Source organism: Breznakia pachnodae (assembly GCF_030814225.1).
Lineage (GTDB): Bacteria > Bacillota_I > Bacilli_A > Erysipelotrichales > Erysipelotrichaceae > Breznakia > Breznakia pachnodae.
Genome location: NZ_JAUSUR010000009.1, coordinates 1 through 57,671, shown reverse-complemented (window position 1 = coordinate 57,671; position 57,671 = coordinate 1). Strand labels below are relative to the sequence as shown.

The 57,671-nt window shown below is 31.0% G+C and carries 57 protein-coding genes (1 of these 57 running past the window's edge); 51 read left to right on the top strand and 6 right to left on the bottom strand.

The window, feature by feature from the left end; translation table 11 throughout:
* A protein-coding gene (locus tag J2S15_RS18890) for an MATE family efflux transporter (protein ID WP_307411561.1) crosses the window boundary here: on the top strand, positions 1-966 show its 3' portion. Its footprint begins 390 nt before the window's first position; only the last 966 of its 1,356 coding nucleotides appear in the window; its start codon lies beyond the left edge, outside the window; its stop codon occupies positions 964-966.
* Positions 967-1,053: 87 nt separating this feature from the next.
* On the opposite strand, the gene J2S15_RS18885 is transcribed toward J2S15_RS18890, so the two are convergent.
* From J2S15_RS18885 to J2S15_RS18875, 3 genes are all read right to left on the bottom strand, one after another.
* Positions 1,054-1,827 carry a MurR/RpiR family transcriptional regulator gene (locus J2S15_RS18885; RefSeq protein WP_307411551.1) on the bottom strand — a complete coding sequence of 258 codons (774 nt, stop codon included), beginning with the start codon at positions 1,825-1,827 and terminating at the stop codon, positions 1,054-1,056.
* A gap of 123 nt (positions 1,828-1,950) precedes the next feature.
* The gene (locus J2S15_RS18880; protein ID WP_307411548.1) at positions 1,951-2,961 is read right to left on the bottom strand and encodes a Gfo/Idh/MocA family protein; all 1,011 of its coding nucleotides are present in this window, start codon (positions 2,959-2,961) and stop codon (positions 1,951-1,953) included.
* A gap of 2 nt (positions 2,962-2,963) precedes the next feature.
* Positions 2,964-3,989, bottom strand: coding sequence for a Gfo/Idh/MocA family oxidoreductase (locus J2S15_RS18875; protein WP_307411546.1), 1,026 nt, complete (start codon positions 3,987-3,989; stop codon positions 2,964-2,966).
* A 203-nt stretch (positions 3,990-4,192) separates the two neighbouring features.
* Here J2S15_RS18875 and J2S15_RS18870 point away from each other — a divergent pair, with 203 nt between their 5' ends.
* The 19 genes from J2S15_RS18870 to J2S15_RS18780 all read left to right on the top strand — a co-directional run bounded on the left by J2S15_RS18870 (position 4,193) and on the right by J2S15_RS18780 (position 23,629).
* Positions 4,193-5,020, top strand: a complete 828-nt coding sequence (locus J2S15_RS18870) for an AEC family transporter (protein ID WP_307411543.1) — start codon at positions 4,193-4,195, stop codon at positions 5,018-5,020.
* 308 nt (positions 5,021-5,328) lie between these two features.
* On the top strand, positions 5,329-6,687 hold the full coding sequence (locus J2S15_RS18865; protein WP_307411540.1) for an RNA polymerase sigma factor: 1,359 nt from the start codon (positions 5,329-5,331) through the stop codon (positions 6,685-6,687).
* Between the two features lie 28 nt (positions 6,688-6,715).
* Entirely contained in the window at positions 6,716-8,422 is a 1,707-nt protein-coding gene (locus tag J2S15_RS18860) for a toxin Cry1Ac domain D-VI-related protein (RefSeq protein WP_307411538.1), read from the top strand.
* A gap of 117 nt (positions 8,423-8,539) precedes the next feature.
* Positions 8,540-9,313: a DeoR/GlpR family DNA-binding transcription regulator gene (locus J2S15_RS18855; protein ID WP_307411536.1), complete on the top strand. Its 774-nt coding sequence runs from the start codon at positions 8,540-8,542 to the stop codon at positions 9,311-9,313.
* Between the two features lie 132 nt (positions 9,314-9,445).
* Positions 9,446-11,797: a glycyl radical protein gene (locus tag J2S15_RS18850; protein WP_307411533.1), complete on the top strand. Its 2,352-nt coding sequence runs from the start codon at positions 9,446-9,448 to the stop codon at positions 11,795-11,797.
* Positions 11,760-12,707, top strand: a complete 948-nt coding sequence (locus J2S15_RS18845) for a glycyl-radical enzyme activating protein (protein ID WP_307411531.1) — start codon at positions 11,760-11,762, stop codon at positions 12,705-12,707. The genes J2S15_RS18850 and J2S15_RS18845 overlap by 38 nt, the downstream gene beginning before the upstream one ends.
* 13 nt (positions 12,708-12,720) lie before the next feature.
* Positions 12,721-13,407, top strand: coding sequence for a fructose-6-phosphate aldolase (locus tag J2S15_RS18840; RefSeq protein WP_307411527.1), 687 nt, complete (start codon positions 12,721-12,723; stop codon positions 13,405-13,407).
* Between the two features lie 291 nt (positions 13,408-13,698).
* Positions 13,699-14,034: a hypothetical protein gene (locus tag J2S15_RS18835; protein ID WP_307411525.1), complete on the top strand. Its 336-nt coding sequence runs from the start codon at positions 13,699-13,701 to the stop codon at positions 14,032-14,034.
* Positions 14,034-14,372: a hypothetical protein gene (locus J2S15_RS18830; RefSeq protein ID WP_307411522.1), complete on the top strand. Its 339-nt coding sequence runs from the start codon at positions 14,034-14,036 to the stop codon at positions 14,370-14,372. The genes J2S15_RS18835 and J2S15_RS18830 overlap by 1 nt, the downstream gene beginning before the upstream one ends.
* 28 nt (positions 14,373-14,400) lie before the next feature.
* The gene (locus tag J2S15_RS18825) at positions 14,401-14,790 is read left to right on the top strand and encodes a hypothetical protein (protein ID WP_307411519.1); all 390 of its coding nucleotides are present in this window, start codon (positions 14,401-14,403) and stop codon (positions 14,788-14,790) included.
* Positions 14,791-15,056: 266 nt separating this feature from the next.
* The gene (locus tag J2S15_RS18820) at positions 15,057-15,866 is read left to right on the top strand and encodes a Fic family protein (RefSeq protein ID WP_307411516.1); all 810 of its coding nucleotides are present in this window, start codon (positions 15,057-15,059) and stop codon (positions 15,864-15,866) included.
* 145 nt (positions 15,867-16,011) lie between these two features.
* Positions 16,012-16,650, top strand: coding sequence for a TetR/AcrR family transcriptional regulator (locus J2S15_RS18815; protein ID WP_307411514.1), 639 nt, complete (start codon positions 16,012-16,014; stop codon positions 16,648-16,650).
* 25 nt (positions 16,651-16,675) lie between these two features.
* On the top strand, positions 16,676-17,944 hold the full coding sequence (locus J2S15_RS18810; RefSeq protein WP_307411511.1) for an MFS transporter: 1,269 nt from the start codon (positions 16,676-16,678) through the stop codon (positions 17,942-17,944).
* Positions 17,945-18,070: 126 nt separating this feature from the next.
* Positions 18,071-19,360, top strand: a complete 1,290-nt coding sequence (locus tag J2S15_RS18805) for a glycoside hydrolase family 1 protein (protein ID WP_307411508.1) — start codon at positions 18,071-18,073, stop codon at positions 19,358-19,360.
* Between the two features lie 69 nt (positions 19,361-19,429).
* Positions 19,430-20,233, top strand: a complete 804-nt coding sequence (locus tag J2S15_RS18800) for a MurR/RpiR family transcriptional regulator (protein WP_307411505.1) — start codon at positions 19,430-19,432, stop codon at positions 20,231-20,233.
* 110 nt (positions 20,234-20,343) lie between these two features.
* A complete protein-coding gene (locus J2S15_RS18795) occupies positions 20,344-21,720 on the top strand; it encodes a glycoside hydrolase family 1 protein (protein ID WP_307411502.1) in 1,377 nt (458 codons plus the stop codon).
* Between the two features lies 1 nt (position 21,721).
* On the top strand, positions 21,722-23,008 hold the full coding sequence (locus tag J2S15_RS18790) for a PTS sugar transporter subunit IIC (RefSeq protein WP_307411500.1): 1,287 nt from the start codon (positions 21,722-21,724) through the stop codon (positions 23,006-23,008).
* A 1-nt stretch (position 23,009) separates the two neighbouring features.
* Positions 23,010-23,306 carry a PTS sugar transporter subunit IIB gene (locus J2S15_RS18785; protein WP_307411498.1) on the top strand — a complete coding sequence of 99 codons (297 nt, stop codon included), beginning with the start codon at positions 23,010-23,012 and terminating at the stop codon, positions 23,304-23,306.
* A 2-nt stretch (positions 23,307-23,308) separates the two neighbouring features.
* Positions 23,309-23,629 carry a PTS sugar transporter subunit IIA gene (locus J2S15_RS18780; RefSeq protein WP_307411495.1) on the top strand — a complete coding sequence of 107 codons (321 nt, stop codon included), beginning with the start codon at positions 23,309-23,311 and terminating at the stop codon, positions 23,627-23,629.
* An 87-nt stretch (positions 23,630-23,716) separates the two neighbouring features.
* On the opposite strand, the gene J2S15_RS18775 is transcribed toward J2S15_RS18780, so the two are convergent.
* Positions 23,717-24,622 carry an ROK family protein gene (locus tag J2S15_RS18775; protein WP_307411493.1) on the bottom strand — a complete coding sequence of 302 codons (906 nt, stop codon included), beginning with the start codon at positions 24,620-24,622 and terminating at the stop codon, positions 23,717-23,719.
* 325 nt (positions 24,623-24,947) lie between these two features.
* On the opposite strand from J2S15_RS18775, the gene J2S15_RS18770 reads away from it, so the two are divergent.
* The 14 genes from J2S15_RS18770 to J2S15_RS18705 all read left to right on the top strand — a co-directional run bounded on the left by J2S15_RS18770 (position 24,948) and on the right by J2S15_RS18705 (position 38,563).
* Positions 24,948-25,607, top strand: coding sequence for a TetR/AcrR family transcriptional regulator (locus tag J2S15_RS18770; RefSeq protein ID WP_307411490.1), 660 nt, complete (start codon positions 24,948-24,950; stop codon positions 25,605-25,607).
* 31 nt (positions 25,608-25,638) lie between these two features.
* On the top strand, positions 25,639-26,715 hold the full coding sequence (locus tag J2S15_RS18765; RefSeq protein ID WP_307411487.1) for an alpha/beta hydrolase: 1,077 nt from the start codon (positions 25,639-25,641) through the stop codon (positions 26,713-26,715).
* Between the two features lie 169 nt (positions 26,716-26,884).
* Positions 26,885-27,214 carry a hypothetical protein gene (locus J2S15_RS18760; protein ID WP_307411485.1) on the top strand — a complete coding sequence of 110 codons (330 nt, stop codon included), beginning with the start codon at positions 26,885-26,887 and terminating at the stop codon, positions 27,212-27,214.
* 14 nt (positions 27,215-27,228) lie between these two features.
* The gene (locus J2S15_RS18755) at positions 27,229-27,402 is read left to right on the top strand and encodes a hypothetical protein (RefSeq protein ID WP_307411482.1); all 174 of its coding nucleotides are present in this window, start codon (positions 27,229-27,231) and stop codon (positions 27,400-27,402) included.
* Positions 27,403-27,920: 518 nt separating this feature from the next.
* Positions 27,921-28,436 carry a hypothetical protein gene (locus tag J2S15_RS18750; protein ID WP_307411479.1) on the top strand — a complete coding sequence of 172 codons (516 nt, stop codon included), beginning with the start codon at positions 27,921-27,923 and terminating at the stop codon, positions 28,434-28,436.
* Between the two features lie 264 nt (positions 28,437-28,700).
* Entirely contained in the window at positions 28,701-28,853 is a 153-nt protein-coding gene (locus J2S15_RS18745; protein WP_307411474.1) for a hypothetical protein, read from the top strand.
* The gene (locus J2S15_RS18740) at positions 28,810-29,343 is read left to right on the top strand and encodes a hypothetical protein (RefSeq protein ID WP_307411471.1); all 534 of its coding nucleotides are present in this window, start codon (positions 28,810-28,812) and stop codon (positions 29,341-29,343) included. The genes J2S15_RS18745 and J2S15_RS18740 overlap by 44 nt, the downstream gene beginning before the upstream one ends.
* 223 nt (positions 29,344-29,566) lie before the next feature.
* Positions 29,567-30,937, top strand: coding sequence for a PTS transporter subunit EIIC (locus J2S15_RS18735; RefSeq protein ID WP_307411468.1), 1,371 nt, complete (start codon positions 29,567-29,569; stop codon positions 30,935-30,937).
* 20 nt (positions 30,938-30,957) lie between these two features.
* On the top strand, positions 30,958-31,794 hold the full coding sequence (locus tag J2S15_RS18730; RefSeq protein ID WP_307411466.1) for a PRD domain-containing protein: 837 nt from the start codon (positions 30,958-30,960) through the stop codon (positions 31,792-31,794).
* Between the two features lie 22 nt (positions 31,795-31,816).
* A complete protein-coding gene (locus tag J2S15_RS18725; protein ID WP_307411463.1) occupies positions 31,817-33,754 on the top strand; it encodes an oxidoreductase in 1,938 nt (645 codons plus the stop codon).
* Positions 33,741-34,250 (top strand): PTS sugar transporter subunit IIA, encoded by a 510-nt coding sequence (locus J2S15_RS18720; RefSeq protein WP_307411461.1) that lies wholly within the window; start codon positions 33,741-33,743, stop codon positions 34,248-34,250. The genes J2S15_RS18725 and J2S15_RS18720 overlap by 14 nt, the downstream gene beginning before the upstream one ends.
* A gap of 207 nt (positions 34,251-34,457) precedes the next feature.
* Complete coding sequence (locus J2S15_RS18715) at positions 34,458-35,318, top strand: PRD domain-containing protein (RefSeq protein WP_307411457.1); 861 nt, start codon at positions 34,458-34,460, stop codon at positions 35,316-35,318.
* Positions 35,308-37,143: a glucose PTS transporter subunit IIA gene (locus J2S15_RS18710; RefSeq protein WP_307411454.1), complete on the top strand. Its 1,836-nt coding sequence runs from the start codon at positions 35,308-35,310 to the stop codon at positions 37,141-37,143. Before J2S15_RS18715 ends, J2S15_RS18710 begins: the two co-directional genes overlap by 11 nt.
* On the top strand, positions 37,136-38,563 hold the full coding sequence (locus J2S15_RS18705) for a glycoside hydrolase family 1 protein (protein WP_307411452.1): 1,428 nt from the start codon (positions 37,136-37,138) through the stop codon (positions 38,561-38,563). Before J2S15_RS18710 ends, J2S15_RS18705 begins: the two co-directional genes overlap by 8 nt.
* Positions 38,564-38,722: 159 nt before the next feature.
* Here the strand turns inward: J2S15_RS18705 and J2S15_RS18700 are convergent, their stop codons facing one another.
* Positions 38,723-40,633: a BglG family transcription antiterminator gene (locus J2S15_RS18700; RefSeq protein WP_307411450.1), complete on the bottom strand. Its 1,911-nt coding sequence runs from the start codon at positions 40,631-40,633 to the stop codon at positions 38,723-38,725.
* Between the two features lie 230 nt (positions 40,634-40,863).
* Between J2S15_RS18700 and J2S15_RS18695 the strand changes: the two genes are divergently transcribed.
* The 4 genes from J2S15_RS18695 to J2S15_RS18680 are packed head-to-tail and all read left to right on the top strand — an operon-like array spanning position 40,864 to position 44,238.
* A complete protein-coding gene (locus tag J2S15_RS18695) occupies positions 40,864-41,190 on the top strand; it encodes a PTS sugar transporter subunit IIB (RefSeq protein WP_307411448.1) in 327 nt (108 codons plus the stop codon).
* Positions 41,183-42,424 carry a PTS sugar transporter subunit IIC gene (locus J2S15_RS18690; RefSeq protein ID WP_307411446.1) on the top strand — a complete coding sequence of 414 codons (1,242 nt, stop codon included), beginning with the start codon at positions 41,183-41,185 and terminating at the stop codon, positions 42,422-42,424. Before J2S15_RS18695 ends, J2S15_RS18690 begins: the two co-directional genes overlap by 8 nt.
* Positions 42,425-42,443: 19 nt before the next feature.
* A complete protein-coding gene (locus tag J2S15_RS18685) occupies positions 42,444-42,758 on the top strand; it encodes a PTS sugar transporter subunit IIA (protein WP_307411444.1) in 315 nt (104 codons plus the stop codon).
* A gap of 10 nt (positions 42,759-42,768) precedes the next feature.
* Positions 42,769-44,238, top strand: coding sequence for a glycoside hydrolase family 1 protein (locus tag J2S15_RS18680; protein WP_307411441.1), 1,470 nt, complete (start codon positions 42,769-42,771; stop codon positions 44,236-44,238).
* A 264-nt stretch (positions 44,239-44,502) separates the two neighbouring features.
* Here the strand turns inward: J2S15_RS18680 and J2S15_RS18675 are convergent, their stop codons facing one another.
* The gene (locus tag J2S15_RS18675) at positions 44,503-44,727 is read right to left on the bottom strand and encodes a type II toxin-antitoxin system Phd/YefM family antitoxin (RefSeq protein WP_307411439.1); all 225 of its coding nucleotides are present in this window, start codon (positions 44,725-44,727) and stop codon (positions 44,503-44,505) included.
* A gap of 218 nt (positions 44,728-44,945) precedes the next feature.
* Here J2S15_RS18675 and J2S15_RS18670 point away from each other — a divergent pair, with 218 nt between their 5' ends.
* The 13 genes from J2S15_RS18670 to J2S15_RS18610 all read left to right on the top strand — a co-directional run.
* Positions 44,946-45,962 (top strand): oxidoreductase, encoded by a 1,017-nt coding sequence (locus J2S15_RS18670; RefSeq protein WP_307411437.1) that lies wholly within the window; start codon positions 44,946-44,948, stop codon positions 45,960-45,962.
* Positions 45,962-46,954 carry a Gfo/Idh/MocA family protein gene (locus J2S15_RS18665; RefSeq protein WP_307411435.1) on the top strand — a complete coding sequence of 331 codons (993 nt, stop codon included), beginning with the start codon at positions 45,962-45,964 and terminating at the stop codon, positions 46,952-46,954. Before J2S15_RS18670 ends, J2S15_RS18665 begins: the two co-directional genes overlap by 1 nt.
* Before the next feature lie 87 nt (positions 46,955-47,041).
* Entirely contained in the window at positions 47,042-47,353 is a 312-nt protein-coding gene (locus J2S15_RS18660) for a PTS sugar transporter subunit IIB (protein WP_307411432.1), read from the top strand.
* Positions 47,354-47,356: 3 nt separating this feature from the next.
* Positions 47,357-49,258 (top strand): BglG family transcription antiterminator, encoded by a 1,902-nt coding sequence (locus tag J2S15_RS18655; protein ID WP_307411429.1) that lies wholly within the window; start codon positions 47,357-47,359, stop codon positions 49,256-49,258.
* Positions 49,259-49,347: 89 nt separating this feature from the next.
* Entirely contained in the window at positions 49,348-49,668 is a 321-nt protein-coding gene (locus J2S15_RS18650; protein ID WP_307411427.1) for a PTS lactose/cellobiose transporter subunit IIA, read from the top strand.
* A gap of 32 nt (positions 49,669-49,700) precedes the next feature.
* The gene (locus J2S15_RS18645) at positions 49,701-49,994 is read left to right on the top strand and encodes a PTS sugar transporter subunit IIB (RefSeq protein ID WP_307411424.1); all 294 of its coding nucleotides are present in this window, start codon (positions 49,701-49,703) and stop codon (positions 49,992-49,994) included.
* Between the two features lie 17 nt (positions 49,995-50,011).
* Complete coding sequence (locus J2S15_RS18640) at positions 50,012-51,316, top strand: PTS sugar transporter subunit IIC (protein WP_307411421.1); 1,305 nt, start codon at positions 50,012-50,014, stop codon at positions 51,314-51,316.
* A gap of 189 nt (positions 51,317-51,505) precedes the next feature.
* The gene (locus tag J2S15_RS18635; protein WP_307411418.1) at positions 51,506-52,285 is read left to right on the top strand and encodes a hypothetical protein; all 780 of its coding nucleotides are present in this window, start codon (positions 51,506-51,508) and stop codon (positions 52,283-52,285) included.
* A 283-nt stretch (positions 52,286-52,568) separates the two neighbouring features.
* A complete protein-coding gene (locus J2S15_RS18630) occupies positions 52,569-53,414 on the top strand; it encodes a PRD domain-containing protein (protein ID WP_307411415.1) in 846 nt (281 codons plus the stop codon).
* A 103-nt stretch (positions 53,415-53,517) separates the two neighbouring features.
* The gene (locus tag J2S15_RS18625; RefSeq protein WP_307411412.1) at positions 53,518-54,951 is read left to right on the top strand and encodes a PTS transporter subunit EIIB; all 1,434 of its coding nucleotides are present in this window, start codon (positions 53,518-53,520) and stop codon (positions 54,949-54,951) included.
* Between the two features lie 2 nt (positions 54,952-54,953).
* A complete protein-coding gene (locus J2S15_RS18620; RefSeq protein ID WP_307411409.1) occupies positions 54,954-56,012 on the top strand; it encodes a hypothetical protein in 1,059 nt (352 codons plus the stop codon).
* Positions 56,013-56,085: 73 nt separating this feature from the next.
* Positions 56,086-56,532 (top strand): PTS sugar transporter subunit IIA, encoded by a 447-nt coding sequence (locus J2S15_RS18615; RefSeq protein WP_307411406.1) that lies wholly within the window; start codon positions 56,086-56,088, stop codon positions 56,530-56,532.
* 318 nt (positions 56,533-56,850) lie between these two features.
* Positions 56,851-57,671 (top strand): hypothetical protein (locus J2S15_RS18610; RefSeq protein ID WP_307411403.1); only part of this gene is annotated, 821 nt, incomplete at its 3' end.

Below are 57,671 nucleotides of genomic sequence, written 5' to 3'. Positions count from 1 at the left end.
ATTGATGAAGCATATAGTTATATCTTTGTGATTACTATTGCAATTGGTGTTACCTTTCTTTATAACTTATGTGCTGGATTATTAAGAGCAATCGGAAATAGTGTGATGCCTTTAGTATTCTTAATACTATCTGCATTATTAAATGTAGTATTGGATTTATTATTAATTACACAGTTTGATATGGGAATTCAAGGTGCAGCAGTTGCGACAGTAATTGCGCAGGGAGTATCTGGAGTCTTATGTATTTTCTATATTTTAAGAAAAGCAAAAATTTTAGTTCCACATAGAGTACATTTTAATGTAGGAAGTGAAATGTATAAAGATCTTTGGTCACAAGGATTATCGATGGGATTTATGATGGCAATTGTATCAAGTGGAACATTGATTCTTCAATACGCAATTAATGAACTGGGATATTTGACGATTGCAGCACATACAGGAGCACGCAAATTGACGATGTTTTTTATGATTCCAGTATCTAGTCTTGCAATGTCTATCTCGACATTTGTATCGCAAAACAAAGGTGCAAATCAGATGGATCGAGTTCGTAAATCAGTATTCTATGCAAACATGTTATCAATAGGGTGGGGTATTATTATTTCAGTATTGATGTTGATTTTAGCTAGACCATTAATTCAGATTCTATCTGGTTCCAGTGAGGCAATAGTAATTGATAATGGAGCAAAATATCTGATGATCAATGCACCATTCTTTGGGGTATTGGGAATAGTGTTGAATGTAAGAAATGCATTACAGGGATTAGGAAGTAAGACATTACCACTTGTTTCTAGTATTATTGAGTTTATTGGAAAAATCATTTTTGTGGTTATTCTAATACCAGAAATGGGTTATATGGGTGTTATTCTTTGTGAACCACTAATCTGGTGTGCAATGGGTATTCAGTTAATGTATTCCTTCTATAAGAGCCCTAATATACAGGAGATGTTTGTGTTAGCAGAAGCATAAATACAATAAAGTAATAGAAAAAACCATGAAATTTTCAAAAGATATGAAGATTTCATGGTTTCATTTTCTTTATTAATCCAGTAATTTTTATAACTTATGTTTCTTTTCAAAAATACAGGCATACAAAATATCTAATAGGTAACCAAGAGACAATCCATATTGAAGTGATAAGAATTTATCACCTGTATAGAATAAATATAAGCTTTCATTACATACCAATTCTAATGCTCTTTCACTGCTGCTAGTGATAGCGATTGTAGTTACACTATGCTTACGAAGAGCATATGCAGTTTTAATCATAGTTGGATTATTACCACTATGACTTACAACCACACTGACACAATCTTTTGGATCCATTCGACTTAAATAATATTGGTTTAATGTATTGAATGCCTGTGCCTGAATATCAAGTGTATTTAGATTTAGACACATCTGTTGAATCTTTGGATAATTGATATCACTTGCATAAAAATCAATTCTCTTTGCTTTAACCATAGAAGTAACAATTCTTGAAAATGATTGTTGATTAATTAGTTGTTTGGTTTCCTTTACAACATATTGGTACAATTCTTCCATTATTTCAGGTGCATTACTAGCATCAACTTCTTTGTTTTCTGCATTCTCTTCATAGTGCTTTCTAGCTACATTTTCCTTAATAAAACTTAGTTGGAAATCAGGATATCCTTTAAATCCAATCTTCTTACAAAAACGAATAATTGTAGGAGAACTTACATATAATGCTTCTGCCAATTGTTTTGCATTCATTTCAAAAACACTTTCAGGATGTGCAACTATATAACTAACAATTTCACGTTCCTGAGTTGTTAGATTCTTTTGATTTTTAATTTTTTCTAGAATCATAAAAGTACCTCTACTATTAATCTAATAATACCATAATTAAAGAGTAAAGTATTTGCATGTGTTATCTTATAATGTATGCAAATACTTTATGTTTTATATTGTTTTAGTATATAGATTTCCTAGTTATTTATCAGCTGCAAATACAACACCAGCGCTTTTTCTAGCTTCTGTTTGTATTTGCATTGTGATTAAACTTATCTCTAACATTTCATGCATTTTTTTGATATCATTTTCTTTGATCATTCTTACAAACTCAACAAACTCAGGATACATTCTGTGTTTTCCTTCATTGTAGTCAACCTCTTCTCCACCATCTGCACTCATTTGTTTTGCATCAGTTTTATTCATCAATACTTTATAGTTTGAGATTACATTAAGACTAGAAGGAATAACAATGCATCCTTCATCACCTTGGATTGATGTAGATATTGGTGCTTTACAATCTTTAGCAGCAACACTGACACATTTGAAAGAACCATAATCAAGAGTAAGAACACCTGATGTATCAATTCCTCGTTCAATGTTTGCTTCGTAATTAATATGTTTAGGAGCACCGAATAAAGTAACTGCAAAGTTAATGTTGTAGATATTTAAATCCATCAATGCACCACCTGACATATCGGGGTTAAATGCTGGTAATACTTCACCTGCTTTGAATGCATCATATCTTGATGAGTATTGAGAATAACTCATTGATAATATTTTAATGTTTCCTAATTGAGGAAGCATTTCTTTAATTTTAAGTGCATTAGGAATATATCTAGTTGATACTGCTTCAAACAAAAATAGATTTTTAGCTTTTGTTAGTTCTACTAGTTCTAACGCTTCTTTATAATTAGAAGTAAATGGTTTCTCACAGATAACATGTTTACCTGACTCTAATGCTTTCTTACAAAATAAATAGTGTAAGTGATTTGGCACTGCTACATATACAGTATCAATTGTCTCGTCTTTCAACATAACATCTACATCAGTATAAGCAGATGGGATATTATTTTCTTTACACATTTCTAGTATCTTTGCTTCTTCTGTTGGTGTGGCACAAATTGCCTTTAATGACATTCCTTTAACTTCTGATGCAAATTGAAAGAAGTTGCTAATAATTGCACCTGCTCCAATAATTCCTACATTCATAACTATTTTGCCTCCTTCGCTAGTTGTGTACCTTTTTCAATGATTTCTAATACTGCAATTACTTCTTCGTCTTTTACTAGTTTCTCTGCATTATTCTCTAACATATCGTTAATGTTGTCATAAATGATTCCATAATCAGTAGCTTCTGTCGGTACTTTCATAGTGACATCTTTTCCATTTTCATCAATATAAGACAATGTACCCCAAGTTTCTTCTGGAAGTAAATCAAACGATACTTCAATCGGTCCTGGTTTTTGTTTTGCATTTGAATTGTGACCTAATGTGGGCATAATAAAGCTTCCTTTTTTTCCATGCACTGTAAATCTAGGATAATCGATTTTTACATAATAACTAGTCTTTACAATCGCCTTAAATGGATTGTCATAGAATAAATCAAAGTCATAATAATCATCTGCTTCACCTAAGTTAGAAACACTGCGACAATCATATACAACTTTATTTGGTTTTCCAAACTCACCAATGATTTGATCTAATGGGTGAACTGCAAGTCCATAAAGATAAGCCATGCGAGGACTATCCGCAATTTGTGGACGGTAGTAATCATAGTGTGATTCTAATTCCACTAATCCTCCAAGCACTCCTGATTCAATGACTTTACGCACTGTACGCATGTCTGAATCATAACGACGGTTCTGATTTGCCATTGCGATTAATCCTTTTTCTTTTGCATAATCGAAGACTTTTCTTGCTTCATCTGCAGTCATTGCAAATGGTTTTTCACATAGAACATTCTTACCATGTTCAAGTGCCATCATGGAATAATCTACATGGAATTCATTTGGTGTATTCACTACAACCAAATTTACCTCAGGATCTTTCATAACAACATCAATATCTGATGTGAAGATAATTTCTGGATACCAAGTTTCTCTTTCTGTATCACCAACACGATCTTCTTCTCTTCGATATACATACTTTACATTTATAAACTCTTCTCTCTTTTTCACATATGGTAAATGATAACGACATACACTATTACCAAAACCGATATAAGCAACAGTTAACATAGTAGTTCCTCCTCTTGTCAGTTTCATCATAGCAATAGCGAAAAATGAATTCTATGGGTGAGGGTTACTTCGTTATTCGATTACATGGATATCATCAAATCGTGAAATTCGATTACATAAAGATGGGGATTTTACTAAAAAGATTGTGATAAAAGACAGAAGTGATAAAATGAAACTATTAGTTTCTATATAAGGGGAAAACAATGGCAATAGATACAATATACTCACAAATGTTAATAATGGTAATCTTAATAATTATTGGTTATATTTTGGCGAAGAAAGAAATCATAACGGATAGTGGTGCAAATCAGATGACATCAATTATTTTATTTGTCTTTACTCCAGCAATTATTATAAAAGCATTTCTGATTCCATTTTCGCAAACACGATTAATGGAAATAGCATTGTGTTTTATTTTGAGTGCTGTTGCGATTGGTGTATCCATCGTAATAGCAACACTAGCTTTTCGTAAAGAAAAAAACCTAGAAAGATTTGGTATTGTGTTTAGTAATGCTGGTTTTATGGGCATTCCTTTAGTACAAGGTATTCTAGGTAGTTATCAGGTATTTTACTTATCAATTTACATGGTAGTTCAAAACTTATATGCTTGGACATATGGAATAAAACTTATTGATTCCAGTAATCGTAATTTCTCGCCATTAAAGCAATTAGCCAATCCAGCAGTTATAAGTTTCTTGGTTGGTATGTTTCTGTTCATAATTCAGTTACCAATTCCTGAGCCAATTTACAAAACTTTAGACTTATTAAGTAATGCAAATACACCAATGGCGATGATTTTAATTGGAACTTTCTTAGCGAAAGTAGACTTAGTTTCACTATTAAAAGGAAAGATTAATTATATGGTAAGTGTATTTCGACTTTTGGTTGTGCCAGCAGTTATTATGCTTCTTTTATCATTCTTGCCACAATCCTACACTGATATAAAGTATGTAATATTGATTGCATCCTCTACACCAGTAGGTGCTTTATTGGCTATGTTCTCGCAACTATATTCTAAAGATGTTGCATAAGGTACAAGAATAGTAAGTTTATCAAATATTCTATGCTTACTGACAATGCCAATGATGTTAATGATTGCATCGGCTTTGTGGTAAGTAAACTTTTATAGGCAAAGATATTATTGAATTTAATGACCTCTATGGAGGTTTTTTCTTTTGTCTGATATTTTCATAATAATAATGAACGATATTGCCAGTTTTCACGACAAATTAGTGGACCATAGAAAAAAATAAAAATTAAAAGCGAACCATAAATTTTTTCTACTCGTATAAGTAGTAGGGTAAGCATAATTTTGTTGATAAAGGAGGGCGAGAATATTATGGATGAAAAGGAAAAACTTACCCAGATAGTAAAAGCAGTACAAGAGGATATTGGTAAGTTTGATTTGTTATATTCACAAATCATTAATAAAGTATATTTCTGGTGCTATACAGTTGTTGGAAATGAGGCAGATGCAAAAGATGCCACACAGGAAGCAATGATTCGTATACATAAGAAAATGCACACATTAAGAAATGCAGAAACGTTTAATTCATGGATGTATCGATTAGTGAGAAACTCTTGTATTACTTACCTAAGGGCGCACAAAAAAGGTGAGTTTGAATTTCTGCATAATGATAATTATGACGAAAGTATAGAAGTCTATATTCATGATGAAAGAACTGAGAATATACCTAATAAAGCATATGACATGCAAGAAACAAAAGAGTTGATAACTAAATTAGTGGATGCTCTTCCTAGAAAACAAAAAGAAGTAATTACCCTATATTATTTAGAAGAATACAAAGTTGAAGAAATAGCAAAAATTTTAGATTACAATGTTGGATCGGTAAAATCGAGACTTCATGCTGGAAGAAAGAATTTGGGAGTACAGATTGAGAAATACCAGGAACAAAACAATGTAAAACTATATACAACAGCGATCTTGCCAATACTTGGATTAATTCTAAGTGAGTATCGAAAAGAGCTTTGTGATAAGCAAAACTTGCATTTTGATAACAGTATCTATACAAATCCTAATCCAACAATGCTGGGAAACCTTGCAAGTATAGTATCTGCTAAGGTGTTAATTGCTGCTATTACAGTTGCTATTGTAGTTGCTGGTGTAATCGGATTAAATCAATTCAATCAAGAAGACGTCATTTCATTACCTGCAAAAGGATTAAACAACTTATTTATAGATGATGTAGAGATGTTTAATAAGGCAAATAGTAATCCCTATATTGATAGTATTAGTTATCTTACATTTCCTACAAGAGACTCAATAGATATCGTAATTGGACTAAAAAATAATGTAGAAAATGATGACATTCAGATTCTATACAATCAAGAAGAAATATCTTTTGAAAAAGTAGAGAATGAATTATATTTGCAAGTTAATAAAAATGGGGAATATACAATCCAAATTAATAAGAAACAGGTTTCTTTTGAAATAACGAATATTGATGAATATGCACCAGTATTAATTAATGCTACGAATTATGGAAATTACTTGAAGTTAGATTTTGATGATGAGTATAAGAAAATAGATTATGAAAAATCATATATTGAATATCATAATGAGCAATATAAGATAGATAATAATTCCAAAGTTATAGGTGATTTTAAAGGGAATATAAAAATTATTGTATTCCACGAAAATGGATCACATGTTGGATACGTATTATATATAGAATAGAGTTGAGGATAAAATAAAGGAGAAACAAATGAAATTAAATAAAAAAATATTAATGAGTTTATTAACAGTTGGGATGTTATGTAGCTTAGTATTTTCAAATGCTGTTAAGGCAAACGAAACAGAAGTATCAGTATTAACTATTCCAACGGATTGGGCATTTACAGATGATTCAAAGCCTTTGAATGATGCTCTAATCACAAGGTATGGAACTGCAATTGATACAAATAATGACAAATATATTACTAAAAGTGAAGCAGCAGCTTATGTGGGTACAATTATGCTAAGTAATATGTCAATTGCAGGAACAATTGATGGAATTCAGTATTTTACACAAGTCACAGATATTCGATTAAATGGCAATCAACTTACTGGAGGGATACCAACTGATATAAAAAATCTAACTACTCTGAATACACTATATTTGAGCGTTAATCAATTTAACGGAACAATACCTTCTGAATTAGGAGAATTGAATATAACTAAATTATATATACAAGACAATGGGTTTACTGGAACTATCCCTGCTGCATTAGCAGATAATACAAATTTAACTCATTTAAATTTAGCGAGAAATAACTTAGAGGGGCCAATTCCAGAGGAATTTGGAAACCTTCTTAGTTTAAGTGAATTTTCAGTTGCTGAGAATAATTTATCAGGTGATATTCCTGAATCATTATATAATCTGCCTTCAATTACATATGTAAATGTTTCTGATAACTCAGGATTGAGTGGGAATGCAGCAGAAGGATTTAAAAATCATCCGACATTGGAAACATTGAGAGTGCAAGGTACTGATATGGTTCAAGCAAAACCAGAGGCGCCATTACTGAGTGATGATAAATTTATATATGATGATCTTGCAAGTGGACTTTTGAATGTTGATGGTACGCTTTCTGATGGTATAACGCAAGAAGATATCAATAAAGCACAGGATAGTGCAAATTGGTGGCAAGAACCAACAAAGAACGATTGGCAAACAAAAATTGACCAAGCTCAAGAGCTATTGAATCAAAGAGATGCAGAAAACGCAGTCAATGATTTATTTAATCCTGATGTCATAATCAAAGATACAGTAACGCAAGAAGATATCGAAAATGCTCAAGACTTAGTTGATAAAGTTAAAGATGTAGATAAGAAACAAGAACTGCAAGACAAACTAGATGATGCTCAAAAGCAACTTGATCAAAGAGATTTTGTAGTACTAGAAGGGTTTAAAACATTTACTGGTACAGGAACAGTAAATACAACAATTGATGCACCAGTAGAGAAATTCTTTAAGGTATATGTAGATGGTAAATTATTACCTTCAAGTAACTATGTAGTAACTAGTGGAAGCACAGTTATCACATTAAATGAAAACTATTTAAAAACATTAGCAAATGGAACATATAATGTAGATGTGGAGTTTGTAAGTGGCGCAAAAGTAAGTGTGCCATTAACAATAGATGTGAAAACAATAACAGATCCAATTGATCCTGTTAATCCAGTAGACCCTACTGATCCAACAAAACCAGTAGAACCAACAGATCCTACAACGCCTACGAAACCAACGAATCCTTCAGTAGATGTACCAACAGTATCAAAACCTAGTGTAGATCCAAGTATTTCTTCTTCAACAAATGGAAGTAATGTAAATACAGGGGATACTACAGATATGATGATGCTATATGGAATGTTGGCAGTATCAATCTTAGGAATTGTAGTTATTAGTAAAAGAAGAAAAGCAGTAAAATAGTAAACTAATTATTAAGGATTATTGAAGTAAATCAATAATCCTTTTTCCTACAGGAAATAATGATAGATTATCATTTAGTAGTTTTATGATATAATACTAATTAGTTGAGGTAATGCTATGTTTGTTGAAGAAAGACAGGAAATCATTCTTGAATTATTACGTGAAAATGGAAGAGTTCGAGTAAAAGATCTAAGTGAGAAGTTTGGGGTGACTCCAGATTTGATTCGTAAGGATCTTACTACAATGGAAGAAAAAGGACTGCTAAAAAAAGCCTATGGTGGTGCTGTTTTAGAACGTGTAAATATACATCGTAAAATAGCTTCACAAAGAAAAGAATTAAATACAAAGGAAAAAGCAAAGATTGCTCGTTTAGCATTATCGTTAATTAATGATGGTGATGTTGTATTCCTTGATATATCTACCAACAGTATTGAAGTAGCAAGATTACTTCAACAGTCTTCAAAACAAATTACAGTAGTTACAAACATGATTGATGTAATGTTAACTCTAACGAAATCGCAGACAATAAAGGTAATCTTTATTGGGGGTGAGTTAGACTTTGGTAGAGACGGTTTTGTGGGAAGTGTAGCCATTGAATCGATTCAAAAGTATCGCTTTGATATCGCCTTTATAGGGGTTGTAGGAGTGGATGTGTTTGAGGATAATGTATTCACTTATATGGATAATGATGGTATTACTAAGAAAACAATTCTTGCTGGTGCGAAAGCAACCTATATGTTATGTGAGAGTGATAAATTTATTCAAGGTGGTAATTATAGGTATGCTGCATTATCAGATTTTACTGGTGTGATTACGGATAAGAAACCATCAAAGGAAATAGTAAAAAGTATTAATAACTATAAATTAAAATTAATATATCCTGAAGCATAAGATGAAAATCTTATGTTTTCTTTTAATTTAAAGTAATAAAAATAAATAACAAATACGTTGACAATAATAAAAATAAATATATAATGAAAGTGTAAGAGATTGTCAATTTATTTATAAAACAGGAGAAATATCATGGAACTATTTCAAAGTGAAAGAATCAAAATATTAAAAGAAAAAATGCTTAATGAAAAACGATATGTTAGTATCGAACAGGCAAACATCATTACTGATATTTATAAACAGAATGAAGAAACTCCTGTCATTTTAAAACGTGCTTTATCATTACAAGCTGCATTAGAAAAAATTGAAATCGGAATTGAGCCTGAAGAATTAATTGTTGGTAATCGTACTAAAGGAGTAAGGGCAGGAGTTGTGTTTCCAGAAGGTGGCTGCTCTTGGGTAGATGAAGAGTTAGAAACACTACCAACAAGACCGCAAGATAAATTCAATGTTAGAGCAGAAGATATACAGACATTTCGTGAAGTAATTCTTCCTTATTGGAAAGGTAAAACATTAGAAGATGTAATTGCTAGACGTGGTGGAGAAAAGATAAAAGAAATCTCGAAGGTAGCTAAAATAAACCAAACGGATCATGCACAAGGACATATCTGTCCAAACTGCGATGAGTGGTTAAAAAAAGGACCATCTGTTATTAAACTGGAAGCAGAAGAAAAATTGAAAACAGCTGCTGCTAATCAACAAGATTTTTATAAAAGTGCAATTATTACAATGGATGGAGCTATTTCATTCATTAAACGATATCGTGATTTAGCATTACAGGAAGCAGGGAAAGAAGAAAACAAAGCTTATAGAGGAAGTTTAGAGAAGGTTGCTGAAGTTTGTGATAATTTAAGTAAACGACCTGCTGAATCCTTTCATGAAGCAGTACAGGCAACTTGGTTTTTATTTGTAATATTGCAGATGGAATCCAATGCATCTTCCTTCTCACCAGGGAGAATGGATAAATTTTTATATCCATATTATCAAAATGATATAGATAAAGGAATTATCACAAAGCAAGATGCATTAGAGGTTATAGAGTCTATCTGGTTAAAGTTTAACCAAATAGTATATCTTAGAAATAAGAACGGAGCAAAATACTTCGCTGGATTTCCTATTGGGTTTAATATCGCAATTGGGGGATTAGATGAACATGGAGAGGCTTATGAAAATGAGTTATCTTATTTATTTTTAGAAGCACAATCGCATCTAGGATTACCACAACCAAATTTATCAGTTAGACTAAATAAAAAGACAAGTGATCAATTGTTGAAGCAATCCATTCGTGTAGTCGCAAAAGGAAGTGGGATGCCTCAGTTCTTTAATGATGAATGTATTGTTCCTGGAATGATTGATTTAGGAATTGAGAAAAGAGATGCTTTAGACTATGCCATTGTTGGATGTGTTGAACTTACAACACAAGGGAATAATCTAGGGTGGAGTGATTCTGCAATGTTTAATTTAAATAAGGCGCTGGAGTTAACTCTTAATCATGGAATTTGTTTAATAAGTGGAAAGCAAATGAGTCCTGATTTTGGTGGCTTAGAGGATTATGCTACATTTGAAGAATTAGAAACGTCATTTGAAAAGATGATTGATTATTATATTACGAAAATGATTGAATGTTGTGAGTTAGTAGAAAAAGCTCATATTGATATTTTACCTTCACCTTTCTTATCATCAGTAATTGATAACTGTATGGAAAAAGGAATGGATGTTACAAGAGGAGGAGCAAAATATAATCTAAATGGTATCCAAATGATTCAGGTCGCCAATCTTGCAGATTCTTTTGCTACAATAAAAAAATTAGTTTTTGAAGAACATCGAGTTACAAAAGATGAAATGATGAGAGCTTTAAGAAGTAACTTTGAAAACGAAGTAATATTAAGACAAGTATTACTAAATAAAGTAGAAAAATATGGAAATGATGTTAAGTGGGTAGATGAACTTGGAGTGAAATGGGCTAGGAAGTTTAGACATAAACTAAGATCATATACGAATTATCGCGGAGGACCATATCACACAGGAATGTATACTGTATCTGCACATGTACCAATGGGAGAAAATGTTGGTGCTGGACCGGATGGAAGAATGTCACAAACACCGCTTGCAGATGGAGGAATGTCTGCAGTTTATGGAAGAGATATTAAAGGTCCTACAGCAGTGTTAAAATCAGTGTCAAGGTTAGATAATGATTTGACTACTAATGGTGGACTACTTAACTTGAAGTTCTTACCTGAATTTTTTCAAAATGAAACTGGTATCAACAAATTTGCTACATTTATGCGTTCCTTCGTTGATTTAGAAATACCACATGTACAGTTTAATGTTATTCGAAAAGAAGATTTGTTGGCAGCACAGAAAACTCCTGAGTTATATAGTTCATTAACCGTACGAGTCGCAGGATATACAGCATATTTCACTGAATTAGCTGGAGAACTGCAAAATGAAATTATTGCAAGGACAAGTTATGAAGACATCTAATATATCAGGAAATATTTTTGATATTAAAAGGTTTGCAACACACGATGGACATGGAATAAGAACAACCGTTTTCTTAAAGGGATGTCCACTGAAATGTGTATGGTGCCAGAATCCTGAAGGAATAAAACTAGAGCAACAAGTTTTATACTTTCGTAATAAATGTATCAAGTGTGGAACGTGTGTAAAGAATGCAAAACATAGTGGTGTCGAGATGAATGATAATGAAATTATTCTTCATCGTGATGCTAATGAAAATTGGGAAGAGCTACTATATCTTTGTCCAACTAATGCATTACAGTTTGACAGCAAAGAATATACACTTGATGAAGTAATGAATGAAATCAAAAAAGACCAAGTCTTTTATCGAGATACTGGCGGAGTTACTTTATCAGGAGGAGAACCATTTTATCAGTATGAGTTTCTTTATGAAATACTGAAACGATGCAAAGAAGGTAACATTCATACTGCGATTGAAACAACACTTGCAACATCTACAAAACAGTTAGAATCAGTATTACCTTATTTGGATCAGATTTATGTAGATATTAAAATTATGGATGATGAACAACACAAAAAATATGTAGGTGCTACAAATAAACGAATATTAGATAATATTAAATTCTTACTATCATCTGAGCATAGAGATAAGGTTATTATACGAACACCACTAATTCCTAACATTACTACAAGTCATAAAAATATAGAGAGAATTGTAGAGTTTCTTGTTAGTATTTATCCAGATGTAAAATATGAGCTATTAAACTATAATCCACTTGCACAAGCAAAATACAATTATATAGATGAGGAATATTGTTACAAGGATAATCCTAAACAGTACTCACAAGAGAAGATGAATGAATTTTATGATTTAGTTAGAGAATATGGAATACATAATTTAGTTATTGACTAAGAGGAGAGAAAAGATGAAATTACTAATTGATAATGCAAACATAGAAGATATAAAGAGAGTGTATGAGTTCTATCCAATTGATGGAGTTACCTGTAATCCAACAATCCTTTTAAAAGAAGGAAAGAATCCTTATGAGTTATTAAAAGAAATAAGAGAATTTATTGGTGAAGAATCACAACTACATGTTCAGGTAATCTCTTCTAAAGCAGAAGACATGATTGAAGAAGGACATAAGATTCAAGAAATACTAGGAAAGAATACATATATTAAAATACCAGTAATTCCAGAAGGATTAAAAGCGATTAAATACTTAGCAAGTGAAGGTGCAAATGTTACAGGAACTGCAATCTATAATCAGATTCAAGGATATCTAGCAGGAAAAGCAGGAGCAAAGTATGTAGCACCTTATGTGAATCGAATTGATAACCTGGGTTATAATGGGATTGCAGTAGCGAAACAGATTCATGATATGTTGAAGAGAGCCAGCTTAGAGACTGAAGTAATTGCAGCAAGTTTTAAAAACTCGCATCAGGTCTTAGAGTTATGTGAGTATGGAATAGGAGCATCAACAATAGCACCTGATGTAATTGAAGGACTGATTAAGAGTGATACAATTACTACAGCAGTAGATGCTTTTGTGAATGATTTTGAAAAACTTTGTGGCGAGAATGCTACAATGCTTACTTGTGTAGATAAATAAATATATATTATTAAAACGATATCTATGGCAATCATTAGATATCGTTTTTTGAATTAACAATTATATGGTTTCACTGTTTTTGTGAAACTGCAATATCAGTAAAACTTGTAGAAAGTAGAAAATGATTATGTATAAAAAATTAAGGATTTCCTGAAATAAATGTTAATAATGTAGTAAGGGAAGTAAATGAAGATAGAGAGCAAAATAATCATTTGAAATATTGCGATACGTTTATCCCCAGTTTATAATATTAATATAAATTTTCTTAATTATTAGAGGGGGGTGAAGAATATGTTAAAATTAGAAATAAAATTAGATGAGAAAAAAATAATTACAGATGCTAAGTATAGCTGTGAAAAAGTTTATGGTGCTATTGATAAAGCTTTTTCAACATATCAATTTCGTAAAGAAATATATGAAGATGGCACAATTTGCTATTATGGAAATGGTAAACCAAGAGATTTTGGTGGATTTGGGAGATTAATAACTTCTTTAAAGGACAGAGAATGGTTTATGGAGTATCTTGTAAAGTGGATTTGGTATAACAGTGATAGTGGTAGAAATGAAGAGGATTTTGCTGTTAATGATGTTTTATATCACTATACGAAAAAGGAAAGTGTTAGTTAGTGAATAGTGGTGAATCAAAAGACTATAAAGCTTTATATTTTGATATACGAACAAAAGATTTAAAAATACATTATTCCAAAACAAATCCTAATGGAGCATATAAAAAAATTAAATCCTTCTTTATTGAAAATGATTTTTCACATGAGCAATATTCAGGGTATCACTCTAAATTCAAAACAACTGATCTAATTATTTTTGACTTGATTCTAGAAATAAGTAGAAAACTACCTTGGTTAAGACATTGCATTAATCATTTTGAAGTTACGGATATTGGGCCAAATCATAATCTAATGGATTTGATTTTAAAAAGTGACAATATTTTAGAGGTGTTAGAGTAAGACTATTAGTAAAATTAGGGGGTAAATTTTGGAGAAAGAAGTAAGTGAATTGTTTTCAAAATTAAAAAAACTCAATGTAAAAGGACGTATTGATTATGATGATTCAAACGTTCTTTGGTATTTATCGGATTTAGTTTTAGTACGAATTTATCCACAAAGTGCACCTGATGAAGGTTATATTGGTGTTTCATATGTACATAATGGTAAGGAGTTGAGTGGGACTGGAACCCATTGGCATCCTTTAAAAGAAGAAATATGGAGCGATATTTTGAGTTTACATAATGGTGACTATGTTTTTGTGGCTAAAACTTCTTTACTAAGTAAAAATGTAATTATGATGACAACAAAAGAGTTTGAAGCAAAGAAGCATAAATTTAAGAATAGAAAATATTGCACATATAGTATCATAAGGTTATGATCGAAAACTTATAAGGGCTTAAGAATTAAGAAGTTATATTATTAGTAATAAACTGAAATTTTAATTTGTGACACCACTGGTGACACAAATTAAAAGGTGGTTATTATTGAAATATATAGACTGCGACAAGAGAAGCATAATTGGTATTTAGTTAAAGATTTTAATAATAGCAGCTATTATAGAAAAAACTTATATAAGTAATCATAAAGTTGAATTCATATACTAATTAATAAATGTTGTGATGTTTGTATACAAAGGAGAACCATATGCAATATGAAATAGATTTTACTCAACTTTTAACTAAGCAATTCAAAGTTGAGTATCAAAAGAGAGATAAAAGCGGAATTTATGGTTTTACACAGCAATATTTAACATATAACTCGAATAAGATTGAAGGGAGTGGCTTAGGTGAAAGCCAGATTGCCTCATTGTTCAATACAGGCAGTATTATGTCAGATGGTGAAATAATTGTAGCGAAGGATATCGAAGAAGCAACTGGTCATTTTGCAATGTTCAATCATATGTTAGAAACATTAGATGAAGAATTATCACAAAAATTAATTAAGGAATTTCACTATAAATTGAAAAGTGGAGTATTTGAGGATATGTCGAATGGATATCCTATAGGAGAATATAAAAATAGAAAAAATATTGTAGGTATTATTGAAACAACATTACCAGAAGAAGTAGATGGTAGAATGACAGAATTGCTAGAAGTCTATCGTAAGTTGGATAAACCTTCGTTATCAGATATTGCGGTATTTCATTCGAACTATGAACAAATTCATCCATTTCAAGACGGAAATGGACGTACAGGTAGAATGATTTTATTTAGAGAATGTTTAAAAAATAGATATGTTCCTATTATTATTACTGAAGATCAAAAACAAGAATATTATTATGCACTTCAGGAAATGCAAACCAACTGCAATTCAGAACCACTGCTTCAACTATTTAAGGCAGAACAACAAGATTACTTTGATTTAGCAAAAGATTTTGTTATTCCGACATCGAATAAGAGCATTGAAATGCGGATTAAAGAAGCTAAAGCGGTTTATGATAGAAAAAGAAAATAAATAAAGAGAATTAAACATATAAATATTTAGAAAATACAAATTAAAAGAGAGGAATAATAAATTTTTCTCTTTTTTTGTTGACAATTTTTTATATTTATCATATATTATATATATCGACTGACGGTTGGTCAGTAAGAGGTGTAATATGGCAAGAGTTGTAAAAGAATATGATGAAAGAAGAGAAGAGTTCCTTGATATATCAGAAAAATTGTTTTCTGTTAAGGGATATAATAAGACTTCAGTACAAGATATTATAAAAGAAATTGGCGTAGCAAAAGGTACATTCTATTATTATTTCAAATCAAAAGAAGAGATAATGGATGCAATCATAATGAGATATGTGGATATCCAATTAGCAATTGCAAATAAAATCTTAAACGAAGATTTACCTGCTAATGAAAAGATGAAAAAGTTATTTCTTACGTTAGGTGGTTCAACAGAGCGTAAAGATAATTTGACAGAAAACTTGCATGAGGTAAATAATAAAGAAATGCATGTGAAAAGTATTGTTGAAGCAGTAAAGGGATTAACACCAATTCTAACTCAAATTGTTGAACAGGGAATTGCTGAAAATGTATATGATGTTGAGAATCCTAGAGAAACAATTGAGTTTATGTTTACAGGGTCACAGTTTCTATTAGATGATGGGATATTTGACTGGTCAGTAGAAGAGATATTACAGAAAGCATTAGTATTTACAAAAACAATGGATAAAGTATTTAGTGCTAAATCAGGAAGCTTTTATTTCATATATGAGCTTTATGACTCAGTATTTAATAGATAATTAAAAACAAGGAAAGAGGACTAACATGAAAAACTATAATCGTAATTTTAACTTAATGATAATTGGACAAATCATATCAATTTTTGGATCAGCAATTCTTAGATTTGCACTGTCTACATATATTTTAGATACAACAGGACGTGCAGACTTATTTGCAGCATTATTAGCAGTATCAACAATACCTGGAATTATTCTTACACCAATTGGAGGAGTTATTGCAGATCGATTTAATCGTAGAAATTTAATGGTTATTTTTGATTTTATAAATAGTGGAATTGTATTTGCATTTTTACTTACACTATTATTTACAGATGCTACAATCGTTACAATTGGATTTCTAATGGTTGTACTATTTATTATTAGTGCAATGTATCAACCGTCAGTACAAGCTAGTATTCCTTCATTAGTAAAAGAGGATCAACTGGCTCAGGCAAATGGATTAGTAAATGGAATTAATGCATTATCGAATTTTATGGCACCAGCACTTGGTGGTGTATTATATGGAATAATCGGATTACAATCAATTGTTGTAATTAGTGCAGTTGCATTCTTATTCTCGGCTATTATGGAAATATTTATTCATATTCCATTTGTAAAACCAGAACAATCAGGTAGTTTCTTAAGTGTAGCAAAAGATGATATGAAAAAAGGGTTCCAATATGCAATCAAAGAAAATAAATATATTCTAAAAGCTGTTGGTTTAGCAGCAGGATTAAATTTATTCTTATCACCATTCTTTATTGTAGGAGCTCCTTATATCTTACGTATTACTATGGAAAGTACAGATATGATGTATGGAATAGGATTAGCAGCAATACAATTAAGTTCAATTATTGGTGCTATCATGATTGGTGTTGTAGCTAAAAAACTAAAAATAAGTAATTTATATATATTACTTATTATTGCAGCAATTCTATTTGTTCCGATTGTAGTGGCGGTTATGCCAAATGTCTTGGTAACAGGTTACTGGCCTTCATTTACATTGTTTATGCTTGGATCAGTTCCAATTCTAATGCTTATGACAATTGTTTCGATTTATGTAATAACAGTTGTTCAACAAGAAACACCAAATCATTTATTAGGAAAAGTAATGGCAATCATTCTTACAATTTCACAATGTGCAGCACCAATTGGACAATTGGTTTATGGTTCATTGTTTGAAACATTCAGCATGGAAGTTTATATTCCAGCAATAGGGGCAGCAGTATTTACCTTCATATTAGGTGTTATTGCAAAAGTAATTCTTGCAAATAAGAATGAAGTAGAAGTAGTAGTTGCTCCTGAAGCAGCATAGAAAAAAACAAAGAGCAATTTAATTCTAAGGAGTAAATTGCTCTTTGTAATTATGTACGTGTTTTTGAAACTTATTAATGATTTTTAATTGCTATACTTTAAGAGTATTATACGAGGAGGTAATTATATGATTGATATTTTTCAATATAAAGCAATACAATTTCCAGATGATTTTATTTGGGGAAGTGCTACAGCAGCAATGCAAGTAGAAGGAGGAAATTCATCAAACAAGGATGATCCACGATTCGCACCAACACATGCACTTGGAGGTATCCCTTATATTATGGCAAACAAAGCGAGTAATAGTTATGAACTATATGAGGAAGATATTCACTTATTAAAAGAGTTAAATCAAAAGATGTATCGGATGTCTATTGAGTGGTCAAGAATTATTCCAGAAGAAGGAGTAGTGAACAAAAAGGAAGTTGAACATTATATTAAAGTTCTAACTCGACTTCAAGAAGAAGGTATCCAAGTATGTCTAACATTGCATCATTTTTCACATCCTGTTTGGTTTGAAGAAAAAGGAGCGTTTAAGGATATCTCAAATATGAAATCATGGGAATATTTCTTACATACGATTGTACCAGTAGTGGAGCCATATGTTGATTTCTGGATTGTAATTAATGAACCAAATATGCCATTTGAATACGAAATAGAAGAAAGAATTAATCTAATGCAATATCATGCAAGAGGTTATCATATTATTAAGGAGTATTGTGATAAACCTGTGTCTTCAGCATTATCTTATTCTATCAAGCAACCAATGAGAGGACAATTTGATTATCCTGATAAAATCATGGCAGATTATATTGATTATATAGAAAACGAATTTTTTGCTCATGCAATTCGTACTGGAGAAATTGTAGTTCCATTTCATGATGCTGTAATAATTCCTGAACTTAAGGGAACGTGTGATTTTTGGGCATTAAATACATACATAAGGCAGCTTATCAATTCACGTAAAAAAATCTTTAGATTCGATAATTATAATGCAACACATTTCAAAGCATTAGATAAACCCTTTTTCACAGAAGAGATTACACCAGAAATTATGTTTCAAATGTTGATGCGATTCAATGATAAACCAATTATGATTACAGAAAATGGAACAGCAGTAACGGATGATGATATTCGTATTGTATATATTGCATCAATGTTAACTGCAATGCATCAGGCAATGGAAATGGGAGTAAATTTGATTGGATACTTATATTTCAGTTTGCTAGATAACTGGGAGTGGGGAACATTTCATCCAACATTCGGAATTGTGGAGGTTGATTTTGAAACATATGAACGAAAGATTCGTAATAGTGGATACTTTTATCGTGATATTATTAGTAATAATGGAATAAATCAAACTATTATTCGTAAGTATATTAATCAAATGCCAGTGAATAAAGACCTAATAAAGTAGAAAGACGAAAATATTGTTATGTAGTTATCTCCATGATAAAATGAACATAGATTGATTGGAGGTAATTTCATGGCAATGCATTCATCCGTTTTATCTTCTTTGCTAAGATATATAAATAATACTAAGAAAAGAGATACGAACTATTCAATAGCAAAGGAAATGCTTATGCATTTTGATGATATTCCAAATGTGACAATTCATGAAATGGCAGATTTTTGTTATGTGTCTTCTGCTTCGATATCAAGGTTTGTTAAGATGTTAGGTTATGAAAATTATGTAGACTTTAAAAAGCAGTGTAAAGATTCTATCGCTATAAATGTTGATTACTCAAAAGAAGTAGCCTTCGCAGGAAAAAAAGAAATGAAACCTATTTTTGAGTCATATACAAATAATATTATTGGTAATTTAGATTTTACTTTAGAAAATTTAGATTACCAACAATTAGAGCGTATCTGTGAATTAATATATCAGAGTCAGGATGTTTGTTTTTTAGGTCTGGAATATGCTTCACTTATTGGACAACACTTCCAGATAAAAATGGCAGAATTAAATAAGCTTATTAAAATAGGAAATACTTACAATGATCATTTAGAAATTGTAAATTCTCTAAACAATAATAGTGTTGTATTTATTGCATCACTAGAAGGAGGATATTTCTATCGTAATGATGATATTATTCAAATAATTAAGCAAAAGAAATGTAAGGTTATTACACTTACTATGAACCATGAACTTAAACCAATGAAAGAAGTAGATGAAGTATTGTTGTGTAGCAAGAATAATTCAAATACGGAGGGAAGAATAGCCTTACTATATATTATAGAGTTAATTATTATGTACTATTATGTAAACTACAAGGCAGCGATTAGCTAATGTAGTTTCAGAATCTGAAACTAACTGAAGTAAATTGAAACTACTTCAGTTTTTTTGTCGACAAAAATCTTCAATAACAATGTTAGGGTAAAGATGAAAGGAGACAATGTATGACAAAAGAATTTTTATGGGGAGGTTCTACCAGTGCTTTTCAGTTTGAAGGAGGATATAATGAGGGTGGTAAAAGTACTTCAACGACCGATGTGAGAAATACTCCAGAAGGAATTGCAGATTCTAAAGTTGCATCTGACCATTATCATCATGTAAAAGAAGATATTGAGCTAATGGCGAATTTAGGGATTAAGATTTATCGCTTTTCATTTAACTGGGCTAGAGTTATAAAAGACGATGGTAGTGTTAATGAAAAAGGAATTGAATTTTATAATACAATTATTGATAGTTGTATAGAATTGGGAATTGAACCGTTTCCAACACTTTATCATTTTGAAATGCCACAAAATTTAGTTGATAGATTTGGTGGGTGGAAATCAAGAAAATGTATAGATGCCTTTACGGATTATGCAAAAGCATGTTTTTTAAATTTTGGTGATCGAGTGAAACGTTGGGGAACAATTAATGAACAATTAATTGTTAGTGCAGCATCTGACTTAAATGGGAATAAAGAAAATAACTCACAACAAAAAATTATCGATATGTATACAATGAGTTATCATATGTCAGTTGCTGAGAAGAAAGTTATTAAGTTATTTAGAGAACTTATACCACAAGGGAGAATTGGACCAGTCTGTACAATGCAGATAGCCTATCCACAAACTTCAAAGCCTGAAGATATGATTGCTGCGGCAAATGCAGAAGACTTCTTAATGTATATGTTTTTGGATATGAGTGTCTATGGTACTTATCCAAAAAGTGTACAAAATTATTTGAAAGATTTAGGATTGTTTTATCCCTTAGAAAAGGATAAAGAATTACTTGAATCTAATACATCAGATTTTATAGGACTTAATTATTACACTAGTACGTGTATTAAGGCTAAGCCAGATGAATTTGATGATAGTAAATTGCCACCATTTTATCGAAACTCATTTTTTACTTTAGGTGAAAATAAAGAACTTAAGAAAACAAAATGGATGGAATATGGAATTGATCCAATGGGACTGTATCTAGGAGTACGTAAACTATATGAGAAATATAGATTACCAATGATTATAACTGAAAATGGATATGCCATGAGTGAGAAGTTGGATAATGGAAAAATTCATGATATACAAAGAATTTCATATCTAGATGAACACATTCGAATCTGCGAAAAACTTGTAGAAGAAGGATATCCACTTGAAGGATACTGTCCATGGTCATTATTTGATCTTGTAAGTTCACATCAGGGATTTTCTAAGCGATATGGTTTAATTTATATAGACCGAACAGATCAGGATGTGAAAGAGTGTAAAAGAATACCAAAAGATAGTTATTACTGGTATCAAAAAATAATAAAAAATAATGGGATAATAGAGGAGAACATATAATATGAATACATTTATAAATTTCATGGAACAAAAAGTTGTTCCTGTATCAAATAAAATATCATCAAATCGCTATTTAAAAAGTGTAAGTAATGGATCAATGATGTTATTAAGTGTCATTATGATAGGATCTATTTTTACGGTTATTAGCGGAATCAGTTGGGAACCATATCAAAGTTTTTTGACATCAACAGGGATTGGAACATTTCTAGGGTTTGTGCCTGCTGTAACAATTGATTTATTAGCACTTTATATGGCATTTTCAATTGCTTATTGTGCAGCAAATCAATTTGATATAAGCGATAGTGCTACAAGTTGTGGAATTGTATCACTCGTTTGTTATGTATTATTAACACAAATAAATACAGTAGCTGTTGAAGGTTCTTCGTTTTTAGATTTTGATTATTTAGGAGCAAAAGGAGTAATTGTTGCTATTTTTGTTAGTTTAATTACAACTCAAATCATTCGTTTTTTTGTAAAAAGAAATATTACGATTCGAATGCCAAAAGGTGTACCACCAATGGTAATAAATTCATTTATTGCATTAATTCCAGCGATTGTTGCAGTTACTTTCTTTGGCTTAATAAAGATGGGGATGCTTCAAACAAGTTATGGAACATTACAAGGTTTTATTTATGCAACCCTTCAAATACCGTTACAAACATTGACTGGAAGTTTACCAGCATTCTTAGTATTAATCTTTGTAGCAAACCTACTTTGGTTCTTTGGGGTTCATGGATCATTTACTGTATTACCAATTCTGTTCCCAATATTCTTAGGATATTTACAAGAAAATACAGCAGCTGTAGCAGCAGGTACAGCTATTCCAAATGCAATAAACTTTGGATTATATGACCTTGCTTGTTTAGGGGGAGCAGGTGCAACAATAGGGTTGGTGCTAATTATGTTTTTCTTTTCGAAAAGCAAGCGATATAAAGTATTCTCAAAGGTAGTTTTACCTTGTGGATTATTTGGGGTAAATGAACCATTAATTTTTGGGATGCCAATTATGTTAAATGTAATGTTATTGATTCCATTTCTATTAACGCCAATTGTGATTGTATCACTTGGATATGGTTTAATAAGTTTAGGTATTATTACACCAACTATTGGTGTGTTAGGTGCAGGTTCATTACCTCCATTTATTCATGGATTGGCGCAGGGAAGTTTATCGTTTGGTATTTATGAATTATTTGCTACTTTACTATCTGCACTTATTTATTTCCCATTCTTTAAAATGCTAGATAAACAAGCATGTGAAGAAGAATTAGCTGAACAATTGGAGGACTAAGATGAAAAAAGTAATCTTACTTTGCTCAGCAGGTATGTCGACAAGTATGCTTGTTGAAAATATGAAAGAAGCAGCGCTTAATAAAAATTATGATTATCAGATTGAAGCACATTCACTAACAGAACTTAATAATGTAAAAGATAGTGCTGACATTATTTTATTAGGACCACAAGTTCGCTTTCAATTAGACAGTGTAAAGAAACAAGTGGAATGTCAGGTTGAGGTGATACCAATGACTGATTATGGACAAATGAATGGTTCCAAAGTTGTCGAACTTGTTCATTCACTGGTAGGCTAGAGATGAATGGAATTGAACAAATCAGTTTTGAAATTATTGCAAGTGTAGGAACAGCACGTAGTTGTTTCATTGAGGCAATTCAATGTGCAAAGAATAACAATTTCGAACAAGCTTCTCAAAGAATGGAAGAAGGCGAAGAAAACTTTATTCATGGACATCATGCTCATGCACGATTAATTCAACAAGAAGCGAATCAAGAACTCAATAATATTACACTTTTACTTGTTCATGCGGAAGACCAATTAATGAGTGCTGAAGGATTTAAAATCATTGCTCAAGAGTTTATTGATTTATATCAAAAACTTTCAATAAATTTACAATAGTTTTAACAATTTATAATATAAGTAAAAAAGTCATTAATTACATGGAAATAAGATGCATGCGATTAATGACTTTTCTTGTAAAAGTACTTATTTATTTTTTATATAAGCAAGAGGTAACATTGCTGCACCTACGATACCTGGTTCATCAAGCTGCGCATACGCGAATTCAATATCACGCATACCTGGGAAAACTAGTTCCTTAAAGTAGTTGTGGAATCGGTTGAAGAATATTTCTTTTGATTTCATTACACCTCCACCAAGAACAAAAATATCAGGATCAATAACAAGTGCAGTAGCTGCAAATCCTTGTGCTAAATCATAAGCAACACTATCAACTAGTTCTAATGCTTGCTCATTACCATCTGCTGCAAGTTGAAAAACATCACCAGCATGTTCGATAGAATCACCAAACAACTCTTTTCCTTTTCTAGTAATTGCTGTACCGCTTGCTTCATTCTCAAGCGCACCAGCTGCTAAACCATTACGTGCTTCACGATTACGATCAACTACGATATTACATAACTCTCCAGCATGTCCATGCTTACCAGCAATTACTTTTCCATCAATCATTAAAGCTCCACCAATTCCAGTTGAAACTGTAATATAGTAAACAATTGATTTACCTTTTCCAGCACCTAACGTAGCTTCTCCAAGACCAGCAACATTTACATCATTATCCATGAATGTTGGTTTCTTAAAATGATCTTGAATCATCTGTGCTAAAGGTTCACCAGCAAATCCTGGTAAGTTATTTGTCACAACAATTTTACCAGCTACTGTATCCACTGGACCAGGAACACCCATTCCAATACCTTCAGCATTTTCATAATTATCCAAACTTTCAATTAAACGAATGATCTTTTGAATAACATAAGGTACTCCTTTATCTACTTCGCTTGCTTCTTTCTTATCTTGCAGAACAGTTCCATGCTCATCAACCAATGCAACACGAACATTTGTTCCACCTAAGTCAACTCCAATATATGTTTTCATACTACAAACTCCTTTTCATTATCATATCATTTCAGTCGATTGAAGTTCAATAGAGTTAGATAAATAATCATTAAGCAATATATATGAGTCACAAATCCATAACATGATTCAAAAATGATGAAATTGAGTCATGTATTGGCAACGTGATTCAAAAACACAAAAAATGAATCACGTTCTAATAATAAAAAATAAGAAAACTTAGATATTAATAAGAAGTAAACTTCGATTAAAATGACAATATGTCATTTTAATGTTGACAACACATAAAACTTGTATTAAGATATAAATGACAACCAGTCATTTTAAAAAGGAATGGAGAAATAATATGCCAAAAGTTACAGAAGAATATTTAAATGAAAAGAAAAATTTTATAGTTGAATGTACAAATGAAATCTTAAAAGAGAAACCATTATATCAAATCACTATGAGAGATATTATAAAAAAAGCAGGATTCAGTCAGGGAGCTATCTATCGTTATTATGCAAGTATTGATGAAATCTACATTGATTTAATTAATCTAAATACAAATGATAATTCGCTGGATGAGAAGGTTGATGAATTGATTAGTTCAAAGAAAACTGAAAAAGAAATCCTTTTTGAATCAATCATTGCGATTGGTGAGTATATTGATGGATTACTTGATTCTGTTGGTGGTAAAACATTTTACGAACTTATTGTTCATTATGGATATGATTATGAAAAAAGAAGCACTGTATTTCCTAAGTTAAAACTTAAACAGAGTTTAGAGTATGCACAAACAAAACTTGTTGAGTATTTTATGAATAGCATAAGTGCAGGAAACTTACAATCATCAATTCCAGTTGAAAGGCTCATTAAATATATTTGTACATCAGTTGATGGAATCTCACAAGTTGGAGCTATGAGCAAAGTTGGAACTAATAATCAAGATAAAGCTTTGGATATTAATATATCTGAGATGTTTGAGACATTAGCAGAAGCTACAATCAATTTCTTAGTTGAATAAAAACGAAATTCTATAAAAGGAGGAGGAATATATGTTAGTTATAATTTTAGGAGTTATTTTAGTTAGTATTATTTTATTTATAGTAGTGGTTTTCATAAACAGCACAGGTAAATTACCACAACTGAAAGATACACAAGGAAAAGTTATTAAAGATTCTATTTCAGAAAAAGTATGGATTGAAGTAAATGGAATTAAACAAGGAATGTTTATACGTGGGGAAAATAAAGATAACCCTATAGTTCTTTATCTACATGGTGGTCCAGGTACTCCAATGTTACAATTTGTTACTTATTTAGAAAATGATGAACGTCTGGAAAAAGACTTTACGGTATGCTACTGGGACCAACGAGGCTCAGGAATGACATATTCGAAAACAACTGATCCATCAACAATGACAGTAGATCAGATGGTGGAAGATACAAAGGTAGTTACAGAATATCTTAAAGAGCGATTTGGACAAGAAAAAATATATCTTATTGGACATTCTTGGGGATCTTATCTAGGAGTTAAAGTAGCAGAACGATATCCTGAAGATTATTTCGCATATGTTGGAATTGGACAAGTTACAGATCAAACAAAGTCAGAACGATTAGCATATGATTATATGTTGAATCATGCGAAGGATATAAATGATAAAGAGATAATTAATAAGTTAGAACCAATTGATATAAATGAAGAATCATTTCCAAATTTAAATTATCTTGTGAAAGTTAGAACAGGAATCCTAAACAGATATAAGATTGGACATTTACATCAAGGACTTAAGACTACAGATATGCTTAAAGCATTGTTTGTATTTAAGGGATATACGATAAGCGAAAAAATCAAATGGTTTCGTGGTGCTGATTTCTCAATGGTTCATCTCTTCCCAGTTGTATTAAGTAATAATCTTTTTGAATCATCAATGAAGTTTGAAATACCGTTTTATATTGTTCAAGGTGATTATGATTACCAAGTATCTCAAGTGCTTGCTGAACAATATTTGAATACAATTACTGCACCTAAGAAAGAATATTTCTCATTTAACAATTCTGCACATTCTCCAAATATGGAAGAGATGGGGAAATTTGTAAAAGTATTCCAAATAATAGGAATGGAAAATTCATAACCTATATAAAATAAATTAAATAATATAATGATAAGACACTATTGAAAGGTGTCTTTTTCAATTTAATATTTTTTTTAACATCTTTTTGACAACTTTTAAATATCTAAGGAGCATACTATGTTTGTAAATAAAGACAAGATAAAGTCATTAGAAAGAAAAGAGGTATAAAATGATGTTATTAAAAACAATTGATGGTTTATTCGTAGGTACAAGATATGGAGCATGGGGATTAGGAGTGTTAGGAATTGTAGGATCAATTATATTGGTGCTAGCCAATTTCACAAATGGATTAGCATCAATGATGTTATTTGTTGCAGCACTTAGCTTATCACTGGGAGTTACATTAGTATTAATGCCAAAGTGGTTTATCAAAGGAGACTTGCTACAAAATAAACGATTTATTTTTGGAGGAGTAGCAATCACAATTGCAGCAGTGGTTGCAGGAGTTATTTATTTCATAAATGGTGGTTTTCCACCAATCAACTTATTGTTTGTTTAGAAAGGAGAATTAATATGAACTATAAATTAAAGACACCAAAAGGTGTAGAAGAAACAGTGGTAAAAGGGTATACAAAAATTGAAGAGGGTGTAGTAGGAACTTATAAGAAGATTGAGAAAGGCGCAGTTGATGGTTACAAGAAAATAGAAAAGAAATTTATAGATACTTTCCTAGAAAAAGATGAATAGTAGTAAATAGCACATAGTTAAGTCTATGTGTTTTTATTACTCAATAACATATCAGTTTAATTTAATATTTTTTTAACATCTTTTTGACAACTTATTAATAACTTAGTTGGATAATAACCATGTCAAAAGAAGTTGAGTAAATTATTACTTCTTTAGAGGAAGAGGAGGAAGTGTTATGTCATTAAACCCTGTGGTAATTGCAGTAGTAGTGGTAGTGGTTGTAGTAGCAATTGGAATCTTTGCATTTATGAAAAGAAAATAAGTAGTCATGTTATATAACGAGAAAATTAAAGGAGGTGTTGAAATGAACCCAGTAGTAGTGGTAGCAGCAATTGCAGTAGTAGGAGCAGTTGGAACAATCATTTATAAGAAAAGAAAATAGTTAATAAAATAAAAGAAAGGAGGTAACATATGAATCCAATCGTTATCGGAGTTGCAGTTGTAGTAGTAGTAATCGTAGCATTTATTTTCTTTAAAAATAAGAAATAAATTGTATATAGAATTATAAGGAGGACAAGATGGAACAAAAGAAGAATTATGTAGGATATGAGTATTTATCAATATCTGTGGGTAATGATATGAAATCAGTATATGCAGATTGTTATCAGAATTTTGGATGGGTAATTGATGGTTTCGGATCCTCTGATATATTAGGTAGCGAAATAACATTGAAGTTAAAACGTGACCGTAGAATAAACAATCGAATACAGTTGAATGAGATTCAACGAAAGTGTGAAACAGCACTTGAAACCATTCATCATTTAGAAACTTCTAAGAATACAAAAGCCATTATGTATGCTTTAGGCTTGGGTATTCTTGGAACCGTTTTTATGGCAGGAGCAATCTTTACCTTTATTGATGGTTACATCATTGCCTGTATTGGACTAGCGATACCTGCGTTTCTTGGATGGGGATTACCATATTTTCTTTTTAAGAAAATCAGAAGAGATGAAATTAATAAAATCAATCCAAAAATTGATGAACAATATGAGTGCATTTATGACCTGTGTGATCAGGCAAATGCACTGCTGTAGTTAGTGAGGAATACAATAAAAATACAAAGTAATTAAGACTATTTATAGAAGAAACATGCTATTAAGTTATAAGATGAATAAAAATTAAAGATAACTTTATAAATTCTTAAGTATTTTATAGACAATTACTTAATAACTAAATTGCATAATTGAGGTATAAATAAATGGAGGGATATATATGGAGATAGTATTAGCGATTGTTTTATCAATCATGACAATTTCCGGGATTTGGGCTCAATCAGGAAAATATAAATAGGAGAAATTATGGAAAAGGAAAATAAACAAACTACAGATATTACATTATATTCATATATGGCATTGATGATTAAGATTGAAGAGATAATGAGAAGACCAAAGAATGAGGAACAGAAGAATGGAAAACAAGAGAAAGATATTGGTATTATTAACCCAGCATAATGATAATTTTGCAAAGTTTCTACGCTTTATAACTGGTGCAGAATATACACATGCATCGATTGCGACAGAAGTAGATTTAGAGAGATTCTTTACCTTTAACCAGGAAGATGGATTCTATGTGGAGCGACCAACAAAAATATATACAGAGCACAAACGTTTAAGAAAATGTCGCTTATATAGTGTAGAAGTAGATGAATCTATTCACGACAATATTTGTAACATCATACATGATTTTGAAGTGAACTCTACAGCTTATAAATACAATCTTCTTGGATTAATTCTCAGTTTCTTTAAGATGCCTTGGAATCGTAATAATAGTTATTTCTGCTCACAGTTTGTAGCTGAATTACTTAAGAAATCTGGCGCAATTATAGTAGAAAAAGACCCATCGCTTTATCTGCCAAATGACTTCATGGATATCTCTGAACTTGAACTTTGTTATAATGGGACATTGGGTAATCTTGGTGATTCAATGAGTATGATTATTTAAGTTGCAAAAGAACCAATATGAAATAGATTATTTAAAGCTAAGATTGACATTCCATTTTTGTGATGATATATTATGTATGTAAAGAGTTGTATGAGGATTGTTACTTTATTTAGTTAAAGGCGAAACCAAAGCAAACGTTGTTTGTTTTGGTTTTTTTGTGTTCAATTTTGGTATATAGGTGCTAGCCCATTATATATAGTTTAATTAAAAAGGAGGCATTTGAATGAATTATTTAGAAATAGCAAACACTATTAAATCAAGTGTTGGTGGATCAGAGAATATCTTGAATGTTACACACTGTGCTACAAGACTAAGATTAGTCCTAAAGGATAGTGATCAGTTTAATGAAGAAGAAATAAAAAATATTGAAGGTGTTGTAAATACCATTAAAATTGGAGATGAGTTTCAAATTATTATCGGAAATGATGTAAAATATATATATAATGCATTCATAGATAATGATAAGAAATTAGAAAAAATCGTTAGTGTTAAAAAGAAGAACTCTATAAAGACTTTATTCTTTTCGTTTACAGCATACATCCAAGCATCAATTGGAGCGATTATCCCATTAATGGTTGGAACAGGATTGATTAAAGCAGGTCTGATACTGTGTTTACAGATTGGTATTTTGAGTGAAGCGAGTGATACATATCAATTATTACTTGCAGTAGCTGATTCTTTCTTCTATTTTATGGGAGTAATTGCAGCTATTGGAGCAGCAAGAAAATTAAATGCTGATATTCCAATGGCAGTATTCATGGCATTAATGTTCTTCGCACCTGGGTTTATAGCAAGAGTGGCTGAAGGAACAGATATGAATATCTTTGGAATACCTGTTTATAGTGTTTCTTATGCAAATCAGTTTTTACCAATTATTATGTCGGTGTGGGTAATGAATAAATTAGATATATTGCTTAATACCTACTTACCAGATTCAGTTAAGGATATTTTTAGACCAACATTACTTATCTTAATTATGATCCCTTTAAATTATTGTATCCTTGGTCCATCAGTTACATGGCTTGCTTATCTATTAGCAGAACCTTTCACTGCATTTATAAATTATCCATGGGTACTAACTACTTTATTTGGATTACTAATGCCTGTATTGGTTATGTTTGGAGTTCATGGATTGTTCTTTACAGTAGTATCATTAAATTTGTTTTCACAAGTAGGTTATGATCCATTTCTGATGCCTGGAGGATTCTGTTCATTCTTTGCGATAGTTGCAGTTTCGCTTGTGGTAGGATTGAAAGCAAAAGATAGCAAAACGAAATCTCAAAGCATATCAACGGCATTAACTTTATTTTTAGGAGGAGTTTCTGAACCTGCCATTTTCACAGTTTTAATAAACAATAAAAAGGCGATGGGAATATCAATGTTGTCTGGAGCTATTGGTGGTTTGATTGCTGGAATACTAAGCGTAAAGTGTTTTATGCCAGTAGGTGGAAGTCTATTGATGGTACCATACTATGTAGGCGAAGGCTCACCACTTTCTAATGTGTTAATAGCAGTTTCAATAACATCAATAATTGCATTTGTATTAACATTTGTATTGTATAAATCAGAAGATAAAGTGGTAAAAGAAGTATAATTAAAAAGAGGTGATTGAAGATGAAAATTATAAGAATTTATAATAATAATGTTATACATGCTTATATAGATGAAAAAGAGATTATTGCAATTGGTAAAGGTCTGGCTTTTGGTTATAAATCAGGGGATGATGTTCCTGAGGAAAAGGCTGAAAAGATTTTCGAATTAACCAATACATTCAGTCCAACATATATACAAGATTTATTTAAAGAACTTGATATAAACAATTTAAAGTTTATTGAAAGTATTGTTGCATATATCGAAGAAGAATTATCAACAAAATTTAGTTCATCTGCATTTTTATCTTTGTATGACCATATAAATGTAGCGAACAGAAGAGTAGATGAACAAAAAAATGTTCCTAATCTGATGAATAATGAGTTGAGTAAATATTATAAAAAAGAATATGAAATTGCTAAAAAAGTAGTTGAAATGATGGGTGAATTCTTTAAGAAAGAATTTCCTTTATCTGAAGTTTCATTTATCACAATTCATATTATTGATTTAGAAATGAATATTAAAATTAATAATATCGATGAGATTACATCAATGATTAAAATGATTAGTGAAAAAGTAAATGAGCAGTTTTTAAATATTAACCAATCATCAGCTGATTATGAACGTTTTTTGATTCATTTACGTTATTTTTCAGAAAGAGTAATTACTGAAAATAGAGGTGAGGATTCATCAAATATAGTAAATATTTATGAAAAATTTCAACTTGAATTTGATAAACAATATGCTGTAGTTAAGACAATTGTAGAATTGATAAAGAAATACAATGGCTATTATGTATCAATAGATGAACAGTTTTATTTATTAATACATATTGTTAAAATTACAGAAAGTAACAAATAGAAAGTAATAGGTGAAGTAAATAATGAAAAGCAAATATAAGAAAATATTTGAACCATTAATGATCAATCAGATGATTTTAAAAAATAGAATATTTGGTGCAAGCGGAGTTAGTGCTGATACGGTAAATGAATTAGGAGGTATTGTTGCACCAGAAGCCATTTCATTAGGTGGAGCATCAATGATTTTCACATGTATGTGTGATTTGAATGATAAGAAAAGTAGATTTGAACCAACAAAAGAATATGCTCTTAATAAATTAAACAGAGATTTGATTAGAAGTTATGTGAAAAGAATTCATCAAGGTGGAGCAAAATATATATTAGAAATTGATCATGTTGGTGAGTATCATCGTTCTGGAAAATCAGATTTTTCTTGGGGAACGATTGATAAAATCAATGAAAAAGGAATTAATGTAAAAGGATTAGACACAAAAGAAATGAACAAAATTGCGGATTCATTTGCGCAGACTGCACTGGATGCTATTTCACTAGGATTTGATGGAATATTATTTGATTGTTCTTCTGGTTGGTTAATGTCTCAATTCTTATCAACTCATTATAATAAACGTGAAGATGAGTATGGAGGTACAGTTTCTAATCGTTGTAGGTTTCCATTAATGGTTCTTCAAAGAATTAGAGATGCTGTAGGAAAAAACTATCCAATACTATGCCAGATATGTGCAAATGAATATTTTGATGATGGTACACCCTTCGATGACATTTTAGAAATGACAAAAATTTTAGAGTCTTATATTGACTGTGTTATTGTAGTATGTGGAAATGATCAAACTAGACTACAAATGACAAAACTAGTATCAACGAATCTTGAGTCATTTATGATGACTGCATCTTATACTAAAAAGTTAAAAGAAGTACTACAAATACCAGTTGCTTCTATTGGTGGTATTATGACACCAGAGGAAGCAGAGTATATGTTAGAAAATAATATGGCTGATATGATTGGCTTGTGCAGACCTTTGATAGCAGATCATGAATGGGTAAATAAAGCTATGAACAATCATTCAGCTGATATTAGGCCCTGTATTCGTTGCAACAATTGCTTTCATGTATCATCAGAATGTAAGCATGTAGGTTGTAGTGTAAATCCATATTATACACAAGTGGGAAACCCATTTTTAAAAGAAAAATATGATGCAGAAGTAAAAAAGAATATTGTTATTTTAGGTGGTGGACCTGCTGGTATTAATGCTGCACTGGCTGCTGATTCTTGTGGCCATAATGTAACGCTAATAGAAAAGAATACAGAAGTTGGAGGTTGGTTAAATTATATCGCAAAGGAACATTTTAAATCAGAAGTTAAAAGATATTTAAACTATCTGAAAAGACAGTTGAATAATAGTGATGTTCGAGTTTTATTGAATACAGAAGCAAAGAAAGAAAAAATAGTTTCTTTGAATCCAGATAAGTTAATTATTGCAATTGGTGGTAAAGAAAATACTTTAAAAATTGAAGGAATAACTAGTATAAATTCTTATTCAATCAAGGAAGCAATCTGTAAGCAAGATACACTAAAAGGAACAACAGCAATTATTGGTGGAGGAGTTGTCGGTGTGGAATTAGCGCTCGGTTTAGCACAGGAAAGTAATCGCAATATAATAATTGTTGAAAGTTCAGATCAATTAGCCAAATCTGCTAACCTAATATATAGACCTTCATTACTTAATAAGATTGAGGAAGCACCAAATATTACTACATATTTGAATTCTCAATGTAGTAAAGTTGATAATCGTGAATTATTAATTGAGTATAAAAATAAAACAGAAAAAATTAAAGTAGATAATATTATAGTTTCCATTGGTGTATCTTCACAAAGTGAAAGAGCATTGCAATATTATGGAATTATTGAAGATACAGTAATGGTAGGTGATATTAATGCGCAAGGAAATATCATTGATGCAGTGTATGGTGGATATTCAAGTGGTATAAATGTTACGCCTTAATATTAAATACAGTTATTGGAAAGGAAAAGAGAAGAAAATGGTAATTAATAAGAATATAATTCATTCACCAGTTAATGGCACGATAAAGCCAATACAAAATTGTTCTGATGCAATGTTTGCTCAACAAATGCTTGGTGAATCGGTTTTAATTACTCCTTCCAACAATGAGATTTATGCGCCATTTGATGGAGAAATTTGTATGCTCTTTGAGACCAAACATGCAATAGGGATTAGGAATGATAATAATATTGAGTTACTAATTCATATAGGAGTTAATACTGTAAATCTAGGTGGTAGGTTTTTTACATCACTTAAAAAACAAGGTGAAAAAGTATTAAAAGGTGACAAAATACTATCAGTAGATTTTGAATCTATTAATGATGAAGGATATGATTCTGATGTTATAGTTATAATCACAGAAAACCCTGCAAAGTACAATTATAAAAAAGTAGATTGTGATCAAATAGTAACAAATCAAGTTCCTATATTTGAATAAGTTCATTGAAAAATGGTTGACACCTATCATTTTTGGGGGTATATTGAAAATATAATAATGAGATGTAGGAATCGTTACAGATTTTACTGGCATAACCTAACTCATGAAAGAATTGTTTATAATTTTTTGTAAACAAACATTTCATGGATTAGGTTTTTTTTGTTGGAATGAGGTGAGATAATATTGTGATAGAAAGAGTTGATACTTATGAAAGTGGTTAAAAGATTAAACAACAACGTTGTCATTGCAGATGACAAAGGACAAGAAATTATTTTATCAGGTAGAGGATTAGGTTTTGGGGTTTATCCAAATGATGAAGTAAACGAAGAATTGATTGAACGAAGATATGTGTTTGATAAGAGGGATGACATCGATCGATGGACACAGTCTTTGAACAGTATTCCAATTGAAGTATTTAGCTTGTCTGAAAAGATTGTTGAAACAGTAAAAGAAAAATTTAATTGTAAATTGAGTCCTAACATCATTATTACTTTAGCTGATCATATTGATTATGCAATTTCAAGACATAAGGAATATATTGAATTACGTAATCCTCTGAAATGGGATATTAACTTATTATATCCAGAGGAAATTGAGATGGCAAAAGTAGCGTTAGACATTGTTAATGATGAAATGAATATTCGTTTATCAGATGATGAAGTAAGTTTTATTGCGATGCATTTTGTAAATGCACGTTCCAATGAAGGACAGGAAATGTCAGAAACCTTAAAGGTAACTAAGATTCTTGCTGATATCATTTCAATCATTCAGATAACAATGAAAGTGGAATTAAATGAAGAATCATTTCATTATACACGTCTATTAACGCACATCCGTTATTTCATAAACAGACAATTGCACAATGAAACAGTAGATACTGAGATTGATACAATTGATACGTTAATTCGGGATCGCTATCCAAAAGAGTTTAATTGTTCACAGGTAATTGCGAAGTATTTGCTTACTAATTACGGTTGGGAGATTGGTGAAGAAGAAAAGATATTTCTTACGATCCATATTATTCGTGTGGTAAGTAAAGCGCAAGAAGGAGAAAAAAATGAAAATTGAAACATTGGCAAAAGAGATTGTAGAACTCGTTGGGGGAAAAGACAATATTATTGATTTAACGCATTGTGTTACACGTTTACGATTTGTAGTAAAGGATGACTCATTAGTTGAATACAATAAACTAGAAGCACTAGATGAAGTTATGAAAGCTCAATTGAAGGGTGGGCAAGTTCAGGTAGTCATTGGTGCAAAAGTAGAAATGGTATTTAACCAGGTAATTAAAGATATTGGCTTTGATAAGATTGAAAAAGCAAAAGCAAAACCAACAGGAAAAAAAGAGAATTTATTTAATCGAATTATTCGCTCATTGTCAGAAATTCTGACACCACCACTACCAGCAATTATTGGCGGTGGATTGATTAAAGCGATTCTGTTTGCTTGTGCGAATTATGGATGGATTGATGCAGAAAGTACAACTTATTTTGTATTAAATATTGCAGGGGACGCAATGTTCTACTTCTTCCCGTTCTTACTTGCAGTAAGTGCGGCAGAAAAGTTTAAAACAAACAAATTTATGGCACTGACATTAGCTGGAGTATTGATGTATCCAAGTTTACTGAACTTAGCTACAGCTGGTGAAATTAGTCAGTTGATGTTATTTGATATATTTCCAATTCAGGTAGTTAGTTATTCTTCATCAGTGTTACCAATCATTATGATTGTATGGTTGTTGAAGTATATCTATGGATTCTTCCAACAAAAACTACCAGAAGTAATCAATATGACATTTACACCAATTCTGACATTATTAATAATGGTTCCAGTATCACTGGTATTGATTGCACCAATTGGCTATTATATTGGGGAATATATAGGTCAAGGAGTACAAGCGATTGTTGAAGTAGCACCAGTACCTGCAGCATTTGTAATTGCTGGTTTACGTCCATTATTTGTATTAACAGGAGTACACCATACACTGCGTCCATTAAAGCTACAAGAGTTTGCAACAAATGGTTTCACTCGCTTAGGAATGATGGAAATCATGAGTACAATGGCACAAGCAACTGCAGCTCTTGGTATGTATTTAATCTTAAAGAACAAACGTGAAAAACAAATTGCTTTATCAGCTACAACATCAGGATATTTAGGGATTACAGAACCAGCACTGTATGGAATCTTAGTAAAATATAAAGTTTCATTTGCTGCAGCAATCATTGGTGGAGGACTTGGTGCCTCAGTCGCTGTATTGCTTGGTGGTAGATCATATGCACCAGTAATGGCTAGTGTTCTATCAATTCCAGTAATGGCTGGAGATGGCTTTACTGGAGCAATTATTGGGCTTGTTGTTACTGTAGTTACAACATTAGCAATTACAATTATCTTTGGTAGAAAAAGCATTGAAAAAAGTGAATTAAACAATGTATCTGTACAAAGTCCAGTTGAGGGAAAAGTAATAGCTATCGATACTATTGATGACAGTGTATTTGCTCAAGAATTAATTGGTAAGAGTGTTGCGATTATGCCAAGTGATGGAAAGATTTATGCCCCATTCGATGGTGAAGTAAGTATGCTATATAAGACGAAACATGCGATTGGTTTACGCTCAAGCGATGGAATTGAATTACTAGTTCATATTGGAATTGATACCGTGAATTTAGAAGGAAAATACTTTAAGGAACATGTAAGACAAAACCAATTTTTTAAGACAGGTGACTTATTAATTGAGTTTGATTTGGATGCAATTAAGAAAGAAGAATATAACCCTGTTGTTATTTGTTCTATCACAAATACAAATGAGTATGAAGATATACAAAAAGCCCTTCCTTCTAAAGTTGGAATTGGTCATGAAATCTTTGCAGTAAGTGGAGGATTAGGAAATGAGTGATTCTTATAAATTTCCTAAAGACTTCTTATGGGGAGGAGCAATTGCTGCTAATCAGGCAGAAGGTGCGTATTTGGAAGATGGTAAATCAGTAAATGTATCAGACTTGAATATGTATACAGATAAGGTTGCATTACATAAGAAATCAAACAAAGGAATGACAACTGATCAAATTAAATATGCCTTAGAAGACAAGGAAAACTATTATCCAAAACGTTATGGTATTGATTTTTATCATACCTATAAAGAAGATTTAAGATTACTAAAGGAAATGGGAATGAATGCATTTCGTACTTCCATTTCATGGAGCCGAGTATTTCCAAATGGTGATGACAAAGAACCAAATGAAAAAGCCTTAATCTTCTATGATAACCTGATTGATGAAATTATTAGTTGTGGAATGGAACCATTAATTACATTATCTCATTATGAAATGCCTGTACTATACACATTAGAAAAACATGGCTGGTTAAATTACGACACGATAGATGCATTTGTTCGTTTCTCTTTGTTAGTAATGGAACGCTATAAGGATAAAGTAAAGTATTGGATTCCTGTTAATCAAATTAATTTGATTAAAAAAGAAACCTATGCACATTTAGGATATCCAAGTGATGTAGTAGATAACGCTGATAATGCGAAATGGCAGGCAATGCATCACGAACTAGTTGCTTGTGCAATAATTTATGAAAAGGCAAAGGTTATCAATCCAGACTTTCAAATTGGAGTAATGAACTATCATGACTATACATACCCTGCAACGACAGAACCAGAAACAGTGTTACGGTCTTATCAATACAACCAACATGAATTAGTATTCTCAGATATTCTGGCTAGAGGGAACTACCCAGGATATATTCTTCGATACTTCAATGAACATGATATAAAGGTTGAAATGAAACAAGAAGACTTGGATGTGTTGAAAAGAAATACAGTTGATTTTGTATCCTTCTCCTATTACTATACAAGTGTAATAGACAAAGATTCAGAAAAAGAATATCCAAATGAGTATTTGTCTAAAAACCCTTGGGGGTGGGCAAGTGATCCAGTTGGATTACGTTTATCACTAAATATGTATTATGATCGTTATCAACTTCCTATTATTATTGCAGAGAATGGATCTGGTAGTATTGATGAATTAACTGCAGATCATAAAGTGCATGATGATTATCGAATTGATTATTTTAAAGATCATCTAAAGCAGATTGAAGAAGCAATCAAAGATGGTGTAGAAATGATTGGATACTTCCCTTGGGGACCAATTGATATTGTTAGTTGTTCTTCAAGTGAAATGAGTAAACGATATGGGTTTATCTATGTTGATCTTGATAATTTAGGGCAAGGAAGTGGGAATCGTTATCTAAAAGATTCTTACTATTGGTACAAAGAGCAGATAGAAAAATGGAAGAATCAGAATTCATAATTGAATGATAAAGAGAAAGTACTTGTTTGTGAGACAAGTACTTTCTCTTTTTGTCTCTACTATTCATTATAAAATCATTTTAGAATTTATAAGGATAATAAAAGTTGGTTTATGATAAATTTATTATAGGTTAGTAGCGTATTTAGTGTAATATAAATTCTAGACATCATTTAATAATGAATACAATTTTGATATAAAATCATTATAATCAAGAGATTCTAATAAAATATTGATATTGTATGAATTATTTAGAATTTCAATAATCTCCTCAAAAAATTCAACAAATAGTTTTCGATCTTTTTTGCTTATTCCAATATATGCAATCATGTTTATATTCATATTACCCCAATCTATAGAGTGAGGTAATAAAGCTATAGATATAAAACTTCGATTGGCTGATTCTGTAACAGCATGTGGAACTGCCACATTATTAAAAGCTGTTGATGAAAGATTTTCTCTTAGAAAAACATCATTATAAAATGATTCGGAAGCAAATTTTTTTTTAATAATATTATTTCCCATTATTTTTAAAGAATCAAATTTATCTTTAAAATTTGGATTTTTATAAAAAAGACTAGGGTGAAAGAAATTGAATAACATGCTCTTTATTTCTCTCCTTCTTTTCTTTTCTTTCAAGTCATACAAGGTATTATTTAAATATTGATAATCGTTATCCTTTAGAAAAGGATTGATTTGGACTACTTCAATACTAGTTTTAATTGAAAGTGGGGTAATGATTAAATCAGCATCATAATTATCAGTTTCTTGAAATTCTTTATATGAAAGTATATTTTCTATATTCATAACATTTCCAAATCTTGTTTGAATTGTATCAATTATTTTTTCTTGATATGAATAGTAGTCAGCATAAATATAAATGGCTTTTAAAAGGGCGCTGTTTTTTGTCCTGCTTTCAAAATATGCTCCAATATGAAATGAAATAAATGCAATTTCATCTTCATTTATTTGAATCTTGTAATCATCAAATAATTTGGTTGCAATAAAGACTGCAATATCATACACCAAAGGATAATTGTTTTTTATTTTATCTGTTAAGGGATTTTTTGCATAATAGTTATTATTAACTCTTTCGAATACATTCCAAATATGTATTGTTAAGTTTGAAATAAATGAATCATTAAACGAACTTATATAGTAATGTTCTTTCACTTCATTAAGAATAGATTTAGTTATTTTTAAGTATTTTATGTCTATATATTCTGAAATATTATTGATATTAATTTTTTTGTGATTTAAGTTTGTAGAATGAGTTGAAATTAATAGAAATATTTGTTGTAATTCACTATCATTAATTATAACGTTATAAGACTTTTCTATGAAATTAGAAATTTGTTTGGCAACTAAAAATTCGTTATTTTCTTTTTTATCTATAAAGGAAGAATTATCGTTAACTAAGGTAAATCCATGTAACAATCGTTCAATCATTATAATTAAATGAATAGAAATGTTATCAATATAATAATCATTTGCATATAAATCATTATTCTCAAGAATTAATTTAATTTCTTGTTTAATATTTTGATTATAGTGATTCGAGTTTAATAATTCAGAATTTATAATTGAACCGTTATATGCTTCCTCCCTCATGAGCATATTCATTAAATTTCTAAAATCAATTTCTTGCCCTTTAATGTAATAAATATCTTTTTTTTTGGTAATATTTATGTTATAGTTTCTCAATTTCTTCTTTATAATTTGAATATCTGCATCAATTGTAGCATCACTAACGTATAAATCTCGTTCAAAATCTAAAATGCTATAACCTTTTTTATTTGATATAAGCTTTTGTATAATGAAAAACTGTCTATCTATCTCAGACTTTTCATGTTTAGTTTGATTATTATATGAGTGTATATTAACTTTATAACCAAGCTTACTGGAAATGATTACTGGTTCACTATATTCAGTATTAATTGATGAAATATAATTTCGTATTTGACGTGTAGAAACATCTAATACATTTGAAAGTTCATTACTATTGATCCATCTTTTAACACTATTTTGAAGTAAATAAGTTAATAGTATATCTGATTTTTTTTCTTTTTTCATAATTGACCTCACCTTTTTTCTAAATCAGTACTCTTATTCATTTCAATATTATATCGTAGAGAATAATTATTCTACATTAACTTGCTTCCTAGTATAGGAAGAAAAATTATTTGAAGGAACTGTGAATAATCTTTATCATTTGGAGTGTAGTAGTGATTATACACTAGTTTAAAGTGAATTAATAAGACTGCTACATTATAAATTAATTATAAGAGAAGGAGGATAATGAAGTGAAGGAAGTAAAAGTTTTATTAGTTTGTGGTTCAGGAGCAAGTTCTGGATTTATGGCTTCAAACATAAGGCAAGCAGTAAAGTCACGTAATTTAAATATTAAGGTTAAAGCAAGGAGTGAGAAAGATATTGAAGAGTATTTGGATGAAACTGATTTATTGCTAATAGGTCCACATTTTAAGCACATTTATAATGATGTAAAAGAAATCGCAGATCCATATCATATAAAAGTGGGAGTAATTGATCAAGAAGCATATGGAAGTTTAGACGGGAATGCCGTTCTTAATACTATACTTAATTTAATAGGAGGTAATGATAATGAATAAAATGGAGCAGTTTAGCAATTGGGTGACAGATGTACTAACACCTAAATTAAATAAAATTACAAATAATCCCTGGGTAGCATCAGTACAAGATGCTATATTAACTACAATGCCAGCAATTTTAATAGGATCATTTGCAAATTTAATTAATGGATTCAGGAATTTTTTTCCACAAATTCCTGATTTATCTAATATATCAAATTTTTCATTTGGTTTGTTTTCTCTATTTTTAGCTTACTTAATTCCTGCATCTTTAATGGAGAAAAAAAAGCATCGAAAAGTAGCAAAGATAGCAGGTTTAGCAGGAATCTCTCTATTTTTACTAACTTGTTTCCCTACTTTTGATGAATCAAGTAATATAGTAATAAATTTTAATTATTTGGGAGCAGGAGGTATGTGTGCAGCACTTGTTGCTGGCTTATTTACTGGAGCAATATTTAATATTACAGCAAAACATTCATTCTTTAGCGAAGAAACATCTATGCCTGATTTTATAGTTTCATGGTTTGACAATATTATACCATGGTTAATTTGTATTATTGTAGGTGTAGTAGCTACCTATGGTTTTGAAGTTAATCTATTTCTAGTTATAAATGATGCATTTTCACCTGTATTGAATTTTGGCCAATCCTATATTGGCTTCATGATTATATATTTATTTGGGGTGATTGGTCTATACTCGTTTGGTATCTCATCTTGGGTAGTTTATCCAATACTTTCACTTTTGTGGACAACAGGAATTGCTCAAAATGCTGAGTTAGCAGAAGCTGGATTAGCAGCAACAAACATTAACTTACATGAGACATTTACCTTGCTAACAATTGGTGGAAATGGGGCAACATTATCACTTGCAATCATGATGGCCTTTTTGTCAAAATCTAAAAGGTTGAAAGCAATTGGAAAAACAACATTTATACCTAGTTTCTTTGGAATAAATGAACCTTTAATGTATGGTGCTCCTGTTTGTTTTAATCCTATTTTAATTATTCCTTTATGGATAAATTCAATTATAAGTCCAACAATTCTATGGATTGTATTTAAAACTGGATTAATTGCAATACCAACTATATCTATGAGATTTCCAGGACAATTAACAACATTTGTAACATCTTTTATGAAATTCGGTTTGCATGGACTAGTGTTAGTAATTGTGTTATTTATTGTATCTTGGATTATATATTTTCCGTTTTTTAAAGCATATGATAAACAATTATTAATTAGTGAAGAAAGTAAATAAAATAAGGAAGGGTGATAATATGAATCGAGAAGAATTAAATCAAATTGCCATGCAAGTGATTCTTAATGCAGGAAATGCAAGAACAATTTTAAATGAAGTAATAGAAGATTTAGAAAATGATTGTGATAAAGAAATAATAAATAAAAAACTAAAGGAAGCAAATGATTACATTGTTAAAGCACATAAAATGCAGACGAAGGTAATTCAGGGAACAGTTACAGATGAGAGTTTTATTCCAGATTTACTCTTCATTCATGCACAGGATACTTTAATGACTATCAATAGCGAACTCAATATTACTAAATATATTGTAAAACTATGGAATAAGAAATAGGAGATTTAAAATGTTTAAAGATAATTTTTTGTGGGGAGGCGCAATTGCAGCTAACCAAAGCGAAGGAGCCTGGAATTTAGATGGAAAAGGACCAATACTTTTGGATTTTAGAACTGGAGGTTCAAAAAAAAATCCTAGAATGCTAACAATTATTGATAAGGAAGGTAATCCTGGGAAAATACCTATAACAAGAGGTACAAGACTTCCTGATGGTGCCCAATATTCTATTCTTGAGAATATTTACTATCCTAGTCATGAAGGAATTGATTTTTATCATCGATACAAAGATGATATTAAATTATTTGCCGAAATGGGATTTAAAATTTTTAGGCTATCAATATGCTGGGCAAGAATTTACCCAACAGGTGTTGAAGATAAACCTAATCAGGAAGGTATTAACTATTATAAAGATGTATTTAATGAACTAAAAAAATATAATATTGAGCCACTGGTGACATTAGTGCATTCAGAAATGCCACTACATTTGGAAGAATTAGGTGGGTGGTCAAATAGAGAAACTATCAAGCATTTTGATCGCTATGTTAGAACCGTTTTTGAAGAGTTTAAAGGATTAGTAAAGTATTGGATTACATTTAATGAAATTAATAATGAAGTTGGGATGTTAGAGATGTTTGGTAATACTGCGAACGATGAGACTTATCAAACTGCTTATCAGAAATTACATTACGAGTTCGTTGCAAGTGCGCATGCAGTAAAAATAGGACATGAGATAGATGAAAAAAATATTATAGGGGGAATGATTTGTGGAATTCCACATTATCCTGGAAGTAATGATCCTGATGATATCTTATTATGTAGATATACTTGGGAAAAAGCAATATTTTATTCAGGGGATGTATTGTGTAAAGGTGAGTATCCAGTTTTCTCTAAAAGATTATGGAAAGAGCATAATGTAGTTTTAGATATCACTTCTCAGGATTTAATTGATTTGAAAGAGGGGATAGTTGATTTATACACTTTCTCCTATTACATGACAAATGTAGTAACAACGCACGAAGTAACTGATGTTGTTTCAGGTAACTTTGCTGCAGGTGCGAGAAATCCTTATCTCAAGTATTCAGATTGGGGCTGGGCATATGATCCAAAGGGATTAAGGTATTATTTAGAGGTAATAAATGATCGATACCAAAAGCCTGTTATGATTACTGAAAATGGTTTAGGAGCAAAAGATTCACTGGATTCTGATAATACAATTAATGATGATTATCGTATAGAATATTTAAGAGATCATATTATAGAAATGAAAAAAGCAGTTGAAAATGGTGTTAACTTAATAGGATATACAGCATGGGGATGTATTGATATTGTATCCATGAGTACAGGGCAGATGTCAAAACGTTATGGTTTTATATATGTTGATAGAGATGATGAGGGAGCTGGAACATTAAAAAGAATAAAGAAAAAATCATTTAATTGGTATAAAAAAGTGATAGAATCAAATGGGAATAAGTTGGATTAGAATAGTTAATTACTTAATCCAACATTAGTATGAAACAGAATATAAAAAATATTTATATAAGAAATGGAATAATATTAACTTTTGTTCAAAAAAAGTGGGGAAAGTTGGTAGCTATAGATTAGTTGTTTGACATAATCCACTAAAATGATAGTTTCTAATTCTATATAACATTTTATCTTATCAAAAAATGGAGATTCAAGTTATGAAACTCCATTTTTTAGTCTCTTGGAAATAATAGTCTTAACATGTGATAGCTTAATAAAGCTATATTTTCTCTAATTGAGCTAACGATTCCATAAGCCAATCATAGTTCGCTTTATTAGCTCTAATATATACATTCTCTAAGATATTATTGTATTCTTTTTCTGACATGATAATAACATTTCTATCATTTCTTCGAGTAACCTTTATGACTTCATAATCATCAGTTACTTTATCCATAAGATGCCTCATGTCTTTCTTCAAACCTGAATCATTTACTGTAATCATAGTTCACCTCCAAATAGTCATACTTATATTATAAAGAGATTGCTTATCAGTGTCATTACTAAATCGAAAAATTTAGAGAATTAAAAAACTTCCATAAGTCTAGGGAAATTTGCAGTAATCTATTCGCAAATTACTCATAGTATACTCAAGGTGACACAGGAATATAACTATTTTTGTGACTATCTAGATAGACTTTAAGTAATGGAAGGAGAAAGAATATGTTAGTAGCAGCGTATATTGGATTTGGAAATAGTGTAGTTAGATATCATTTACCATATGTAAATATGAGAAAAGATAAAGTAAAGGTAAAGTATATTTATCGTAGAGAAGAGGACCGTAATTTAGAAGGTGAAAAAGAAAGAGAAGACTTGTATGAGGGATATATCTTCACAAGTCGCTTGGAAGATATATTAGAAGATGCAGAAGTGAATTTAGTGGTAATCAATTCTCCAAATTCAAGTCATGTCATGTATGCAAAAGCAGCATTAGATGCTGGAAAGAATGTGCTTGTTGAAAAACCAATTGCTATGGATTATGAAGAAACAAAAGAATTATTAGAATATGCAAAGGCAAAAGGATTAACCTTAATGCCAAATCATAATCGTCGTTATGATACGGATTGTTTAGCGGTAAAAGATGCAATTAGCAGTGGTAAGTTGGGAAAAATAGTAGAGTTGGAATCTCACTATGATTACTTTAGAAAACCATTTATGAAAGAACCGGCAATGGGTATGTTGTTAGGACTTGGAATTCACACCATTGATCAAATTATTTCAATGTTTGGAACACCCAAAGCAATGAACTATGATGTAAGAAGTTTGTTCTTTGAGAGTGGTGCAGATGATTATTATGATATTGATTTCTTCTACGATGACATGAAAGCGATTATGAAAACTAGTCTATTAGTAAAAACGAAATACCCTAGATTTATTGTTCATGGAGACAAAGGAAGTTTTATTAAGTATGGTGGAAAACATAACTCAGATGTCGTATATACAGAACCAATTCAAGTAGAATTAGAAGTTGAGAGTGAAAAGGATTGGGGAGTACTTGAGTACGTAGATGATAACGGAGAAACAAGAATTGAGAAGATTCCTAGTCGTCCAACAGACTATGGTGTAATCTATGATGGATTATATGAAACAATCATTAATGACGCACCAAAATTAGTATCAGATGAAGAAGTATTGACTGATATGAAGATTGTGGAAGAAGCAATGGAGGCATGTAAATAATGAGTAATAAGATGAGAATAGGAACAATTGGTACTGGAGTGATTGTTGAAGCATTTGCTGCAGCAGTAAAGCTATGTGAACACGCTGAAATTACTGCAGTTTACTTAAGAGGTGATGAGGTAAATGGAGGGTTTGAAAAGAAAATCAATGTGGATAAAACACATACAACATTAGAAAGTTTATATGGAGATTCGAATGTTGATGTAGTCTATATTGCAACGCCAAATAGTCTTCACTATCCAATCGCAAAAGCTGCATTAGAAGCAGGGAAGAATGTAATCTGTGAAAAACCATTTACTTCAAATAGTAAAGAAGCAAAAGACTTAATTGATTATGCTAAGAAGAATGATTTATTTCTTTTTGAAGCAATTTCAATTATTCATATGCCAAACTTTAAGGATCTAAGAAAGAGAATGTCTGAGGTTGGAGATTTAAGTATTATTCAAGCAAATTATTCTCAATACTCTAGTAAATATCCTGCACTAAAAAATGGAGAATTACCAAACGTATTCAATCCTGATTTCTCAGGTGGAGCGTTAATGGATATTAATATTTATAATATTCATGGAATTATTAGCTTGTTTGATGTTCCTGAAAAGGTAGAGTACAAAGCTAGAAAACATGAAAATGGAATTGATTTGTCAGGTATTGCATATCTTCATTATAATAACTTACCTTGTGTATGTATTGGAGCTAAGGATTCAAGAAGTATGAACTATTTCCAAATTCAAGGTAATCAAGGTTATATTAATATTCCAAACGGAATCAATGGCGTTAACAGTTATGAAATTTGTGTTGGTAAAGAGAGTGAAACAGTTAATTTACAAGACAAAGAAAACTGGTGGTTCTATGAAGTTGATGAATTTGCTAAAGTTTTTCTTAATAAAGATTATGACAGATCACATGAACTATTAGAGCATTCTTATAAAGTAATGAAAGTAATCGATGATTTAAAGGCAAGTGCGAATATCGTCTTTAAAGCTGATAAGTAGAAATGGATGAATATAAGAGGGATTACTAAAATTACATCAATACATAGATAGAATAATGCTATGATTAAATAAAACGGAGGTTTTATCATGAAAATAGTCTTAGTATGTGCAGCTGGAATGTCAACAAGTCTGATTGTTGTACAAATGGAATTAAATACCAGAGAAGAGGATCAGATTATTGCAATACCAGCAAATGAATTAGCAAATCGAATTGATGTATGTGATGTTATTTTAGTTGCACCACAGTTGCGTTATAAAATGGATACCATTAATAAGATAGGAGAAACTTATAATGTTCCAGTTGAACTTATTGATATGAGAAGTTATGGAAAAATGGATGGGAAAATGATTTTACAGCAAGCATATGGAATTGTAGAAAAAGCGAAACAAGGAGGGTAAAAAATGTTAAATACTAGACAACTTAGTTTGTTGAAAAAATTACAATCCGAAGATAAGTTTTTTGAAGCAAATTCATTAGCTGTTGAATTTGGTGTGAGCAGTAAAACTGTTCGTACAGATTTAAAAGCAATACGCGAAGAAATTGAACATCATGGGGCAACCATCTGTTCGATAACTGGAAAAGGTTCTGCCTTTGAATTAACAGATGATGCAAAATACGAAAAATATTTGAATGCAATATCTGATTACTCACACAACAACATAAACTTTTCTGAACAAGGAATGCGTATTGAATACATTATTAAACGACTTATTATGAGTAATACCTATATCTCTACAGAGGATCTTGCTGATGAAATGTATATTTCAAAGTCAAGGATTGCTTCAGATCTTGCACAAGCAAAGAAAGTATTTGCAAAGTATGGTCTTGAGATTGTCAGCAGACAAAAGTATGGAATCATGCTTAGTGGTAGTGAAGTGAACAAACGATTGTGTATTGTGAAGGAAAAAATATCAGTTTATGGACTTGTAAATATAGAGTCAAAAGAAGAGGGTGATCTGTTAAAAGAGATTGGTAACATTGTAGTTGAAACATTAGTGGATGGACAATATCGAATATCAGATGTTGTAATACAAAACCTTGTATTGCATATCTTTGTATCATTAAAGCGAATGCAACAAGATGATTATATCGAAGGAGATATGTGTTTGGAAGATGGTATCACCTTTCATCATGAGTTAAAAATTGCCCAGGAAATAATGAGAAAAATAGATGAACGATTTCATATCAAAGCAAATGACAGTGAAGTAATTTTCCTGGCAATTAATCTAAAGGGAAAACGTAATTACGATGAAAATAATATTATTAGTGAAGAAACCAATGTACTGGTACTAGATATTCTAGATTCTATTAATGAAAAAATGCATATTGATTTGAGTGGAAATATGGAACTTCGTATTTCTTTGGCATTGCATATTATGCCACTAGTTACTAGGGTAAAGTATAATCATATGCTATCTAATCACATGGTTAGTGAAATAAGACAGACATTACCTCTAGCGTTTGATGCAGCTGTAATTGCTGCAGATCAGATTGCTAATTACTATAATGTGAAATTAGATGAGAATGAGTTGGGGTATCTTGCAATACATTTTAGTGTTCCAATTCAAGAATATTACTCATTGAATGTGCAACGAAAAGTATTAATTCTATGTTCCAGCAGACGTGGAGAAACATTATTAATGCGTCATAAATTCTTAAGTTGGTTCAAAGAGCAAATTTCGGAACTTAAAGTAGCCAATTTTATTGAACTAAAGTATCTGAATTTGGATGATTATGATCTTATCTTTTCAACTTCATTAATTGAAGAGGGAGTACCTAAAAGTGCAATTAAAATAAACTTCTTTTTAACCAATGATGATTTTGAAAGAATTAACCGAGCAATGATTGGAGAAAGTTCACAAGAAACGGTCATGGAGTATTTTCATAAAGATATGTTCTTTCACGAGACATTTATGAACTCAAAAAAAGAAGTACTAAAGACACTATGTAGTGCGTTGGATTCGAAATATGAATATGATGATAATTTATATGATTCAGTATTACGTAGAGAAGAAATGGGGTTTACTGCTTTTGGCAATCATATAGCAGTACCGCACCCAGATCATCTAATTGCGAAACAGACATCAGTGGCAGTGATGTTACTTGATAAACCATTAGCCTGGGATGAAAGTAATGTTCGTATCATCATCTTGGTTTGTGTAGCAAAGCAAAAAGAAAAAGATTTAAAGACATTATTTGAGTATATCTCAATGATGATGTTGAATGAAAAAGCGATTCAAAGAATTTCTAAATACTCGACTTATGAAGTGTTTATTGAAGAGATGAAAAAATCAATTAAATAAATTATGTATTTCCATAAGGTAGTGGAAATTTGCAATAAGGTAAGGAATTGTAATGATTGCTATACTTTAATTAGAGAAAGGAGATCTATATGGATGAGAAAATGAGTGAAAAAGCATTTGAGTTAATCCTACATGCAGGAAACTCAAGATCATCTTCAATGGAGGCACTGATGTTGGCCAGAAAAGGGCAATATGAGGAAGCACAGGAAAAGTTTGAAGATGCAGATAAAGAATTCCATTTGGCTCACGAAGTACAGACAAGTATGTTGTTTGCGAATGCACAGGGAGCAGAAACCAAACCGGATATATTAATGGTACATGCACAGGATCATTTTGCAATGGCAATGGTATGTTTCGACTTGTGTAAGGAGATGGTCAATATGTACCAGGAGATGAGAGAGCACAAATAGATAATATATAGTAAACAGAAAGGAGGAAGATTATGAATGTACTACTAGTTTGTGCTGCAGGAATGTCTACAAGTTTGTTGGTAAACAATATGAAAGCAGTTGCTGCAGATAAGGATAGAATAGAAGCTTTTCCAGAATCAAAATTAAAAGATTTAATTGAAGAGTTTGATGTTGTTCTAGTTGGTCCACAGATTCGATACAAGTATCCTGATATAGAGTCAGTATGCAAGAAGCATAATAAAGCGTGTGGGTTAATTGATATGGCAGCTTATGGTCAAATGAATGGAACAGTTGTTTATAAACAAGCACAAGAATTACTAAAATAAAAAAGGAGAGAATAGAAATGACACAAAGTAAAAAATCATTTATGGACAAAATTAGTGATTTTACAATGAAGCTTGCAGGTCCGATTGGTAAGTTTGCGGAAAAACCAGTTATTGCATCAATCCAGGATGGATTGGTTGCAACAATGCCTGTAATTATCATCGGAAGTATCTTCCTAATTTTATATGTATTAGGTTCACCAAGTATAGGGGATTCAGGAAAAGCGTTATTGCCATTCCTAGAAGATTTAGCACCTAAGTTTGTAGTTGTTAACTCATTAACAATGAATTTCTTAGCGTTCTATACATCATTAACAATTTCAATGTCATATGGAAAACGATTAAATTTAGATTTAATGACAGCAGCACTATTAGGTGCTGGAACATTCTTTATGATTAATTTGAATGGAGTAACAGATGGAATGATTTCAGTAAATGCATTCAGCGCATCAGGACTGTTTGTAACGATGATTACAAGTATTATTGCCGTTCGAATTTATAAGTTATTTATAGATAAGAATATTACAATTCGTATGCCAGCATCAGTACCACCAAATGTAGGTAATGCATTTACCTCATTGATCCCATTTGCGTGTATCTTTACGATTGCATGGTTAGTAAGAACAGTATTGGATATTGATTTAGTAGTTTGGTTTACAGAATTACTGCAACCATTATTCTCAGCAGCAGATAACATTTGGATGTACACATTCAGAATGACTACACAAAATATCTTATGGTCAGTTGGTCTTCATGGAGATAATATGGTTGCATCAGTATTTACTCCGCTTACAACAATGTGGACTGCAGAAAATGCAGAGGCATTGGCTCAGGGTGTGTCAGGAGTGAATTTGCCTCATGTTATGACAAACTCTGGTGTTGATAGACTTACAAACTGGACAGCAACGGTATGGCCATTAATCTTGTTGATGATTACATCTAGAGTTAAATATTTAAGATCATTAGGTTGGGCATGTTTCCCATCAGCAATCTTTACGATTGTGGAACCAGTAATCTTTGGTTTACCATTAGCATTAAATCCATTCTTAATAATTCCATTTATTTTGATTGGTACGATTGCAGCAATTGTAGGGTATGCAGCATTCCAGTTTGGATTGATTGCTCGATTCTATGCAACCCTTCCATGGGCTACCCCACCATTTATTCTAGGACCTTTAGGAACTGGAGATTGGAAAACAATTATCTTAGTGATTGTTGTATTTTTTATTGGGTTAGTAATCTACTTCCCATTCTTTAGAGCATTTGAAAATGCAGAATTAAAGAAAGAAGCAGAAAGGGAAGCAGCAATAGAAGAAACAGCATAAAAAAACGCTTATTAGCGTCTTGTGTCATTAGGAATTAGGAATAGATAAATCAAAGATTTATTCGGTGTTTGCGTAACCTACTATTCCTAATGATTACATTTTAATATATTATATGCAAAAAGAGAAGTGAAATTAGAAAGAATACGAAAATAAAAAAGTTATCAAAGTAAGAAAAGGAGAATGATGATTATGAGTAATTTAGGATTTATATTATTAGTGATTTCAGCAGTTATCGCAATTGTATTACCAATCATATGGTTAATTGTATTGGGATATACAAAAAGATTAAAATTAGCAGCATTTCTAAAAGGATTACTATTATATGTAATGTATAATAATGTAATTTATCCACTTGTATCGACAGGGATATTCTCAGCATCATCACAGTTGTCAGGTATGTTTTCAATGGTACTATTTGTAAGTGCTCTATCATTCTTCGTAGTTATACTACTTTACTTTGCAAACAAACGTATCATATCTCATGAAACTGATGAAGAACGTAAGAAAATGGTCTGGATGGGATTAGCATACGGTTTTATTATTAGTATTGGTCTTACATGTTTTGAAAATCTAGTAATTGGAGATCATATACGAGTAGGAGATATCTCTTATCTAATTGATGTCTTAGGATATTCTAAAGATATAAGTTCTGCAATGGTGAGTAATTATGCGATTACACAAGGGTTCTCATTTATAGCAATTGGCCTTCAATCTTTGATATCAATTGTATTATTTCAAAGATTATATAAGATGTATTCAAATCTTGAAACAAATAAAGATTTAGTAAAAATATTTGGATTGTTGATTATGTATTTCTTCTTAATCTATGCAAATGTAATGATGGGTGAATATGTATTTACAGTACTTACAGTTGTATATTTTGCATTGATAATTGGAATAGATAGAATAAATATATCATCAAAGAATATAAAGAACTATAATACATACAAACTCGTAAAGAATAAATAATGACCTTATTTTATTGCTAGTGTGATAAGTATCACTCATTGCTACTGTTTGTTTAGTAATATATTGACAGTCATATTGACAAAGCAAAAAACCATGCTATAATTTAGGTGAAATAAATAGAATCTGAGGATTGTCACTGGTAATGCAGGCTAAACCTTAATTAATTGTTTTAATTAAGTTTAGCCTTTTTTTGTTCTTTATTAGACTGATTGTATCTTAGAGAACAACTAATATTCACCAAATTCACGTAAGTTGCTTAATTAGAAAGAAAGAGGAACTAGTTATGATTATTGTTCAATTACTTAATAACAATGTAATAATCGCAAGAGATAAAAAAAGAGAAATAATTGTGATGGGTACTGGATTGGGATATAAAGCCAGAGTGGGAGATAAAGTAGATGAGTCGAAAATTCAAAAGACTTTTATGATGAAGGAATTTAACGCTAAACTAATTGATTTAGTAGAGGAGATTCCTGCTGTATATTTAGAGATTACAGAGATGATTGTAGAATATGGAGAAGAATTAGGTCTGAAGTTTTCTAATTCAGTATATCTGATTCTAACAGATCATATTTATCATGCAATTATTCATGAAAAAGAAGGGATTATTCTTAAAAACTCATTTTTCTCAGAGATGAAACGATATTATCCAACCGAGTTTGCTGTAGCTAGGCAAGCGAAGAAAATCATTTTAGATAGAATCGGATTTGAAATTTCAGAGGATGAATTAGGATTTATTGTATTACATATTATTGAAACATCAAGTGGTCAAAAAACCAAAGAGGTAGAGCGTGAAGTTAAGTTTGTAAATGATTCAATTGAGTATATTAAGAGTCATAATGAAAATGAAAACTTAGTTGAAAATACTATTAATTTTGATCGTCTCGTTGTTCATTTAAAGTATATAGCTAAGAGATATTTTAAAAATGATGAAGTAATACCTGAAGAAGCATTACGCAATGAAGAGGAAGATTCATTATTGAATCAAACAATAGAAACATGTTTACCTGGTGAATTAGCCTTTGCTAGAAAATATGGAAATTATATAGAAGAATTATATGGAGAGAATTTATCTCGCCAGGAGTTAAATTATTTATCTTTACATTTTAGAAATGTGAATGTGAAATAGTAGAATTTTGTCTAGTATACAGTATATTTTGATGTTCTGTTAATAAACAATTTGTCGACACTTGTTAATTAATATAAAAATTAAAAGGAGGAATTGTAGTAGTATGGATAAAAATCTAAAAATTGCTGAAGATGTGTTAGAACACGTTGGTGGCAAAGGAAATGTAAAAAATGTATTTCATTGTGCAACTCGTTTACGCTTTCAAATAAAAGATATGAAAAAAGTAGATGAAGATGCTGTTAAAAAGATAGATGGTGTTTTAGGAGTAATGAACTCTGGAGGTATGTATCAACTCATCATTGGTCAAAATGTAGAATTTGTATACGATTATTTATGTGATTTAGGAAACTTTAAAAAATTGGATTTAATTGATGAAAACCTGGATGAAGAATCAGAGGAAGAAAAGAAATTTTCACCTAAGAAGATAGTAAATAACATTTTCACATATATGGTTGCATCAATGACACCGATTATCTATCCATTATTAGGGGCTGCATTATGGAATACAGTTGCAACTCTATTAGGTCCAGATGTACTTGATGTGATTGCAGTTGACAGTGAACTATATTTAACATGTGGTCTTATCTATGATGCATTATTCTATTTCTTGCCAATTTATATTGGATATAGTGCTGCAAAAGCATTGAATGTATCGAATCCAGTTTGGGGTATGTTAATTGGAGGATTAACGATTATTCCTAGTTTTGCGGCAATGGTAGGAACAGCAGAAAGTTTCTCATTATTTGGGTTAGTTTCTGTTCCAATAAATGATTATGGATCAACAATCTTACCGGTATTATTAGGGGTTTGGATATTTACTTATTTATATAAGTTTATTAAGAAGATTACACCTTCAATTTTATTTGGGACGGTTGCACCATTCATTATTTTCTTTGTAATGATCATACTTATGCTTGCTGTATTTGCACCACTTGGAACCTATGTTGGAGAAGTGATCAATGATGTATTTATGTGGATGTATAATTCAATTTTGCCAATTCGAATCATTGGATATGCGCTATTAACTGCTATCTGGCCTGTGATTACATTGGGTGGAATGCATATGCCGATTTCACTAACAGCATTTGCTTTCTTATTCCAAAATGGAAATGATCCATTTACTCTTGTTTGTGCAGTTTCAGCAGTATGGTTATTGTATGGAATGGCATTGGGAGCAGTATTTAAATATAAGAAAAAAGAGAACAAAGCAGCAGCTGCCTCTGCGGTAGTTGCAGGATTTGTAGGTGGAATTGTAGAACCTGCAATCTATAGTGTAGCAATCAAATCTAAATCAGCAATTAAAGTAATGCTGATCGGAGGAGCAATCTTAGGAGTTGTATTAGGAATTGTACAACCTGTGTATTACAATGTTGCAGCTACTAATGTTATAGGGCCATTTGCAGTATTTAGTGGATCAACATTAAATCTGATTAAAGGTTTGGGCTGTACAGTGCTTGCTATTGCAATTGGAGCAATTGGAGTTATTATGTTTGCTAATTTTGATGAAGAAGAAATTAAAAATAGTGAGGAGGAATAATCATGGCAAAAGTTGTAGATTTTAAAAATACATCTGGACAGACATTATATGTTGAGGTTGGAAAACCAAATAACTTATTAGAAAGAACACCAGAAATATATGATAATGATTTTGATGGTCATGCAAAGTTGGCTCTTATTGATGTATATGGTATGTTTTTTCCAGATGGTGATGGTACCAAAAAGCCATTTGTTTATCTCAGACACACGGATGTATCAAAAAATGAATATCGATTTGCGAATTTAGTGGAGCTGGGAGATGATTTTCTCTCTCCTCAAAAAGGAGCATATCATGTGGATGAGATTGCAACTCCGGAAACACCAATTATTGAATATCAAAAAATAACAGAGAATCCATTAGTCTATGGATTTGGATCTGAAGAGAAGCTTGTTGAATGTCGTTTTCATAAAGATTATGTAACGATGAAAGAAGGCGACTTCTTTAATATAAAAGGTGAGCCATGGTCACATACAATTTATGATCATCAATCAGTTTATAATAATGCTTCAATGATATTTCAACCAACATCCTGGATAGGCTCATTTAAAGGTAAACCAATTCTTGGTTTAGGGGAATTTGATCGAATGTTTATCAAGGAAGCAGTAGAAGGTTTTGGTGATATTCCTTTAGGATACATTGCATTTATGGGGATTGGAATCAGAGAAGATGGTCGTAAAGAAACTACTTTTATATCAATTTCAATCAATGGTGTAGGGAAAACACTTGCATATTATATATTAGAAGGTGAGCAGCCGATTGTGACTGATCAGGTTTCAATGGAAGCTGACTGGACTCGTTTGCCTTATGTAGATGATGGGACTTGTGTGTTCAAAGATGCAATTTTCCGTTTCTGTGATAAAGAGATTCACTTTGAAGGGAAATGGGGATCAAAAGGTTTTACTGCAAAACCACGTGTTGAAAAACATGGACAGTCTCATGTGTTGGGAACATGGTATGAGGGAAATAAACCTTATAAACATCGCTTATATTATACGTTTGTGGAAAATATGGATGCATATGATTATAACCTAGAGAAATTAGGATTTGATATTATTGGATAATTGAGATTTACTAAAGTCTGATATCACTATATGTATTTTAATCTAAGCTTTAGCATATGAAAGGAGTTCAACAATGAAAATATATAGTCCAATAAAAGGGAAACTAAAAGATTTATCTGAAGTTAATGACATTGCATTTTCACAGAAAATGCTGGGAGATGGGATTGCGATTGTTCCATATGAAGGGAAATTGATTGCTCCTTTTGATGCAAAAGTAGAAATGATTTTTCCATCTAAGCATGCAATAGGTTTACAATCTACAAACGGTAAAGAAATTCTTATTCATATAGGGATAGACACTGTTAATTTAAAAGGTAATTACTTTGAATCTTTTATAAAACAAGGTGATGAGGTTAAGCAAGGTGACTTGCTAATAAAATTTGATATGGGAAGAATTAAAGAAAAGGGCTATTGTATAGATACAATGATTATCATATCGAATACGAATAACTCATTAATAACAGATGTTGTGAATCAAGAGGAAGTGTTATGTGGAGATTATTTAATGTGTATAGAGTAAATGGATACATCTAAGTTTTATAGTTTACAATCATAGAAGTTAGTGTCAAGTATTAGTGGGTGAGAGTATTGATAAGTTCGTATACAATGTAGTATGTGTACGAACTTTTTTATCATATAGGAAAGTTTTCTCGAACGAGAATCAATACAAGACGTAAGTGCTATTTTTAGTAGTGATAAAATCAAATCTTTAGTAATGAATAATTATAAAAATACAAGACTTTTAATAGTAAAATTATCATGGTAAACTATAAACAATAAAGAACTGCAATTGAATCGTTGACATAATATTATAAACCAATAAAAAGGAGTAATACTTATGCCAAAAACCATCTCTCAAAGTCAACGATTATATCTCAAACATTTAAGTGAATCTCAAGTAAACTGTATCCATCATGATTTAAAAGTATATAATCAAATGTATCATTATTCCTATCGCAGATGCTATGATGATACTTTTTATAATGTGAAAATAGGAAAAGGATTTCAAAAGAAATTGAAGGCAAGATATGGAACTAGTGACTATATGCCACTTAGTGTGATAAGTGATGTCAAAGCAAAAATAAAGACAAGTATTCAAATCCAAAAGTTTCATGAGAAGCGAGTAACTAGAGAACATGGGAATATCCAAAATAAGTATAAGAAAGTCGAAAAGCAATATCGGCAGTTCAAGAAAGTGCACAATAGTCTAATATCTATATCACAAGGAAATAGCGATAAATTGCATATCTTTAAAGGATGTGGTTTTTCATATACCAAACATAATACTTGTATTGTAGATGAAAAAGAAATGAACCTGTATTTATTTGAAGAGTTATATATCAAAGTAATGATGAAACGCTTGAACCATCGATTGAAGATGTTGCTGTGGAAGATGAATCGTAAGAAACAAGAAATAGCTAACTACAAGAAACATCCTAAGCAAATCTGTTTTGGAAGTTGTAGACTATTCAAAGCCCAATATACAAAAGAAGAGTATATTAATAATCATCAAAAATGGAAAGAAGACTATCATCACCAAAGAAATAAGCAAATGATTATCCAAGGAAGAAGACAAGGAAAGTATGGAAATAACTTGTTCAAATATGAACTAGATAGTAATACCATGATGTATCGAGGAATCAAAGAAACCATCTACTT

Excerpts from the sequence above, each read along its gene's own strand:
- J2S15_RS18730 (WP_307411466.1), top strand. The coding sequence starts at position 30,958 with ATGAAAATTATAAGAATTTATAATAATAATGTTATACATGCTTATATA.
- J2S15_RS18650 (WP_307411427.1), top strand. The coding sequence starts at position 49,348 with ATGGATGAGAAAATGAGTGAAAAAGCATTTGAGTTAATCCTACATGCA.
- J2S15_RS18710 (WP_307411454.1), top strand. The coding sequence starts at position 35,308 with ATGAAAATTGAAACATTGGCAAAAGAGATTGTAGAACTCGTTGGGGGA.
- J2S15_RS18850 (WP_307411533.1), top strand. The coding sequence starts at position 9,446 with ATGGAACTATTTCAAAGTGAAAGAATCAAAATATTAAAAGAAAAAATG.
- J2S15_RS18870 (WP_307411543.1), top strand. The coding sequence starts at position 4,193 with ATGGCAATAGATACAATATACTCACAAATGTTAATAATGGTAATCTTA.
- J2S15_RS18655 (WP_307411429.1), top strand. The coding sequence starts at position 47,357 with ATGTTAAATACTAGACAACTTAGTTTGTTGAAAAAATTACAATCCGAA.
- J2S15_RS18755 (WP_307411482.1), top strand. The coding sequence starts at position 27,229 with ATGAACTATAAATTAAAGACACCAAAAGGTGTAGAAGAAACAGTGGTA.
- J2S15_RS18700 (WP_307411450.1), bottom strand. The coding sequence starts at position 40,633 with ATGAAAAAAGAAAAAAAATCAGATATACTATTAACTTATTTACTTCAA.
- J2S15_RS18765 (WP_307411487.1), top strand. The coding sequence starts at position 25,639 with ATGTTAGTTATAATTTTAGGAGTTATTTTAGTTAGTATTATTTTATTT.
- J2S15_RS18640 (WP_307411421.1), top strand. The coding sequence starts at position 50,012 with ATGACACAAAGTAAAAAATCATTTATGGACAAAATTAGTGATTTTACA.
- J2S15_RS18670 (WP_307411437.1), top strand. The coding sequence starts at position 44,946 with ATGTTAGTAGCAGCGTATATTGGATTTGGAAATAGTGTAGTTAGATAT.
- J2S15_RS18860 (WP_307411538.1), top strand. The coding sequence starts at position 6,716 with ATGAAATTAAATAAAAAAATATTAATGAGTTTATTAACAGTTGGGATG.
- J2S15_RS18885 (WP_307411551.1), bottom strand. The coding sequence starts at position 1,827 with ATGATTCTAGAAAAAATTAAAAATCAAAAGAATCTAACAACTCAGGAA.
- J2S15_RS18865 (WP_307411540.1), top strand. The coding sequence starts at position 5,329 with ATGGATGAAAAGGAAAAACTTACCCAGATAGTAAAAGCAGTACAAGAG.
- J2S15_RS18800 (WP_307411505.1), top strand. The coding sequence starts at position 19,430 with ATGGCAATGCATTCATCCGTTTTATCTTCTTTGCTAAGATATATAAAT.
- J2S15_RS18840 (WP_307411527.1), top strand. The coding sequence starts at position 12,721 with ATGAAATTACTAATTGATAATGCAAACATAGAAGATATAAAGAGAGTG.
- J2S15_RS18815 (WP_307411514.1), top strand. The coding sequence starts at position 16,012 with ATGGCAAGAGTTGTAAAAGAATATGATGAAAGAAGAGAAGAGTTCCTT.
- J2S15_RS18615 (WP_307411406.1), top strand. The coding sequence starts at position 56,086 with ATGAAAATATATAGTCCAATAAAAGGGAAACTAAAAGATTTATCTGAA.
- J2S15_RS18835 (WP_307411525.1), top strand. The coding sequence starts at position 13,699 with ATGTTAAAATTAGAAATAAAATTAGATGAGAAAAAAATAATTACAGAT.
- J2S15_RS18660 (WP_307411432.1), top strand. The coding sequence starts at position 47,042 with ATGAAAATAGTCTTAGTATGTGCAGCTGGAATGTCAACAAGTCTGATT.
- J2S15_RS18845 (WP_307411531.1), top strand. The coding sequence starts at position 11,760 with ATGAAATTATTGCAAGGACAAGTTATGAAGACATCTAATATATCAGGA.
- J2S15_RS18805 (WP_307411508.1), top strand. The coding sequence starts at position 18,071 with ATGATTGATATTTTTCAATATAAAGCAATACAATTTCCAGATGATTTT.
- J2S15_RS18675 (WP_307411439.1), bottom strand. The coding sequence starts at position 44,727 with ATGATTACAGTAAATGATTCAGGTTTGAAGAAAGACATGAGGCATCTT.
- J2S15_RS18620 (WP_307411409.1), top strand. The coding sequence starts at position 54,954 with ATGGCAAAAGTTGTAGATTTTAAAAATACATCTGGACAGACATTATAT.
- J2S15_RS18745 (WP_307411474.1), top strand. The coding sequence starts at position 28,701 with ATGGAAAAGGAAAATAAACAAACTACAGATATTACATTATATTCATAT.
- J2S15_RS18880 (WP_307411548.1), bottom strand. The coding sequence starts at position 2,961 with ATGAATGTAGGAATTATTGGAGCAGGTGCAATTATTAGCAACTTCTTT.
- J2S15_RS18820 (WP_307411516.1), top strand. The coding sequence starts at position 15,057 with ATGCAATATGAAATAGATTTTACTCAACTTTTAACTAAGCAATTCAAA.
- J2S15_RS18810 (WP_307411511.1), top strand. The coding sequence starts at position 16,676 with ATGAAAAACTATAATCGTAATTTTAACTTAATGATAATTGGACAAATC.
- J2S15_RS18665 (WP_307411435.1), top strand. The coding sequence starts at position 45,962 with ATGAGTAATAAGATGAGAATAGGAACAATTGGTACTGGAGTGATTGTT.
- J2S15_RS18875 (WP_307411546.1), bottom strand. The coding sequence starts at position 3,989 with ATGTTAACTGTTGCTTATATCGGTTTTGGTAATAGTGTATGTCGTTAT.
- J2S15_RS18855 (WP_307411536.1), top strand. The coding sequence starts at position 8,540 with ATGTTTGTTGAAGAAAGACAGGAAATCATTCTTGAATTATTACGTGAA.
- J2S15_RS18740 (WP_307411471.1), top strand. The coding sequence starts at position 28,810 with ATGGAAAACAAGAGAAAGATATTGGTATTATTAACCCAGCATAATGAT.
- J2S15_RS18705 (WP_307411452.1), top strand. The coding sequence starts at position 37,136 with ATGAGTGATTCTTATAAATTTCCTAAAGACTTCTTATGGGGAGGAGCA.
- J2S15_RS18690 (WP_307411446.1), top strand. The coding sequence starts at position 41,183 with ATGAATAAAATGGAGCAGTTTAGCAATTGGGTGACAGATGTACTAACA.
- J2S15_RS18720 (WP_307411461.1), top strand. The coding sequence starts at position 33,741 with ATGTTACGCCTTAATATTAAATACAGTTATTGGAAAGGAAAAGAGAAG.
- J2S15_RS18685 (WP_307411444.1), top strand. The coding sequence starts at position 42,444 with ATGAATCGAGAAGAATTAAATCAAATTGCCATGCAAGTGATTCTTAAT.
- J2S15_RS18785 (WP_307411498.1), top strand. The coding sequence starts at position 23,010 with ATGAAAAAAGTAATCTTACTTTGCTCAGCAGGTATGTCGACAAGTATG.
- J2S15_RS18735 (WP_307411468.1), top strand. The coding sequence starts at position 29,567 with ATGAATTATTTAGAAATAGCAAACACTATTAAATCAAGTGTTGGTGGA.
- J2S15_RS18775 (WP_307411493.1), bottom strand. The coding sequence starts at position 24,622 with ATGAAAACATATATTGGAGTTGACTTAGGTGGAACAAATGTTCGTGTT.
- J2S15_RS18645 (WP_307411424.1), top strand. The coding sequence starts at position 49,701 with ATGAATGTACTACTAGTTTGTGCTGCAGGAATGTCTACAAGTTTGTTG.
- J2S15_RS18635 (WP_307411418.1), top strand. The coding sequence starts at position 51,506 with ATGAGTAATTTAGGATTTATATTATTAGTGATTTCAGCAGTTATCGCA.
- J2S15_RS18715 (WP_307411457.1), top strand. The coding sequence starts at position 34,458 with ATGAAAGTGGTTAAAAGATTAAACAACAACGTTGTCATTGCAGATGAC.
- J2S15_RS18680 (WP_307411441.1), top strand. The coding sequence starts at position 42,769 with ATGTTTAAAGATAATTTTTTGTGGGGAGGCGCAATTGCAGCTAACCAA.
- J2S15_RS18630 (WP_307411415.1), top strand. The coding sequence starts at position 52,569 with ATGATTATTGTTCAATTACTTAATAACAATGTAATAATCGCAAGAGAT.
- J2S15_RS18790 (WP_307411500.1), top strand. The coding sequence starts at position 21,722 with ATGAATACATTTATAAATTTCATGGAACAAAAAGTTGTTCCTGTATCA.
- J2S15_RS18750 (WP_307411479.1), top strand. The coding sequence starts at position 27,921 with ATGGAACAAAAGAAGAATTATGTAGGATATGAGTATTTATCAATATCT.
- J2S15_RS18780 (WP_307411495.1), top strand. The coding sequence starts at position 23,309 with ATGAATGGAATTGAACAAATCAGTTTTGAAATTATTGCAAGTGTAGGA.
- J2S15_RS18770 (WP_307411490.1), top strand. The coding sequence starts at position 24,948 with ATGCCAAAAGTTACAGAAGAATATTTAAATGAAAAGAAAAATTTTATA.
- J2S15_RS18625 (WP_307411412.1), top strand. The coding sequence starts at position 53,518 with ATGGATAAAAATCTAAAAATTGCTGAAGATGTGTTAGAACACGTTGGT.
- J2S15_RS18760 (WP_307411485.1), top strand. The coding sequence starts at position 26,885 with ATGATGTTATTAAAAACAATTGATGGTTTATTCGTAGGTACAAGATAT.
- J2S15_RS18725 (WP_307411463.1), top strand. The coding sequence starts at position 31,817 with ATGAAAAGCAAATATAAGAAAATATTTGAACCATTAATGATCAATCAG.
- J2S15_RS18795 (WP_307411502.1), top strand. The coding sequence starts at position 20,344 with ATGACAAAAGAATTTTTATGGGGAGGTTCTACCAGTGCTTTTCAGTTT.